A 57671-nucleotide genomic window follows, 5' to 3' on the forward strand; every position below is an offset into this window, starting at 1 on the left:
CTAAAGAAAATGCTGGAAAAGATTAAGGAAAATCTTTTGCGTTCTATTTTTTACGGGTTTCTGCCAAAGGAAAAAATATACTTTTATTCCTTTTTATTCAAGAAAATCAATTGTTAAGGAGCGACTATATACTCTTCTTCTTGAGCATCCGATTTGTGCAGCAAAATGATTGATCGAAAGTCTTCGTTCCTTGACTTTTTGCCGAATTAGCGGTCCTATGTATATATCTTTGTTTATCATCGGGTGAATTGCGTATAACCCGATTCTAATGATAATAGAAGTACCCAAAAAAGTACGTGGGACATTCTCATTACTGGCAGAGGTCTTCGCATAACCCGATGTAAGAACAAGAAAGCCCACGTAGCACGTACTACGTGAGCGTCAATGCTTTTTCGTCTTACACCGATAAAAAATTGCGAAGTTTCTGCCGGTCAGAATAAAGCTAACGCTTTCGTATTATATTTCAGTACAACTTTTTTACATTTTATATTGTTTAAATTATTCCTCTATAAACACAACAAAGGTAAGGAAAAAGATAGACAACATCATTTCACACCTTGATTTTTTACACTCACTGTGTGTATTGCTATCACATATTCACAAACCAAATCACGTAAAACACATATTTCATGACTCCTTTATATTGATTCTTTATTCTGCAATATTTCGGCCAATTACATATCTGTCAATATGGTAATTTTGACGTTTTCAAGATTACCGTTGACCGGATGAATCAAACATCTCCACGAGAAATGTCAGTCAGCGATCCACCTCCAATAAGATTTCCCTACAATTTTTCAATCGGCCGATATTTCGGTACAAGGCTTTTCATCACCACCCAACCCATCAGATAGGCCACGGCACAGACACAGAAGATGATAAAATAACCGGCCGGTTTACCTTCGAAGCCGAAGCATTGCAGATTCGTCTCACCGGCATACACGAAAAGTTTACCGGCCGACTTCTGCAGGATCAGCGAACCGATGCCTCCTGCCATACCACCGATACCGGTCACGGATGCGATGGCCGACTTGGGAAACATATCCCCGATAGTCGAAAAAATATTGGCCGACCACGATTGATGTGCAGCTCCTCCAAGTCCGATCAGGATAACGGGGAACCACGGGGAGATCGTACCTAACGGTTGTGCCATCAGCACAATCAGAGGGATGAATGCAAAGATAAGCATAGCCTGCATCCTCGCGGCATACGGATTCTTCCCGGTCTTGTCGATAATGATAGTCGGCAGTTTACCCCCATAAACCGAAAGCATCGTAATGGCGTAGAGCGTGAAGATAAGCGCCATACCGAGTCCGTCGGTCGTTTTGATACCGAATTGCGTGTTCAGATACGACGGAATCCAAAAGAGGAAGAACCACCACACGCCATCGGTCATGAACTTGCCGAATGCGAAAGCCCACGTCTGTCGGTGCATAAAGCAGCGGATAAACGAACTTTTCTCTTCCGATGCATCTGCCGGCAGACTGTCCGTATCTTTATCCGAAAGAATATAGTCGAGCTCGGCCTGATTGACACGTGCGTTCTTCTCCGGTTTTTCATACATAAATATCCAGAATCCCATCCATACGAATCCCAATGCTCCAATGATGATAAAAGCCATTTCCCAGCCGAAAGCTTTGGCCAAAGGAGGGATGGATAAAGGAGCGATCAATGCGCCGATTGATGCACCGGCGTTGAAGATACTCGTGGCATAGGCCCGGTCTTTCTTCGGAAAATATTCAGCCGTCACTTTGATGGCTGCGGGGAAGTTGCCAGCCTCACCGATCGCCAACACACAACGTGCGACGATGAAAGCGTACATGCTCACCGTAGCGATGACGACAACTACGTCGCCTGTAGCCTGTGCCAGTTCGGCTGCCGAGGCCAGTCCGGTGTACTGCTCGGTGACGATACCACACAATGCATGGATACACGCTCCGAGCGACCAAACACCAATGGCCCACAAGAAGCCTTTCTTACTCCCAAGCCAGTCGATAAATCGGCCGGCAAAAAGCATCGAGATGGCATAGATGAGCGAAAACAACCCCGTAATAGTACCGTAATGATCTTCGTTCCAATGAAATTCGGGTTTGATAAATTCATCCCATGTCAGCGACAGCACTTGTCGGTCTAAGTAATTGATTGTCGTCGCAAAAAAAAGCAATGAGCAAATCACCCATCTGTAATTTGTCTTTTGTTCATTTCCCATGTTCATATTCTACTTCTTTACTACCTTTTACTTCTTTAACTACCCTACCCTTTTTTTACTCCTTCCGAACCTCACGGATAACACCTAATGCCTGTGCACAAATGTCTGTAATCTTTTCCCAGTTACCGGAAGCTATGGCCTCGGGCGGAAACAGGTTAGACCCCATCCCGACACATGTTGCTCCCGCATCGAACCAGGCTTTCAGGTTCGTTTCTTCGGGCTTAACACCTCCCGTCACCATCACCTGCGACCACGGCATCGGCGCTTTGAGCGCTTTGACAAAGCCGGGGCCCAGCACATCGCCGGGAAAGACCTTACAGATATCACAACCCAACTCCTGCGCATATCCCACTTCCGATACCGATCCACAACCCGGAATGTAAGGAACGAGCCGGCGGTTACAGACCTTTGCAATGTCGGGGTTCGTCAGCGGACCGACAACAAAGTTAGCCCCCAGCTGCAGGTATAACGAAGCGGTCGGGGCATCGACGATGGATCCGACGCCAAGTATCATCTCCGGACAAGCCTCAACGATCCAGCGGCTCACCGCTCCGAACACTTCGTGAGCCGCCTCTTCTCTGTTCGTAAACTCGAAGACCCTGACCCCTCCGTTATAGCAGGCACGGATAACCTGCTTGGCCACTTCCACATCACAACTGCAAAACACCGGCACGAGGCCCGTGTCCGTCATGGTCCGTATCGTTTCTTTCTTATCGAATCTTGCCATATTTATCACAATGGAGTTCCTGTTAATTAAGGCTGTTTACCGATATAAGCAAGGATACCTCCGTCGACATACAGGATATGTCCGTTCACGAAGTCCGAAGCACCGGAAGCCAAAAAGACAGCAGGCCCGGCCAAATCGTCGGGCGTACCCCATCGGGCGGCCGGTGTCTTGGCAATGATGAAAGAATCAAACGGATGACGCGAGCCATCGGGCTGTACTTCACGCAGCGGTGCCGTTTGCGGTGTGGCGATATAGCCCGGTCCGATACCGTTACACTGGATGTTGTACTGTCCGTATTCCGAGGCAATGTTACGTGTCAGCATTTTCAGTCCTCCCTTGGCTGCAGCATATGCCGAAACGGTTTCACGCCCCAGCTCACTCATCATGGAGCAAATATTGATAATCTTTCCGTGTCCTTTTTTGATCATCGCCGGAATAACCGCCTTGGCCACAATAAACGGAGCATTCAGATCGACATCGATCACTTGCCGAAATTCTTCGGCGCTCATCTCGTGCATCGGGATACGTTTGATGATACCGGCGTTGTTAACCAGAATATCGATTGTTCCCACTTCCTTCTCTATCTGTGCGACCATCGCATCGACCGCCTTTTCGTCGGTCACATCGCAGATGTATCCCTTAGCCTCAATCCCGGCTTCTTTATAAGCTCTTAACCCTTTGTCTACAAACTCTTGCTTCAGGTCGTTAAACACGATGGTTGCTCCTGCTCCGGCCAATGCCGACGCAATAGCGAAACCGATACCGTAAGATGCTCCTGTTACAAGCGCTACCTTACCTTCTAATTTAAACTGTTCCATATCGTTTTATTTCTTTTGTTATTTTAATATATTATCTTACTACTCTGCCCGATCCATCGCCTCCCATCAGTTGCTCCACTTCGTTTACTGACATGAGGTTAAAGTCTCCGTAAACCGTATGCTTGAGACACGATGCCGCCACGGCAAAATTGAGCGCCTGCTGATCGTCGTGCGGGTAGGTGATCAGTCCGTAGATCAGTCCGCCCATAAACGAGTCGCCCCCTCCTACCCGATCTACGATATGCGTAATATCGTATCGGCGCGATGCATACAGTTTGTCCGAATATAAGCACCCGCCCCACGTATTGTGGTTGGCGTTGATCGATCCGCGCAGAGTGACAATGACTTTCCGGGCACGCGGAAATCTCTGCATCAACTGACGACAGACCGACTCGAATTCATTCGCTTCCAGCTTGCCTCCGGTATGCTCGGCCTGAAACCCTTCCGGCTTGATGCCGAACACCTTCTCGGCATCTTCCTCGTTACCGAGGATGATATCGCATCCTTCAACGAGCGCCGGCATGACTTCCGAAGCCTTTTTCCCGTATTTCCACAAGTTCTTTCGGTAATTCAGATCGCATGAAACGGTTACGCCCATCTCGTTAGCTGTCCGTATGGCTTCGAGGCATGCGTCGGCTGCCCCCTGCGAAAGCGCAGGAGTGATACCTGTCCAATGAAACCACTGTGCATCCTTCAGCACTTCTTCCCAGTCAATCATCCCCGGTATGATCTCGGCAATGGAAGATCCGGAACGATCGTATACGACTTTCGAAGGCCGTGCTACAGCACCTGTTTCCAAAAAATAGATGCCTACCCGGTTACCGCCGCGAAGAATATGCCGTACACCTACATTGTATTTTCGCAGTTCGGAAATGCACCATTCGGCAATTTCATTTTGAGGTAACCGTGTGACGAACTCGACCGGGATGCCGTAATTAGCAAGTGAAACGGCTACATTGGCTTCGCCCCCGCCGAATGTTGCCCCGAGACTGGCAGATTGAATGAATCGCAAATATCCGGGAGTCGCTAAACGAAGCATGACCTCTCCGAAGGTAATCACTTTTTTTTGCATACTACACATTTATATTATAACGAATAAACCTTATTTATTTCCGTGAAATGACAATCCGGTAATGACCGCTTAGAGAGAGCTCTTTTGCCTCAAGCGTAATCCTGTACAGTTCCTTTCCCCACACGTTTGACAAACGCGGATCGGTCAACGTAATCGTTTCGACCGAAGAGGTAAATATATTTCTGTCGTATGACAGGCGCGCTTTTTTCCCTTGTACTTCCATATCGATCTGTCCTTCGATGCTCCGATCCACTCTCGCCCACGTCAGAAAATGAAGTTTATTCCTCTTTTCAGGTGATTCCAGCGAAAAACGGTCATTTATCTCGAGTTGCTTATCCCGTAACCGATAAGTCCTGTTCCACGAATGTATGGAGGTCTCCTCAGGATATGCCTGCTTCAATTCGAGCGATAACGTACGATTTGCCGGTGTAAATTTCATCTGCTCCGCTTTATATTTCGCTCCGAATGCCTGCTGGGTTCCGTTTATTTCCGGCAGGTTGTGGAAAAGACTTTGCATCGTCCAGATTGTATATCGTTCGTCACCGAATGTCTGTCGGGTGTAAGTACCTACACCGGCATCGATCAGTACGGGAGTCTCATCGATATACAGCGAGAACGTACCGACATCGTTATGATTATGGCTCTCGTTGTTATGTCCTCCTTTACCGGCAAAGAAAAGTCCGCCACGGGTTCTCATATAACAAAACTGGGTCTCGGGATACCACGTGGTAGCTGGGGCTGAGTAAGGAAGCGTGACTGTACTCAACGCATGGTGAAAGCGTAAGGTTTCAAATGTCCGGTATACGTCCCGGCGATTATTCGGAGCTTGCGGAGCCTGCTCATTCTTTCTGAGAAAGGCGGAAAAAGCCATCATCTCGGTGCTGTTTACCGCTTTTCCGTACCGATAGATCAAATCCGCATCGGGCTCGAGCCTGGCCGTAGCATCGGCAAAATTGACTACCCATCCGTTACCTACATACGAGCGAGAGATGTATTCCCCCATGCGGCGGATCAAAGGATCTTCAAAAAGGGACAGCTGTCCGCCGGTAACATCGCAAAGGAGCTGTAAGTAATCATACAGTTTTCCTGCCGCATGTCCCCAATAGGATGGGCCTTCCTCGCAGGCGCCGTCGGCTTTGCTGTAATTGATGAAATGATCGACCGACCGTATCGTTTTATAGACCGCTTTGGCCAGTCTGTCGGTATCGTTTTCGAGCAGCATGAAACACTGGAGTACGCTAAAGTTACACCACGGGTTCCAGTTGTTCACCATATCTCCCGGCTTGTAATTCATGGCCATCCACCAGAAATGATCGGTTTCAAGATACGTTTTCAGGATACGCTTCTCCACTTCGTCGCGCATTCGCTGTGATATCACGGGATTGATTTTATCCAGTTCATTACGGAAGAAGTGATGAATCCACGAAAGTTCGGCGCCGACTTCGCCCGAGACAAGTGCAATCACATGTTCGTTATGATCAGGGAGTGTTCGATTGTCGTGTTGCAGACGTACATGAGCCGAGAGCGCCCACGAAGTCATCTCGCAGAAATAGAAGACGCCGTTAGCCAACGGTTCGATGAAACGCCCTTTTCCTTCGGCAAGTTCGGCCAGAAAGAGATCGGTCAGGGTCTGTGCGTTTTCATTGTACGGATTCTCCATGATCTTCCGCGATCCGCTTCGTTCGTATTCTATATAGTCCATTGCCTGAATGACCTGCCAGCGATACTCCAATGCTTTCTCACCCCGTCGGATATAGACATCTTTAAATTCACCGAACAGGGCATCCCAGCCTTGGCGATCGGTATAATCGGGGTAAGCCACCCACTGTTGATGCAAGACGAGCAGCTCTTTTAACCTCTCTTCCGAGGTTTTCCGTTGCAACAAATTCTTTTCAGTATAGGCAAATAGTGTGCAAACCGGCAAGAAATATATGATAAGAGAAAAAAGTAATTTCTTCATTTTTTCACCTCTTCATTATTACAGAATAACGTGTATTTATTCATACATAATCAAATCTTTCAGAATGCCGTCTTTATACCACGGATCATCATATTTTTTGAGCAACTGTCCCAGTTGTATCAATAATTGTCGTTTCAGCTGAGGCCGGGTATTCCAATCGATATTATTCATCTGGTACGGATCATCGAGATCATCAAAAAGCAAGATTTCTTTCAGTTGCTTATTCTCCTTATCGACTGTAAGAGAGAGCGTATAACGATGTGTTTTGATACCACGCGCCACTGGAACATACGTTCTTACCTTACCGTCTTGATCTTGCGGACCATCCATATTCCGTATATATAAAGCAGCATCGGGCAATGGCTTGTCAGGTTGGTTGGAGAACAACGCTTTTGAGAAGTCGGTCCCCTGTACCTCATGAGGAATGTGTTGGCCCAGATTACTCAATCCAAGCAGTGTTGGCATAATATCCGGACTGGAGAGCAGATAGTCGACCACTTTCGGTTTAAGTCTCTGCGGATAACGCACCAGGAAAGGAACATTCATCGATTCAGTATAAGGTGAGTTTTTAGCGTCTTGCAAACCATGGCTGCACATCGTTTCACCGTGATCGGAAGAAAATACCACCATGGTATTCTTCGACAATCCCAATTCATCTAAAGCTCCGAGCAAGCGGCCGAACTCCCGATCCACGCCTGTGATCTGTGCAAAATAATATGCCGCTGAAGATGACTTCTCCATTGTCGTATCGACATTATGGCGTACAAGCAGTTCGCTCAATGTCCGGTCTTTGTAATGCCTGTAATCCTCTTCCATGCAGTCATTGAACGAGTTGTACGGGTGATGCGGCGGATTCATGCTGATTATCAGAAAGAACGGTTTGGATTCGTCACGCCGGCCAAATTCGTTTTTCAAATAACTGATGGCCATATCGGTTTCGTGCGAGGGTGACCATTGATTGATATCGTGTCGTTTACCGTCAGTATCCCAATAGTGCGGATGCTTATGTACATCGAATGTACCGTACGAATACCAGAAATTGAAGCCATGTCGTCTTTCGGGAGGAGTATAAGCATCCCAAACGAGGTCACGATTCTCTACATAGTTTCCCGGGTTCTCGGGATCGTTCGGCGTAGGGGTATCAAGATGATACTTTCCGATATAAGCACAGTCATAACCGTTACGACTGAAGACGTCGCTGACAGTCGTGGCATCGTTACGCAGCGTACTGAAAGGGCGTCTGCTGTTCACATTCAGCGGCACTCCGCTCCGGTGAGGATACATGCCTGTTAGCAACGACGCACGATGCGGGCTGCTTAAGGGGCAGTTGCTCATGGCCGAAGAGAAAACAACCGACTCCCTGGCAAAACGATTCAGGTTCGGTGTTTCGACCGGATCCGCTTTACCTTGCAGATGCGAAGCAAAAGCCGGATCGTTCCAGAATCCCATCGCACTGTTACGCATCTGGTCAGGGAAAATATAGATAATGTTGGGACGTAAGGTGTCGTCGGCGCGGTGTTCTTGAGCATGTATGCAAGCCGGAATAACACCGATAAGTCCCAGACAGGATAGTTTAGAGGCTTTCATTCAACGTTTATTTTAAGAGGTTGTTTAATTTTTCGGGTTTCCTGCTTCAGGAAGTCGATCCATGCGGCGAAATTGTCGAATCCGGCTTTACTCCATCCGGCGCCGGCATAATACACATAGTTTGTTTTTGTGCGATAAGGGCTGATACCCAGCAGATGTCCGTGACCGGTTTTGATTTCACGGAACGATTCCGGGCGGATTACGCCGGCATAGATCGTCCCGTTGATCGAGTCTGTCGGTGTTTCACAAGCCATGATTCCGTTCTCGGCATCAGAAAGAATGTCTTCAGGTGTCTGCGCATGCAGCACGATACCGGTAGCCAGTGTCATCTCTGCCGTATCGGCCTCGAATACCTGTTCGATCCGGTTGAGGTAGCTGTATGCATCGAGTGAGATTCGACGCGTCTCATTCACTTCGAAGCCTTGCACATTATACGGTTTGTAACGCAGCTCAAAGGCAATGCGTAAAGGCCCTTGATCAAGAATCCTGTATTCCGTAAAATTATTTCCGAGCCACAGACTGTCATTGACGTAAGGCGCTGTCATTCCCAACCCAAGCGTACGGCCTACTTTGTAGAAATCCAGCCCTTCACCATGATCTTCGTGATATGACCGAATACCGGCCAGATCATCTTTATACCACCGGTCGATAACGAGCGCATCGGTACGCTTAGCCCAGAAATCCATCCCGTTGCTGATCTCGCCGGTTGCTTCTAATGCCGGTCCGTACACCCGAAAAGCGCTGCGGTTGTTCTCCCACGTAAAGTCATCCTTTCGTTCGGGGACAAAACGGCCGTAGGTCATCGGATCCACATGGGCCGGTTTACCGACGGTTATGCGGTATTCGTTTTTTCCGTTTCCGGCAAGACTCACAGGGAAAATCAGGCTCACAGGTACCTCGTTTCCTTCAGTAATTAGTTGGCAGGGAATTTCTTCGCTGGCGTCATTATGCACCACGACCGATTGTCCGTCTTGCAACGAAAGTTTCTCGCATACGGTTGTCCACGCTATTTCAACCATTTCGTGTTCGCGATCGAATGTCGCAGGATTCACGACCGTTACCCGTATCGTTTTCTGCGTCTCCGTACATGCTGTTGTGGCACACAAGCAAGAAAGGGCAAGAAAAAAGAAATATTTCATCTTCGATTCGCCACTATTTAAGTTCGGTGATTTTTGAAAAATCCTGATCACCATAGTCGAGATTTTCTCCGGCCATCCCCCAGATAAAAGTATAATTGCTTGTTGCGGCGCCCGAATGGATAGACCACTCCGGTGAAAGCACTGCCTGATCACCTCTCATCCAAATGTGTCTCGTTTCGTTCGGTTCACCCATAAAATGGCATACGGCCTGATCTTCCGGTACTTCGAAATAGAAATACGCTTCCATACGACGGCTATGCACGTGTGCGGGCATCGTGTTCCATACGCTTCCCACAGCAAGCTCTGTCATCCCCATCTGCAACTGGCAGGTAGGCAGCACTTCATTCACAATCATTTTATTGATTCTACGATGGTTCGAGGACTCCAACGAGCCGAGTTCCATCACGATGGCATTCGCTTTCGTCACCTTCTTATCAGGATAATTCCGGTGTGCCGTGGCCGAGTTGAAATAAAATTTAGCCGGCCGGTTTCCATCCAGACTCTCGAAATACACTTCCCGATCACCCGAACCTACATAGAGCGCTTCTTTATAGTCGAGTTCAAAAACATCATCACCGACTTTCACGGACCCTTTGCCTCCGACATTATAAATACCCAACTCACGCCTCATCAGGAACACCGGTTGTTTCAGCGGATCGATCGCTTCGAGCCGAAGGGTTTCCCCTATGGGCATAGCTCCGCCCACGACCATCCGGTCATACATGGAATAGACCATATTTACCTCGTTTGGAACGAATATTTTCTCAATCAAGAAATCTTTTCTCAGTCGTTGCGTATCATACGCCTTCGCATCATCGGGATGCGCTGCATAACGCAGTTCATAATTTGTCTTCATTTTGTTCGATTAGTTTTGTTTTGCACACAAATATAAGAAATAAATCGCATCTTTTCTTCGGTAGGAAGAAGTCATCACTGACGCTCTGCGCCGTTGGGAGAATTTCGGATTTATCTGCCGCAAAACAGGCTTACCGGTTTCCAGTAAGCTCTGTCTTGCGGCAGAATCGGCCTGATATATTATCTGTTCGAGACAGGATTACCAGCCAGGGTTCTGTACCAATTTGTCGTTCTTATCGATTTCCTCTATCGGTATCGGCCAGAGGTAATCACGGTCACGTACGACACGCTGATAGTATTTTGCACCGGTGAAACCCTTTTCCCATTTCCCATCGAGCAGTTTCTTTAAGAGATCCCAACGGCGCAGGTCACTGAAACGTAACCCTTCGCCGGCCATCTCCACGGCGCGTTCGTGCATGATACGCCTGAACACTTCTTCTTTTGTCGATGCTTTCAACCATTCGGGACCACTGTTCAGGCCAGGCATCTCCACACGCGCTCTTACCTGATTGATCAGCTCGACGGCACGTGCCTGATTCCCTGTTTCGTTGTGACATTCGGCACACATCAGCAGCACGTCGGCATAGCGGATGATCGGGAAATTGATCGGCGTATGCTCGCGGTTCGTCAGAGAACCGCCCATATCGTATTCAGGAACGAATTTACGCCAGGGATATGAGTCAGACATACTTCCGTTGATACGGATAAAGCCGTTTTTCTCATTTACTCCTCTGGCAACTACATACTCACAATCTTTACGGGCATTAGACACCCATCCATTGTAACGGGAATAAGGCAAAATGATAGAAGCTGCCATGCGAGGATCGCGTTTAGCATACATTTCAAGCAGTTTCTCCTTTGCTGAGGGATAAGCTTTCACCTTTGTTTTATCGGGCGTCAACGAAGCCCGGAACGTTTTATCCTTTACTTTGTTATCATTCTTGAAACCGGGAACAAACTCATCCCAGTCGAACGGTCGACCATCTTTCCATTCATACGAATCTACGAAGGTCGTTGCGGCCATCACATTATTCCAACAACTTCCGTAAGCAGCGCGTGTACCCATGTATTTAGCCATCGGCATACCGAACTCGGTACCCACACCGCTCATGTTTTGCACGGCAAAAATCATTTCGGAGCTCTCATCGCCACCGGGCTTAAACAAAGCAGCATAATCCGGATAAAGAGTAATGCCCGAAGTTTTGATCACTTCTTCGAAAACATCGGCTGCTTCCTTATATTTTTTACCATAGAGAAGTGTTTTTCCTTTCAACGACAGAGCAGCCCAACGGGTAGCTCTCCCGCGATTCGGTATATCCCACTCTGATGGAAGGGTTCGAGCTGCTTCGTCTAAGTCTTTGAGGATAAATTCATGGACAGCCTCTTGCGTATCTCTGGGTTTGAGCATATTCGCAAAATCTTTGGCTACAACCGTCGTCTCGTCATACAGCGGTACCCCTCCATAGAAATCACAAAGCGTAAAATAATACAATGCTCGCATAAACCGGGCTTCACCTTTGTAGCGAGCCTTTAATTCATCGCTCATCGTAATTTTATCTACATTCTGCAGCACGGCATTAGCCCGTGCAACACCTTCGTAGAGGTTGGCGAATTTTCTGGCGCAATAATCTTCCGAACTGTTATAAGTACCTCGGGAAATACGGAAATACGCAGGATCATCATAACCGGTGCCAATATCGGAGAGACAGTCGAATCCGTACTGAATCCCGAACACATGATCGTTTTGCATCTGGGCATAAACACCCATCATAGCCTGATCGGCATGAGTCTGAGTTTTCCAGAACGAATTTTCGTCCAGAGCGTCGGCCGGTTTTCTGTCGAGGTCATAACACGAAAAGAACAGAGCGGCCTGTATCATCGATAAAAGAATATATTTATATTTCATGATGGTATGGATTAAAATGAGAGATTAATTCCGGCTACAGCTTGCTTCATCGAAGGATAATTCAAACCGGAAACTTCGGGATCGAATCCCTTGTATTTAGTAAATGTAAAGAAGTTCTCAAGACTGCCATAGAGACGTATACGCTCAATACGAACCTTTTGTGTCAGTGATTTAGGGAATGTATATCCGAGTTGGATATTGCGTATTTTCAGAAATGCTTTGTCTTCGAGATAGAAGTCACTGGCTATGGTATTCCTCCTGTCGGAATAGTCGAGCAGACGCGGATAGGTAGCATCCGTGCGCCCTTCATACCAGCGGCCGTCGGCTATGGCTTTATTGATTTGGTATCCTGTGCGGACTGTAGGAGTGTTATACGGCGAATGTTGCCAGTAAACTTTCACACCGGCCTGTCCTTGCAGAAGAACCGAGAAATCGATCCCCTTATAGGAAGCTCCCAGATTCAACCCGAAATGGTATTTGGGATTAGGTCCATCGCTTACGACGGTACGGTCTTTTTCATCGATTACCCCGTCGCCGTTGATATCTTTATAAAGCAAATCCCCTTTCTGAGGTCTTCCGTAAGCGGCAAACGGATTTACTTTTTTGCCGTTGACGACCGGCGCATTATCGATCATTTTCTGCACGAGTGCCAAGTCTTCATCCGTTTGGATGATGCGGTCGACCCGAAGCATATATTGAGCATTGATCGGCAAACCCTCTTTAATCATGTTCGTACCTGAGAGTGAATATTCTTTTCCTTTGAATTTGTCCACATTGTTCGTAATATGGGTAAAATTCACCTCGGCCGAATATGAGAAATCACCAATCCGATCACGCCATCCGAGCGTTATTTCGATACCCCTGTTTGTTACCTGTGCGCTGTTCTGTTTGGGAATGGAAACCGTTCCGTGTACTGCCGGCGCCGGCAAATTAATCAGAATATTTTTTGTTTTTTTATCGAAGTAATCAATCGTACCCGTCAATCGATTTCCGGCCAAACCGAAATCGATTCCGAAGTCGGTAACATAAGTCGATTCCCATGAGAGATCGGGGTTAGCAATCGCAGGTTGTGCCAAGGCGGTCATTGCTGTATTATTGAGCACATAACCTAATTTATGATTATGGAAAATATTGGAATAGGTCGATAAGGCATCGTAATTGCCTACCGAATTATTTCCGAGCGAACCGTACGAAGCGCGCAGTTTCAAGTTCGACAATCCTTTTTCCGTCAGAGGTGCCATAAACGCTTCCTGGTCGACACGCCAAGCTCCTGATACAGAAGGAAAATAACCTCGGCGTTTATTCTTTGCAAAGCGTGAAGAGGCATCGGTACGCAAGTTAATCTCAAGCAGGTACTTATTATCCCAATCAAGATTAAGTCGCCCGAAGTGCGAGTGCATCACCCACTCGGTGCGTGATCCGGACGATGACGATTCACCCACTGCGCCATCAATCACATCCAGATTCGGATCAATCAGGTTATAACGACGGGCGGAAAACTTCTTTTCCCGATATAATTCCTGGCTCGCACCTACCATTGCTTTCAGGTTCATCCGGCTGTCGAATAAAGATGTTTCGTAGTTTGCGACAAGGTCGTTGAAGAAACGTTCGATCTTATCACTTACGTTTGTGATGCTTGTTTTCCCTGCACCGGGCAATGTAACGGTATTATCGGTAAAGTTCCATCCATCAAGAAATACGGGTTTGCGATCCTGAAAAAGGTCTACAAACTCATACGAATACGAACCTGTAATCGTGAAACCTTTGAAGGGATTCAGTACGCCGAAAAAACGTGTACGCATATTGTTCTTGCGCGTATTTCCGGATACCGAATTAAGTCTCCGCAACGGATTGTTATTGGCCGATTGAGAAGCATCCTCAAGATTATTCATTGCTCCGTAACGGCCGTCGGGCGAGCGGAATACCATGCCCGGCGTCGTAGCGGACGTGTACGTAAAGACATCCTTAACAACAGAACCTGCCGCCGGTCCCATATTCGATACGTACCCACTCAGCTGCATCCCTATTTTGAGCCATGATTTGAGGTTGGCATCCAGATTCAGACGTGCATTGTAACGGGTGAAACCTGCATTTTCCATGACCCCCGGATTGTCTAAATAACCGAAGGAGCCGTAATAGCGCATATTCTTAGAACCGCCGCTTACGGACAAGGTATGATTGGTAGAGACCGACGGGCGAAATGTTTCGTCTACCCAATCCGTATTCGGATATTTCAACGGATTGCGTCCGGCATCATCGCGCCATGCTTTGATTGATTTGTCGGAAAATACACGAGACTTACCCGAATTTTTCCAACCTTCGTTGACCAGTTCCATATAGTCTGCATAATTCGAAACGGGGGTCAGTGTCTTGCGAATCGACTCGGATGAAATATACCCGTTGTAATCGATCTTCACATCCCCTTCCTTTCCCTGCTTCGTTGTGATCAACACAACACCATTGGCTGCCCGTGATCCGTAGATCGAAGCTGAGGCGGCATCTTTGAGTACGGACATCGACTCGATATCCTGCGGATTGACCGTGTTGATACCTGCCTCGACCCCGTCGATAATGATCAGTGGCGCTGAGGAGTTAAGCGTTCCCTGTCCGCGCACCAAAATGCCGGCATTGTCATCGCCCGGTTGATTTTTTCCGGAACGTACCGATACTCCGGCCACCATACCGGCCAGCGCATGAGAGGTGTTGGTGATTGGACGACTTTCAGTCAGTTCGTTCATGTTGATTGATGCAACCGACCCCGTCAGATTGACTTTCTTCTGCGTACCGTAGCCTACAACAACTACTTCGTCGAGCAGTTGATCATCCTCCGACAAGATAACATCGATGGTCGATCGCCCTTCGACTGCAATTTCCTGCGTTTTCGTACCGATGTAGCTGAACACTAACGTAGCTCCCGATGGTACATCCCTAAGTTCGTACCGACCGTCCATGTCGGTAATTGTACCTTGATTTACATTGCCTTTGACGATAACTGTTGCACCGATAACAGGCTCTTTCCGTGTGTCGGAAACCGAACCGCGTACCGTGATTCCGCTCTGAGCGAAAACATACAGAGGCAATAGTCCGATGCATGCAAGGATACATCTTCTCCAAAAATCGTTAACTGTTTTCTTCATGATTCATTTGAATGTTTTGTAATATGGTATTTCCTTTTCTAATTGTATGTGGATAAATTATTTCATGTTCTTTTTTCGAATCAGCGCCTCGAGAAAATAATAATCGGCATAGTTTAAAGGCACGTCGATTTCGTTATTGTGCGGGATGCTACCCACAGAGTGCATCAGCAGGAAATTTCCGTTCGTACCCACGATAGCCTTGTAAGAAGAGCTCGACAAAGAACGAATAATTTTGTCGGCCGTTACCCTGTAATCCGTCTTCCCGAACGATGCCAGTTCATACAGTGCCGAAGCCGTGATAGCGGCAGCCGATGCATCGCGCGGTTCGTTGGGGATACAAGGAGCATCATAGTCCCAATAAGGGACCAGGTCTTCCGGTAAATTCTTATGACGGAACATAAAACGATAGATTCTATCGGCCATTTCAAGATAACGCTGATCTCTTGTATAGCGATAGCAAACGGCATATCCGTAGATAGCCCATGCCTGCCCACGCGCCCACGACGACTCGTCGGCATAGCCCTGTGCAGTATATTTGCCGCGCACACCTCCTTGTTTTTTATCGTAATCGACTACATGATAACAGCTACCGTCTTCTCTGAAATGATTATCCATCGTTACATCGGCATGCGATACTGCTATTTTATAATATGCAGAATCTCCGGACAGCGCTGTAGCCTTAAAAAGCAACTCGAGGTTCATCATATTATCGATAATGACCGGACACATCCACCCGCGTTTACCTTGCCAGCCCCGGTCTTCATCCCAGCTCTGAATCACGCCGGCTGTCGGGCGAAACCGCGTCGCCAATGATTTGGCCGCTTCGATCAGCACCTCTTTGTATGCTTCGTTACCGGTGACCCGTAACGCATTTCCAAAGCTACTATTGATCATAAAACCCACATCATGATGCCATTTGAGATATTTTACCGAATCAAGGTCTTCCGTATATTTTACGCCTGTGACCTTCCAGCACTCCTCTCCGGTCAGATCATACATATAAAAAAGCGTACCGGGAAAGAATCCGCTTGTCCAATCGTCCTTCGAGATGTATTGTACTTTCCCGTTGTGAACGGTTCTGGGATTAAGTATCCGTCCGGATTCCTCGATCAACCGTACTTGGAATCCGATTTGTTGCATAGCTGTTCGTATGACCGACGAAACAGAATCTTCTTCCGAACATATCTCCGTATTCCGCAAAGTCGTCTCTTTCGGACTACAACCGAAAAAAACGAGAAACAGAAACGCCGAAATCAAAAAAACGTTTACTTTCATGAAGTATCTTCTCTTATTATTTTATTAGATGTGTTCTTAAATTATATCATGATTTGCGGGACAAATATAGGAGCCGAAAAGAATGCAAAGGGGGTAAAATCGTACATTAGACACCTCTTTTCGTACGGAAATGTGTAAAACAGGGAAGTACGCTTCATCTCTATTACATCGAAAACCGGATAGTTCGTTTGGACTGCAAAACTTCGGAGTATTCTGCAACCTTAGGATGAATAAGCACCTACAAGAGCCCTTAAAAGTATTACCTTTCACGGACTCTTCGACAAAAAAGTTTGTAAATTTGGATATTAAACGAAAGTCACACACATCGGGATGAAATATAATGGTACGTTCGGAATTTTACCCTACCTTTGAAGCATGATTCAAGAGAAGAAAAAATTTTCTATCCGGCGTTTATTCCGGAGTTTCAGCTATGCCGTACGGGGGGTCCGTCAAGTGATTTGTGCAGAACAAAACGCACGAGTACACATTTGTGCACTCATATGCGTCGTTGTAGCAGGGATGTATTTCCGGCTATCGTCGACGGAATGGATCGCTGTTGTCCTTGCAGCCGGCGGAGTATTTGCAGGAGAGACGTTCAACACGGCCATTGAAGAATTATCAGATGCCGTATCCCCTCAATATGACAAACGTATCAAACGAGTAAAAGACTTTTCGGCCGGCGCCGTACTGATCACGGCTATCACAGCAGCTATCGTTGGTCTGGTGATTTTTATCCCTAAAATTGTCGAGCGATGTTACTAAAATCCTATTAATAAAAATTGATTCATCATAAATACACAAGTGCTCAACATTCATTCTATCCATGCAGCCAAGCAGTCAAAGCGCATATATAAACGTGTTCTTTTGTTTTATCCTTATCTTTGCGCCGGAGTTATTTGGACCATGTAGAGATGTCGGGGAAAACAAACTTTGAACGTACCGAGTTATTGATCGGTGCGGATGCGATGCGGTACATGAATGCCGCACGAGTGATCTTGCTGGGGGTTGGAGGAGTAGGTAGCTGGTGTGCCGAAAGTCTGATACGCAGCGGCATCTATCACTTGACCCTTGTCGATTCCGACTGCGTAAGCGGAACAAATATCAACCGTCAACTTCCAGCTACGACGCTTACCGTAGGGGAAGCCAAAGTAAATGTGCTGAAAAAACGTCTTCTCGAGATCAATCCGGAGGCAGAAATTACAGCTATTCAAGGGAGATATAATGCCCATACCTCCGCCTCTTTTCATCTCGATTCCTACGACTACATCCTCGACGCCATAGACAGTTTGGAAGAAAAAACGCACCTGATACGGACAGCGACGCACACGGATGCCGTATTCTTTTCCAGCATGGGGGCAGCCTTAAAGATGGACCCGTCGCGTATCCGTACGGCGGAATTTTGGAAAGTACAAGGATGTCCATTGGCTGCAGCCTTGCGCCGGAAATTGAAAAAAGGTCAATTGCCCGAAAAGAAATTCGTCTGTGTCTTTAGTGACGAAGTTCTCAACAACCGGGACTTTCTTCCCGACAGAGCCACCTCATTGCCGGAAGGGGATACACAAAGAGCACGTATCAACGGTACATTGGCACACATCACAGCGATATTTGGATTCACCTTGTCAAGCCTCGTTATCAACGATATATACACATCCGTCAACAATGGGTAGGACTTCTATTCCACTGTTTCTCTCATCCGATGAATTGACGGTTAGTCTTGGTATTTTTCATTCTTTTGTATCTTTGCATGCAACAAAGATGAGCTTATAAACAGATTACATTCTTCAACAATAGAATTTTACAAATCATAAAAAAAACACCATGATGTTGGATACACTTTACTACGGCAACTCAGTGCAGGACTGGGGAATATCTCTACTTGTTATTATTGGCGCTCTTCTTACTAATAAGTTCATTTCTATGATCATCAAGAAGATCATCCGAAAAGTTACCGCTAAGAGTCGTACACGCCTTGACGATATACTGATCACTGCCTTTGAAAAACCTGTTTACATGGGCATCATACTATTTGCGATATGGATATCCCTTGATCGTCTGACATTGGGTGATACATTTCATAAAACGCTCAAAAATGTCTATGAAGTATTAATCACGCTCAACGTAACGTGGTTCTTTGCCCGGCTCTTCACAGGATTACTTGAAGAAAATCTGGGAGACAAAAAGAATGATGGACAAAAAAGCCCCTTTAACATCGACCGGAAGCTCCTCCCCGTCATCAAACGCGGAGTACTTATTTTCGTTTGGTTTATCGGTGGAATGATCGGACTGCACAATATCGGTGTAACCGTAACCACCTTGATCGGAACGTTGGGGATCGGAGGGATTGCTTTTGCACTCGCTGCACAGGATACGATCAAAAATATCTTCGGCGGAATTACCATTTTTACCGACAAAACGTTCCAAATCGGCGATGTGATCAGTTTCGATCAGATGGAAGGCACCGTTGTCGATATCGGATTAAGAAGTACACGACTTGAGACGTATGACAAGCGGATCGTCATTATCCCGAACTACAAATTGATTGATGCCTTAATCACCAATATCTCTTCAGAGCCTGCGCGGCGTATTGTCATGGAGATCGGACTGACGTATGATACCACACCCGAAAAGATGCAGAAAGCCGTCAAAATTTTACGAAAGATTCCTCATAAGGTGCCGGATGTGGAAGAGAATGGTCTGAATGTGGCATTCGCGAATTTTGCAGATTCGTCGCTTGTGATCCGTTTTGTTTATTTCATTCGCAAGGGAGCGGATATTTTCGGGACACGCTCGACCGTCAATTTCGAGATACTTCGTTCGTTTAACGAGGAGGGCCTGAACTTCGCCTTCCCCTCCAGAACCCTCTATATCGAAAATCATACCGAAACGCCGGAGGTCAAAGCGTTAATAAACGAGCAACACTGATGCTATAAAAGACAAGAAGATGTGTCATAACGATATGTTTCGACACACCTTCTTTATTGCTCTCAGTAAGCGATCTATATTACGCCATATAAGCCGTCAACTTCCACAAGCGCGCTTCAATGGCAGCAAGATGCTTACTGGCCAATGCAACCGTACCGTAATCGTCGGCTTCAGTCGCCAATTTAACAAGGTTACGGTATTTCTCGTGCAAGGTCTTCATCGAATCGAGTACCTGGTTGACTCCTTTTTCCCAATCCGATACATGATGCGTCTCTTTAATATCCGACTGTTTCAGATACTCCGAAAAACGGTTTTCAGGATGGCCGCCCAACATGGCAATGCGCTCTGCTACCTGATCGATGGCCGCTGCCTCTTCATTGTAATATTCTTCATACAGCTCGTGCAGTTCGAAGAACTTATCTCCTGCGATATCCCAATGCAATCCTCTCAGATTCGCATAATACACTTGACGGTTGGCAAGTACATCGCTCAATCCGTTAATCATCGATTGTACCGCATCGTTCACTTCTTTGCCTGTCTTTTTTTTCGTATTCATATTCTAACTGTTTTTTATATGTTGGTCAATAATGTTATTTATTGCATGCAAAGATACAATCATAAATCCCTTTTGTCAAATTGATAATTTCTATCTTTGCATCAATTTTATCAATAAATGGTACAGAGATGACGATTCAACAGTTAGAATATATCATTGCAGTCGATAATTTTCGGCATTTTGCCAAAGCGGCAGAAGCTTGTCGGGTAACACAACCGACCTTGAGCATGATGATTCAGAAGTTGGAAGATGAGCTGGAAGTCAAAATTTTCGATCGGATGACACAGCCCGTCCAACCCACAACAATCGGAGAAAAAATCATCCATCAGGCGCGAGGGTCCGTATATCAATTCAATCAGATTAAGGAACTTGTTTACAACGAAAAAGATGTTCTGAAAGGAGATTTTAAAATGGGGATTATTCCCACTATCGCTTCTTATCTGGTTCCGGAACTTCTCAAGAGGGTCCGTGAATCGAATACGGAAATCAATCTCATGATGGAAGAAGTGTCCACTTCTGCAATGATCGAAAATATACTGTGCGACCGGATAGACGGAGGATTGGCCGTTACTCCTTTGAATCATCCTTTACTGGTCGAAACACCTATCTATTACGAAAAATTTTACGCTTATGTATCACCGGGAGAACCTCTTTTTCACAGTAACGAAATCGACCTGAAAGAGATCGACATTCATAAGGTATGGTTGCTTAATAACATTCATTGTCTACGCGGACAGGCAGAAACGCTCTGTAAAAAGAAAAGAGAAAACGAACCATCTCCAACGGTCAGCTATGAATCAGGAAGTTTGGATACGCTAATGAACATTGTAGATTATAATGGAGGCCTGACGATTATACCTGAAATGACCGCCATGGGACTGCCCGAAGAAAAGCAAGGTAATCTTCGCAAGATCAAGGGGGACACTTCGGTAAGAGAAATCAGCCTGATTGTCAGCCGTGATTTTGTTCGCCGGAAAATGGCAGAAGCTATTGTAAACATGGTTAAAAAATCAGTCCCTCTATCGATGCAAAACCCTGAACTTAGCCGTCATACGATTAAGGTAGACCTCTGAAGCAACGCTGTATTTTATACTTGAAAAAAGAATACGCCATAAGGGTCCGGAAACCATGCTTATTTCCCTGATATAAAGGAACAGCTGACGAGTAGAAAACATTAAAGGTTTATAAAACACTCATTTGCAATTTGTAAAAAAAGACAGATTAAAAATCCTGTTTTTTGATTTGTAAAAAACGCAATAAACACAAAAAAAATCACCACGAACAATTATCAATGTAAAAATAAAAAAACACTATATTTGTCCGCCTAATTTTTTTTAAATAATAACGTATGAAAAAGTATAGATGCATCGTATGTGATTACATTTACGATCCGGTAGAAGGAGATCCGGATGGAGGTATTGATCCGGGAACAGCGTTCGAAGATATTCCGGACGATTGGGTTTGCCCTTTGTGTGGCGTTGGCAAAGATGATTTTGAACCGGTCGAATAAACAATCCGGCCTGCACGAGTCCAAAGGATAAAATCAATCGTAAAATCAGGATGAGGAGGATATCCGTATTCGTCATTACGAACGAAACTCCCCTCCTGATTTCATTTTTTTCTACGATTTCCCTATTTTCCTGATACGTTTAAGGCATCACACAGGTTCTACAAAAGCAAACCTCTATCAATCGAAACTCTTCCTGTTTACTTCATAAGATACTAATGCCTCAAGAACGTTCCAGAAGTTTTTCGCCCACAAGGCGAGCCGCTGTAGCGACATATTCCACACATGGGCGTCTCCTGATCGATTCGGATGTATTCTCGGAGGGAGCAGGTTTTTCCTGTTCCTCCACTACGAGTAGTTCCCGACACAAGATAGAACCGTTTATCTGACGAAACCGCTCTGCTAACTCCTGCACCAGTGCATAATTTTTCTTCTTGCCCTCTTTGTCCGACGGGTCGGCTGCCGGTTCCATAAACCCTGCCATCATAGCCATACTGCTGACGGTGCCACATACTTCGCGCATCTTTCCGATCCCTCCACCAAACGGGGCAACTATAGTGGCTGCAAATGAAGGTTCTATCCCCCATACATCTGTGTAGGCCAACAATACGGACTGCGCACAATTATACCCTTCCGAAAATAAACGACGTGCCTCTTGTACACGTTCCTCGACATTGATTGATTCCATATTTTTTTCTTTTACAACAACACACAAGCATACTGTATACTCGACAAAGATACGAAAAATGATTTGTCCGCAGACTTTTCATCGAAAAATGATAACAGTCCGTTTATCTCAGGATCACTTTCTCGCAAAACGCGACAACACCACCCGTGCTTTTACGTCGGCCAGAATACGACCGGATGTACGTAATTCTTCAAAGGTATATACTCCGGCATAACGCTCGAGGACTTTAGGATAGTCCCTCTCATCGGCCAAGAAATATCCTGTCTGCGGTTGCTCGGTCTCGAAATTATGGAAGCAGTTGCCAAGATAAAAGTTCAAACCGTATAAGTTCGTATATTGACGAAGATTATTCATGACAAAAAGGTTATCCTTATTCAGCGGATATGCGCCACGGATTTCTCGGGCAAAAGCACGCGAGGAGTTCTCGTTTCGGATTCCGCGCATCACGATGCCGTCGATAAAGAGATGAACACAGAAGATCAAAAAGATAGAGGCATACAACATCTTGATGTTGATCTTCTTAAATAGTTGGTAATAGCTTGTCAATAAGGCGGTCAGAAGAAATGCCAGCACGATGATGGTCGAGACTGAGGGACGGAAAGCCTGTCCGACCGCTTCGAAGGTCTGCAAGGTAGAAGCTCTTGATGTATACTGGCTTGCCAACGCTGCAAGGTCTACCGTTCCTGTCATACAGAGCAGGGCCGTAATGAAGGCCACAGATGCCACGGCTGTTAAAACGCCGGCAAAGACACGGGTCAGCTTCGAACGATGCTCCGTCAGATATAGAATAGCTTGCGACATAAACAACGCGATAAACGGATAAGCCGGCATCAGGTAAACACTCCGCTTGCTACTTGGTAACATGTAGAAGAACACAATACAAACAGACGCTACCAGGCTGAACAAGCGTATTTTATCGAGCGACAAGATTGTGTTCCATGCATTTCTGACCCATCTTCCGAGATTTCCCTGCGGCTTACGCCAACTCACCCCGAAAAGAGAGAAAAAGAGCAACAAGGTCCACGGCATAAAACCGGCAGCTAACGTAACGAAGTTGTACCAGAACCCTTCCTTATGTCCCAGATCATACGATATATTAGCCTCGCTTAAATGAAAAAAACGTCCGAAGTTTTCGGCCAGCACAACATTTAAAAAATCATTGCCCCCCTGCTTCCACGCTTCGATATACCAGAGCATGGGAATAAACAACGACGATACGCCCGTATAAAGCAGCGTCTTGAATATACGAAGCAAACTGTATTTCCGCAACATCAACAGATAGACACCAAAGACGAACAGGGGTAAAATGATACCGACCGGTCCCTTGGTAAGTACGGCGCCACTGAGCAGCAACGGTATCCCGAGAGGCAGCCCTTTCAGGGATAATTTTTCTTCCCATCGGTACATTTGTATCAGTCCGGCCACCATGAACGTGGTCAGCACCATATCGACACGTGCCGTCATCCCTGCACGATGAATCTCGACACAGGTAAACAGCAAACAAACGGCAATGAATGCTTCTTGAAAACGCATACGACGACCGAAGAAGATCAGTACGATGGCCATCAGTGCCGTATAAGCTATCGCCGAAGGCAAGCGTGCTGTCAGTTCACTCACATAGCCTTGCGGCAACGAGCAGGCTGCCATCAGCCAATGCGCCATCGGCGGTTTATAGGCAAACTCATCGGCATAAACGGTCGGCAGTGTCCAGTTACCCGTTTCGAGCATCGACACGGCCACGGCAGCTTCGCGCGGTTCGCCTTTAGTCGAAAAATCGCCCGTCGCAATCCACGGGAGGATCGAAAACAGACAGACGAATATCACCGTACTTACCGGCTTCTGAAGGTAAAGATATTGAAGAGCAGACGTGCGCATAAATTTTCTTCTTTATTGTTTTTGTATCCGACGAATACGAATACAAAAGAACGATTTTTTTTGCAAACCGCAAAGCACGTTCATCGCGGCGCCTTCCGGTAAAGAAAAATCGTAATAAACAAATAGAGGATATTGGGTATCCAGACAGCCACCATCGGACTGACATACCCGCTGATGGCAAAGGTCGACGTAATTTTGGAGAACAGGATATACGAAAAACTCAAGGCGAACCCAATCCCGATATTCAGTCCCATTCCTCCCTTCATCTTGCGCGAAGAGAGTGAAGCGCCGATGAGAGTCAAAATAAAAAACGACATAATCGTTGCAATCCGCAGATGATATTCGATTTCAAAAAGCTGGATATTGGCGAGACGCCTTTCTTTTTGCCGTTTGATGTGCCGTGCCAGTTGGGGCATTGTCATCGTTTCACAGTCACTTTCGGAAACAAGAAAGTCGGAAGGCATAAAAGTCAAGGTCGTATCTTTCCGCGTACCGGTCGAGATTCTTTCGCGCATCCCGTCAAAGTCACGGATCACGTAATCGATGATCGTCCATGTGTACAGCGAATCGTATTTGATGGACTGGGCCGTCAACCTTGATACTAATTCCTTGTCTTTAAATTTATCTATCGAAAATCGATACCCCATGGAAGAGGAAGCGTCGTAGCGATCGAAATAAGCAAAGACATCCGGTTCAATCTCGAGCTGGATATTCCTTGCCGACGATACTTTCTTATCCCTGATGTGCGTGTTCTGAAAGTCGATACGGATAACGTTGGCCGGAGGAATGATATAGGCGTTCAGCACATAATTGGCCGATGCAATGATGGTTGCCGAGATCAGGTACGGGCGCATCAATCTGCGAAAGCTGATGCCGCTGGCGAGCATGGCGATGATTTCAGACCTGTCGGCCAGTTGTGAGGTAAAAAAGATTACCGTGATGAATGTGAACAGCGGACTGAAGATACTGATAAAATAAGGAATGAAATTCAGGTAATAATCGAAAATGATTCCGTGTGTCGTAGCCGTAGCGTTAGGCCCGATGAAATGATCGATTTTTTCGTTGAAATCAAAGACAACGGTAATAGCAATCACTAACAGAATAGTGAAGATATAAGTACCCAGAAATTTCCGGATGATATACCGATCAATCCTTGTCAGTCTGAAACCGTCTTTCCGCATTTCAGATTCGTTGCGATAATGGTCCGATCATGCTGTTCTTCCACGTCGTGAAATCGCCCGCGATGATATGCTGCCGCGCCTCTCGAACCAGCCACAGGTAAAACGCGAGGTTATGGACGGAGGCGATCTGGAGCGCCAGCAGCTCATCCGCTTTGAACAGATGATGCAGGTAAGCACGGCTGTAAAGCGTATCGACATACGAATGCGCATCCGGATCGATCGGCGAAAAATCGTCGGCCCATTTGCGGTTGCGCATGTTCATCGTACCGAATCGAGTGAAGAGTTGACCGTTACGCCCGTTGCGTGTCGGCATGATACAGTCGAACATATCCACGCCCCGTTCGATGGCTTCGAGCAGGTTCACCGGCGTACCGACTCCCATCAGGTAGCGCGGCTTGTCTTTCGGCAGAATGCCGTTGACCAGTTCGACCATCTCGTACATTTTCTCCGTCGGTTCACCTACCGCCAGTCCACCGATCGCGTTCCCATCGGCTCCGATCGCAGCTACGTTTTCGGCTGCCCGTGTGCGTAAATCGGGATAGACACACCCCTGTACAATGGGGAAAAGACATTGGCCGTATCCGTATTTCGGTTCCGTTTCGTTAAACCGTTTCACACAGCGTTTCAGCCACTGTTCAGTCAGATCGAGCGATTTCTCGGCATATCCGTAGTCGGCATCTCCCGGACAACATTCATCGAAAGCCATCATGATATCCGCTCCGATGGTACGTTCAATATCCATCACTCTTTCGGGCGAAAAAAAATGCTTGCTACCATCGATATGAGAGCGAAACTCAGCCCCTTCGGAAGTCAGCTTCCGGTTTTCGGCCAGCGAAAACACCTGAAAACCGCCGCTATCCGTAAGAATGGGGCGATTCCAACCGTTAAATTTATGCAATCCCCCCGCCTTCTCGAGGATATCAAGTCCCGGGCGGAGGTAGAGATGATACGTATTACCCAGAATAATCTGTGCACGGATGTCCTGCTCCAGTTCGGGAATATGGACGGCTTTGACCGTGCCTTGCGTTCCGACGGGCATAAAGATGGGGGTTTCGATGATCCCGTGATCGGTCGTCATTACTCCGGCACGCGCCTGCGACTGCGAGTCTGTTTGTACGAGCTCGAATTTCATGCGGCAAAGTTACATGATAATTTTAATCGAACAAAACAGCAACCGGACGACGCCAAAGATGACTTGCATGAAGATATCACTTAAACGTTATCACCCTTAAGAGCGAATGATGGCTGCATCAACACACCTTCCGGCCGCAGGCAGTTCATGAATTGCCTGCTTCCTCACTCTGTCTGTTTGCGAGATTAACCCGTAATCATTAGCTTTGCCGCCGCATATCCAAAATATAACGGTTAAAAATATGAGCACACATGCTATTCTGCGATGGTTTTATTATCGAATCCCACCGCGCGGTCGATTGGTTTTAAGACGATTGTATTATCTCCCGGGCGACTTGTTTGCCCAACGGGATGCTATGATACCTCCCAAAGGCATGATTTTTATCGGCAGCGGCGACTTTGTCGAACAGGGAAAACTCCAGCGGGAAACCGTTCTTCGGCACACCGGCATTCAACCTGATGCGGCCGTGCTCGATGTCGGCAGCGGTATCGGCCGGTTAGCTGTCGCCATGACAGGCTATCTGAACGCCGACGGCCGATTCGAAGGGTTTGATCTTGTGAAAAAAGGGGTGAACTGGTGCCGGAAGCATATTACCCCGAGGTATCCGAATTTTATCTTCAAGCATGTCGATTTAAAGAACGACTTATACAACCTGAGCACAGAGACAAGCGCTAAAGATTTCATTTTTCCGTATGAAAGCAGTCAGTTTGATGTCGTGACCCTCTTCTCTGTTTTCTCCCATATGATTCCGGAAGACATTAACAACTATTTATCGGAGATTTACCGTGTCCTGAAAAAGGGAGGCTACTGCGTGGCAACTTTTTTTATTCTGGACGAAGAAGCCAAACAGAATATAGAGGCCGGACGTACCGGCGAATTTTCTTTCAAATACCGGCATGACGGATATGCGTTCCTCGACGAAAAAGTAAAAGAGGCCAACGTAGCATACGATCTGGAATTTTTATCGTCGATGATTACCGACAGTCAATTACAGATGGTTTGTATGGAACCCGGTCGATGGAGTAATCCGCACCGTAAGACCGACCAGTTTCAAGACTTGATTATTTTACAAAAAACGTAAAAACACGTCCTTCGGAGAAAGCGGTCGCACTGTTTTCATCATTATTCCATTTATATTTTTTTACTCTATAAAAGTCGACAAATAACAAACGAACAATATTTTACGATTTATATAAGACCTGTTTTATTTATATTCGGTTTCATTCGGAAAATATAGCAGCTTTCAGGGATGTATCTTTGTCTCCGGTTATAATTTTTAATTGACATGAAAAGCATAAATCTGCGAAAAAAGCTGTTTTTTCTATTCTCTTTTCTTGTGTCCGCACCTTTTATGATGCGTGCGGAAGAGTTGAAATCGCCGGACGGAAACCTGTTGATGCGTTTCGAGGTGAACGGCGAAGGTACCCCTGTTTACGAATTGACGTACAAACGGAAGCCGGTGATCAAACCGAGCAGGCTCGGTCTCGAAATCGAAGGATTCTCGTTGCGTAAAGCGTTTACGCTGAAAGGTGTCGAAACCGCAACGTTCGACGAGACCTGGACGCCTGTCTGGGGCGAAGTGAAAGCGATACGCAATCATTATAACGAGATGACCGCGACGCTTCATCAGGCCGACGGCGACCGCACCATGGTCATACGTTTCCGCCTTTATGACGACGGACTGGGCTTTCGGTACGAATTTCCGCAACAGAAGAGCCTGAACTATTTTGTTATTAAGGAAGAATATTCGGAGTTTGCGATGGCGGGCGATCATAAAGCCTTCTGGATCCCGGGCGATTACGATACGCAGGAATACGACTACACGGAATCGCGCTTGACGGAGATACGCGGACTGATGCAAACGGCCATCACGCCGAACACGTCGCAAACGCCATTTTCACCTACGGGCGTGCAGACGGCGCTGATGATGAAGTCCGATGACGGGCTTTACATCAACTTGCATGAGGCTGCTCTTGTCGACTACCCGTGCATGTCGCTCAATCTCGACGATCAAACGTTGACGTTTCAGTCGTGGCTGACGCCGGATGCGCAAGGGAAAAAAGGATATATGCAAACCCCGTGTCACACGCCGTGGCGTACAGTGATCGTCAGCGACGACGCACGCCGTATCCTCGCCTCTCATCTGACGCTGAATCTGAACGAACCGTGCAAGCTCGACGATGTGTCGTGGATTCGTCCGGTGAAATACATCGGGGTATGGTGGGAAATGATTTCGGGGAAATCCACGTGGGCTTATACCAACGACTTGCCGTCGGTGCACCTCGGCATCACGGACTATACGAAAATGAAGCCGAACGGCACGCATGCGGCCAACAACGAAAAGGTGCGCCGCTACATCGACTTTGCCGCGAAGCACGGCTTCGATCAGGTACTGGTCGAAGGCTGGAACATCGGTTGGGAGGACTGGTTCGGGAACTCGAAGGATTACGTCTTCGACTTCGTTACGCCTTATCCCGACTTCGACCTCAAGGCGCTCAACGAATATGCGCACTCGAAGGGCGTGAAGCTGATGATGCACCACGAGACGTCATCCTCCGTGCGAAACTACGAACGCCAGATGGAGAAGGCCTATAAGTTAATGAACGACTATGGCTACAACGCCGTCAAAAGCGGTTATGTGGGCAATATCATCCCCCGCGGCGAATACCATTACGGGCAATGGATGGTGAACCATTATTTATATGCGGTCAAAAAAGCGGCCGAACACCGGATCATGGTCAACGCACACGAAGCGGTGCGCCCGACGGGGCTTTGCCGGACGTATCCGAACCTGATCGGTAACGAGGCGGCCCGCGGCGGGGAATACGAATCGTTCGGCGGCAACAAGGTCTTCCATACAACCATCCTCCCCTTCACGCGACTGATGGGCGGCCCGATGGACTATACGCCCGGCATCTTTGAAACACGGCTCGAGAAAGTGAACCCGGGCAACAATTCATACGTACATTCGACCCTCGCACGGCAGTTGGCGCTGTATGTGACGATGTACAGCCCGCTGCAGATGGCGGCCGACTTGCCGGAGAACTACGAACGCTTTATGGACGCGTTCCAGTTCATTAAAGACGTGGCCATCGATTGGGACGACTCGAAATACTTGGAAGCTGAGCCGGGGCGCTACATCACCGTGGCGCGCAAGGCCAAGGGCACAAACAACTGGTTCGTAGGCTGCACGGCCAACGAGGACGGACATCTGTCGAATGTCTCGCTCGACTTCCTCGACCCGGGGCGCAAGTACACGGCCACGATCTATGCCGACGCCCCGACGGCGCACTACGAAAAGAATCCGCAGGCGTACACCATCAAGCAGATGAAGGTGACCAACAAGTCGAAGCTAACGCTCCGCGCGGCATCGGGCGGAGGATATGCCATCAGTATCATGGAACAGAAATAAAATCTAAAACAGCAAGGATATGAATAAAAAAGAACGATTCTCTCGGAAGAGAAGTATCTGTCTGCTGCTCGTCGCATTGTTTTTTGCGGCCGGCGGCTATGCGCAGAAGATAACGGTCAAAGGTACTGTTGTCGATGAGATGAACGAACCGGTCATCGGTGCGAATGTAGTGGAGAAAGGCACGATTAACGGGATCATCACCGATCTGGACGGTCATTTTACACTGTCGGTCGATGAGAAGGCCGTGATCGTTGTTTCTTACATCGGTTACAAACCGCAGGAAGTCAACGCTACGAAAGACCCTATGCGGATTATTTTACGGGAAGATTCGGAGATGCTGGAAGAAGTCGTCGTAATCGGCTACGGTTCGGTCAAGAAAGACGATGCGACAGGTTCCGTGACAGCCATCAAGCCGGACAAGATGAATCGCGGACTGACGACGAATGCACAAGATTTGATGGCCGGGAAGATTGCCGGGGTGAATGTGGTGTCGAGCGGCGGTACGCCGGGCGGCGGCGCCACGATCCGCATCCGCGGCGGTTCGTCGCTGAATGCCAATAACGACCCGCTGATCGTTATCGACGGGCTGGCCATGGATAACGACGGTGTCAAAGGGCTCTCCAACCCGCTCTCCATGGTGAACCCGAACGACATCGAAACCTTTACGGTGCTGAAAGATGCTTCGGCTACAGCCATCTACGGTTCACGCGCCTCGAACGGCGTGATCATCATCACGACGAAGAAAGGCGCGCTCGAAGGCGGCAAGTCGAAAGTGCGCATCACCTACGACGGCAACGTCTCGATGAGTAACGCAAAAGACAAAATCGAAGTCATGAACGCCGACGAATACCGCGCACGCATCAAGCAGCAATACGGCGAAAGCAGCGACGCATACAAGGCGCTGGGCAACGCGAACACCGACTGGCAAAAAGAAATCTACCGGGTTGCCTTCTCGACCGACCATAACATCAGCATGTACGGTGGTCTGGGTACGACGCCTTTCCGTGTATCGATCGGTTATACGAACCAGAACGGTATCCTCAAAACGTCGAACTTCGAGCGGTACACGGCATCGCTCAACCTCTCGCCCTCGTTCTTCGACGGGATGTTGAAGCTGAACGGAAACCTGAAAGGGATGTATGCACAGTCCCGTTTTGCCGATGCCGGAGCGGTAGGCACGGCCACCCGCATGGACCCGACCCATCCGGTGATGGGCGAAGGCGAAATCTATTCGAAATATTTCGGAGGGTATTTCCAGTGGACGAATGACGGGAAGGCGCTCAACGACCCCACATGGACGGTGACGAACAACTCGCTGGCGCCGGCTAATCCCGTCTCGCTGCTCGAACTCAAAAACGACCGCTCGAAATCGAAATCACTCGTCGGGAATCTCGAGGTCGATTATAAGTTTCACTTCCTCCCCGATCTGCGTATCCACGCCAACGGAGGGATGGACCTCTCGACCGGAAAGCAGACGACGGATGTAAGCCCCTATTCGTTCACAAACAATTACTACGGCAGCTACGGCTTCGAGGAAATCGACAAGTACAACCTGTCGTTCAATACGTATCTGCAATATGTGAAATCGGCCGGAATTCATAACTTCGATGCTATGGCGGGTTACGAATGGCAACATTTCCATCGCGAGGGCAACAACCGCTATACGGGATATTATCCGAAAACGAATACGATCAACCCCGGCAAGGAATATTCTCCGTCACATAAGGAGTGGGCTTCGGAGAACTTCCTCGTTTCGTTCTTCGGACGTCTGAACTACACGCTGGCCGGCAAGTATCTGTTTACGGCAACGGTTCGCCGCGACGGTTCTTCGCGTTTCCATAAAGATCATCGCTGGGGCACTTTCCCTTCGTTCGCTTTCGGCTGGAAGATGAAGGAGGAAGGATTCCTGAAAGATATCGACGCGCTGTCCGACCTGAAGCTCCGTTTGGGATACGGGGTGACCGGACAGCAAAACATCGGCTCGGATTATTCGTATTTCGCCTCTTACACGGCCAACAAAGGATTTGCCTACTATCCCATCGGCTACGGCAAAGGCGAATCGTATCGCCCCGACGCCTACAACAAGAACCTGAAATGGGAGAAGACGACGACCAGCAACGCCGGACTCGACTTCGGCCTTATGAACGGCCGGATCTCGGGGGCTGTCGATTACTACTATCGCAGGACGGACGACCTGATCAACTACGTCTACGTCTCGGCCGGAACGAACTTCAAGAATCAGGTGAACGCCAATATCGGTTCATTGGAAAACCGGGGAGTCGAATTTTCGATCCATGCCAAACCCGTCGTGCGGAAAGATTTTACGTGGGACATCGGATTCAACCTGACGTATAATAAAAACAAAATCACAAAGCTCACAAGCGGCGACGGCGAAGGCTACTACGTTTCTACCGGAGGAATTTCGTATGGTACGGGAAACAAGGTGCAGGCTCATGCCGTCGGGCATCCGGCGTATGCGTTCTACGTCTACCAGCAGGTCTACGACGAGAAAGGCAAGCCGATCGAAAACACATTCGTCGACCGTAACGGCGACGGCATCATCAACGAGAGCGACAAGTATTTCTACAAAAAACCGACGGCCGATGTGCTGATGGGACTTTCGTCGAAGATGCTTTACAAGGCATGGGACTTCAGCTTTACACTCCGCACGAGCCTGAACAACTATGTTTATAACGACGTAGAGTCGAGCAGCAGTAACCTGAGCCAGCTGTATGCCCCGTCGGGATTCCTGATCAACCGACCGACGATGACGCTCGCAAACAACTGGCAGGGCGAAGGCAACTTCTACATGTCAGACTATTTCGTGCAAAACGCCTCGTTCCTCAAGTGCGACAACATCACGCTCGGCTACTCCTTCAACCTGAAAAAGCTGGGCTCCGGACGCGTTTTCGCCGCCGTGCAGAACGTCTTTACCATTACCGGATATAAAGGGCTCGATCCGGAACTGATTACCGGTTCGGGCACGGGATTGAACTACGGTATTGACCGCGACCTCTATCCCCGTCCGTTTACCTCGCTGATGGGAGTAACATTGAATTTTTAATCATCGAATAAAGGGCAAATCATTATGAAACGAAATACGATAAAATCATGGATTATTACGGCCGCATTGTCTTTTTCAATGTCGGGCATGGTATCGTGCGTAGGTGATCTGGATGTGACACCGATCGATCCGAGCGTCACGATGGAGTTTGACCGGAACAAGGTCTTTACGAAAATTTATGCAACGATGGGGCTGACCGGCATCGAAGGGCCTGCCGGAACGGGAACGGGTGACGTGGACGGCCTTGACGAAGGAACGTCCGACTTCTTCCGACTGATTTGGAACATGAACGAGCTCTCGACCGACGAAGCGCATTGCTGCTGGGGCGACGGCGGAATACCCGAACTCAATTACAACGCGTGGGGAGCGTCGCACGAGTATGTGACGGGACTTTACTACCGTCTGTATTTCAACGTGACGTTATGCAACTTCTTCCTCGAACAGACCGATGGAAAAAGCGACGGCGAAAGCGTGGTACAGCGTGCCGAAGCGCGTTTTATGCGTGCCCTGAACTACTGCTACCTGATCGACATGTTTGGAAAAGTACCGTTCGTAACGAAGGTATCGACCGAGAACCCCTCGCAGGTAGAGCGTGCCGAACTCTTCCGGTTCATCGAAAAAGAGCTGCTCGAAGCCTCCGAAGCGATGAAAGACCCGCAAACGAACGCCTACGGCCGCGCCGATAAAGCGGCGGCATGGCTTCTGCTGGCGCGTCTGTACCTGAACGCCGAGGTATATACCGGCACGGCGCAATGGGCTAAGGCGGCCGAATATGCGCGGAAAGTGATGAACACGTCGTACAGCCTGTCGCCGGTATATAAACACCTGTTTATGGCCGACAACAACGGCAGCGCGGTGAACAGGGCGAATACGGAGATTATCCTGCCGATTCTGCAGGACGGTGCCGCAACGCGCAACTACGGCGGCTCCCTCTTCCTGATCGCCTCGACGCATAAAACGAAAGACATGCCGGCTTACGGAACCACCGAAGGATGGGCAGGAAACCGCTGCCGGCCGCAGCTGGTGAAGAAATTCTTCCCGGCGGGCGACGCCCCGAATGCCGAGACCGATCAGATCATCAAGGCGGCGAAAGACGATCGCGCGCTCTTCTTCGGCAAAGACCGCACCCTGTCGGTCGACGATGCGTCGAAGTTCGAGAACGGCTTCTCCTTCGTCAAATTCTCGAACCTGCGTGCCGACGGCGCGTCGACCAACGACTCGAAACATACGGATACCGATGTGCCGCTGATGCGTCTGGCCGAAGCCTACCTGACGTTTGCCGAGGCTACGGTACGGCAGAACGGAGGCGCTGCGGCCGAGGCCACCGAGGCCATCAACACCCTGCGCAAACGCGCCAACGCCAAAACGGAAACATCGTACACCCTCGACCATATTCTGGACGAATGGTCGCGCGAGTTCGCCTTTGAAGGACGGCGACGCTCCGACCTGATCCGTTTCGGCAAGTTCGGAGGCAATACAAACTACGTATGGCAATGGAAAGGCGGCGTGAAAGACGGTACGAGCTTCGGCAAGCACCTTAACCTCTATCCGATTCCGGAAAACGACCTGAACGTGAACAACAATCTGGTACAACATCCGGGATATTAATCTTCCGGCAACGGAAAGCGAACATGTCAAAAAAAAAACAGATAAAGATCATGATGAAGAAAAACAGAAACAAGATAGCAGTCATGCTGCTGGCTGCCGGGCTGTCTTTCGTTTTCGCCTCATGCGAAGACGACCGCAACTCCAACCCGACGTTGCAGACCCCGACGAAATTCGTCCTGAACACACCGGCTTATGCCGGAAGCGCCGTGTACGATCTCGAAAACTCGTCGTCCGTAGAGCTTACCTGCTCGCAGCCCGACTATGGCTTTACGGCCGCCACGGTTTACTCCGTGCAGGTATCGCTCGATAACGACTTTACGACCGAAGGGAAGTTTACCACACTGGCCACAACGTACACAACGGCCAAGATGGCCATCGATGCGACCGAAATAGCCGTGGCGCAAACTACGCTGGCGCTCGAAAAGGGAATTGCGGAAGACCGCTTCCCGCTCACCTCGAAACTCTACGTCCGGCTCAGGGCGGCGTTAACGAACGGCAAAGGCGAAATCTTCTCCAATACGGTTACACTTCGTATGCGAACGAAGTTTGCACTCAGCCCCATTGTCCTGCCCAAAACGATGAACATTGTCGGCAGTACGATAGGCAACTGGAAATGGGAAGATTGCATGGAGATGGTACCCACCGTCGCCAATGATGGCACGTTCTGGCGTATCCTCTACTTCGAGAAAGACGCCAAGATGAAATTCAACATCGAGAAAGGCTGGGACGGCCGGGAATTTGGCGGTTCGGCCACCCTCGAAGACCATGCCGGTGCAGGCCTTTCCGACGCGGGAGGCAACCTCAGGGTGGCGAAGGCCGGGTGGTACCTCGTCGTCATCAGAACGGCTGTCGAAGGACGTAACCTGAAGTACACCGTCGCGTTCGAGAAACCGAATGTCTATGTAGTGGGTCATACGATGAACGGCAATTGGGACACTACGGATGAAAAACGGTTCACCGTGCCGGCCGATGCCAAAGGCGACTTCGTATCTCCGGCGTTCCTTTCGACCGGTGAAGTACGCATGTGTGTGAAGTTGGACGACGCAGACTGGTGGCACTCCGAATTTATCGTCTATGCCGACGGAAAAATCGCTTACCGCGGCTCGGGCGACGATCAGGAGCGTTACACTCAGCCCGCAGGCAAACGCGCCTACCTGAACTTTATGACCGGTAAGGGACGTTATGAATAAATGTAAAGTGAAACGATAAAATATACGGATATGAAAAAGTGGTCAATCTACAGGTATATAATACTGCTGTGCCCGGTTTTGATCCTCACAGCATGCATGGAAGACTTTAACGGCGACGTAGCCGCTCCCCAGCAATGGGAACAGGAAACGGCCAAGACGATCGGCTTTAAGGCCGAAAAGGTCGGAACGATCGACCTGAACACCGTTGCCTCGGAAAAAGTGAAAGTCTGCTCGATTACGAAACCGGCCCTCACCGCAGGACGGGTGAAAGGATACGTCTTGTATCTGAACGAAAAGGTTACGCTCGAGGTCGACAGTCTGGGACAGGTGAAGACGGGCGCGTTGCAAGACTCGATCGTTTCGATCTACGGTAAGCGTCCCGAACTGCGCACCCTCAGCGGACGGTTGTATGCCCTCGTCGCTCTGGGCGAACAGACGCTCCGCTCAGACAGTGTGGCGCTCACACTGGCCGTCAAGCCGAAAGCGCCCTTTATCGATAAGGCCTATTACCTGATCGGGAATATGAACGACTGGAAGGCCGACGATGTGTCGAAGCTCATCAAACTGAATCAAAGCGGCGACGTGTACGAGAATCCTGTCTTCTCGATGATACTCAAAGTGCCGGAAAACTGCTACTGGAAAGTCATCCCGCAAACACGCGTCGACGCCTTTACGAAAGGCGAGGCGGAAAACGTATGGGGCGAGGGCGTACTGGGTTGCGCCGTCGACGGCGACGAATCGGCCTCCGGCAAGCTCACGGTCAACGGCAACGCCATGAAGATCAAAAACGGCGGATGGACGAAAATCGAACTCAATATGCTCGATTACACGTATAAAGTCACCGTGCTGGGCAACGTCAGCCCGTTTCTCTACGTGCCTGGCAATCATCAGGGATGGTCGCCGGCAACGGCTCCATTCGTTCATTCAACCGATTTCATGAACTACGGCGGCTTCGTATCGCTCGACGGCGAGTTCAAGTTCACGTCCGAAAAAAGCTGGGACGGCGTCAACTACGGCGCCGGAGCGAAAGACGGCGCTCTCTCGACCGACGGCGGGGCCGGCAACCTGAAAGCCGAAAAGGGCTTCTATCTGCTGAAAGCCAACATCTCGTCGCTCACATGGTCGGCCGTGCTCATCCAAACCTTCGGACTGATAGGCAGCGCGACGGACGGCGGATGGGATACCTCTACGCCGATGACGTTCGATGCCGCCAAAAGCGAATATTCGATCACCGCTGCCCTGAAAGACGGCGAGCTGAAGTTCCGCGCCAACGATGTGTGGGACGTCAACCTCGGCGGCGATCCGGAGCATCTGACCTTCGGCGGCGCCAACATCGCCGTCAAGGCCGGCACGTATAAGATCACGCTCTCGCTCTCCGACGCGCAGAAATATACCTGCACGATAGCGAAACCGTAAGGATGTTATACGTATTATGCCCTTAAATTTCGCCTGTTTTTATACAATCGGGAGCCGTCTCATCTGGGGACGGCTCTTTTTAAATCGGGCCTGTCGAAAAGTATATAAATTCTGATTTTTCAATAAAATAATTAACACCATCCCTGCAAAAGTACAAGATTTCTATTCATTTTGCATCAAATTCTTTATCTTTGCATTTATGTTCAAATATCGCTCACAAAAACAGTTGTTAGTTTATGATTTTCACCTATGAATAAAAACGGACTATTGAAAGACTTGTAATCTATCTATGGCTTGTAATACCGATTTCTTATGACACATCTGCAATTTTTGATGATATTACTTCCCATAGTATTCATGGTACATGACTTTGAGGAGATTATAATGTTTCGCTCATGGTTGGAGAGGAACAAGGATATGTAACCGCTGTTATCTCTGGTGAGTAAGGCTGTTTCGACATTCCCTCCGAGAAAATCTGTGATACGCTGACGTAAAACATCTAACACTTCGCCAATGATTACTCCGTTAAATCCGTCGACAGACTCGATAACGAAGATAGCCTTGTGGATATCCTCTGTGAGCATCGTGCGAACAGACTCCCTCCAATTCCAACAACGACAAATGGCGCCTTCGTCGTCTTTGTAGACAATCTCGCCCCTATAAGGCGGCTCGTTCTCGTCGCTACCAAGCGTAATAAACGGTTCGTCTCCCTCGGCAAGTGTCAAACGCATTGCTCCCTTTATCATATCCACATCTTCGCCACCGCAAGGCACGCCGAACTCCAGGGAAACGGAGTTGTATATGTCTACGAATCGAATAAACGGGCAAATAAAATTGTATAACAACAGTTCAACAGCACTTTTATTAATTGTTTTTCTTATAGCTCCGGATAGCCCAGAAGTTGAAAACGGCTGCGAAGCCGCACAAAATAAGAAACGGATTCGTTAGTTCCGTGAACGAGCTGCCTTTGAGATAGATCGATCGCATCACTTCGACAAAATATTTCAACGGATTGAACGCCGCGATCATTTGTGCCCACGAAGGCATGGACGCGATGGGAGTAAACAGACCACTCATCAGAATAAGCACCATCATAAAGAAATACATTACGAACATAGCTTGTTGCATCGTCTCGGAATAGTTTGAGATCACAAGCCCTATTCCCGACACGACCGCAATATAGATCGTCGCAAAAATATAAATCGTTAACAGGTTGCCTGCCGGAAAAATTCCGTATACCCATACGGCCAATACCATACATAGCGACAAGACAAAGAAGCCGATCATCCAGTAAGGAATAAGTTTAGCTGCCACAAAAGCCATTCGTCCGACCGGAGAAACATTGAGTTGTTCGATAGTACCCGTTTCTTTTTCTCCGACAATGTTCAGGGCCGGAAGAAAGCCGGTGAGCATCGTCAGCAGCATGACCATCAGCGCCGGCACCATAAAGACCTTGTAGTCCAGACGGGGATTGAAGCGATATCGCGCCACGATATCGAATGTTTCGACGGGCAGGAGCGAGATGTACGTGTACATGCCGTAGCTTTCCCTTAATTCGGCCGAATAGTCATTCAGTATGTTTGTCAGATAGAAGGTCCCCAAACTTCCTTTTGTTCCGTTAACCGCATTGGCCGAAATCATCGCGTCACTGTGTCCTTCGCTGATAATCTTCTTTTCGAATCCTGAAGGAATTTCCAAGATCATGTCTGTCTCACCCGACTCAATGCCATCCATTGCAGCAGAATAAGTTGGTAAAACATCGGTCAGCCGAAAATAGCCGGAGGCCGTTGCTTTGGCAATTAACCTTTGCGAAACGGAGCTGCGATCGTTATCTACCACTGCCAACCTGATGTCTTTGATCTCCTGATTCGCAGCCCACGGCATAATCAGAATCACCGTCAGAGGCATTACAAGAATCAGTTTCGGGAGGAAAGGATTCCGGAAAAACTGCTTACATTCTTTTTCGATTAAATATTTCAACATGATATTCTCAGTTCAGACGGGTTTTAAATTGTTTCAAGCTTAAGGCGACAAAGACCGAAGCCATAGCCGTAAGAATGGCAATCTCTTTCAGCACAAAGCGCAGTCCGACACCTTGTATCATGATTTTCTTTACGGCCTGAATGTACCAGCGGGCAGGCACGGCGGCCGAGAGCCATTGTAACGCATCAGGCATACTGGACACGGGAAAGATCATACCCGAAAGCAACATGACGGGCATCATCATGCCCATGCCCGAGGCCAGCATGGCAGCTGTTTGATTGTCGACAAGGCCTGAAATAAACAGCCCTACCGACAGAGCAAGAAAAATGAACAGTAGCGAAACAGCGGTCAGCAAGATCAAGTTTCCGGCTATCGATACGTGCAGTACGGAAACGGACAGGATCAGAATGGTGGCGAGATTCAATACCGACAGTACGAAATAAGGCACGATTTTGGCTAAAATAATATACGCCGGCTTCATGGGTGAGGCGAGTAACAGTTCCATCGTACCTGTTTCTTTTTCCCGAACGATGGCAATGGACGTCATCATCCCGCAGATAAGTGTCAAAATCATCCCCATAATTCCCGGCACAAAATAAAAGACGCTTTTGCCTTGTGGGTTATAGAGCATCTTCACCTGTGCTGTGATTCGGCAGGAAGGCAGGTGTTCTCCGGCCAGTTCCTGTCGGTACATGTAAAGTATCTGTTGTGCATAGCCGCTCATCATCGAGGCCTGATTAGGCTCGGCACCGTCTATGATCAGTTGCACGGAGGCTTCGCCCGTATGACGCAGGTTTTCGGCAAACCGTTCGCCGAAGATGAGCGCCAGATCAGCCTTTCCGCGTGTAAACACATCATTTATTTCGTGCGGAGAAGTCAGTTCTTCCGTAAGGATAAAACGCTCGCTTGCCTGAAAATGGCTTTTGATTTGTTGTGTCATCTCGTCGTGCGACGGATCGAATACGGCAAGACGCGCGTTTTTTACTTCCGTTGTAATGGCAAAGCCGAACAGCAGAATCTGCATGACGGGAATCCCGAGCAGAATAAGTACCGTCCTTCTGTCTCGGATGATATGATACCATTCTTTTTTTACAAATGATAGAAACTGTCTCATCGCTTTATCAATCTCCTTTCCGTGTTGCTTCGCGCGCCAGTCGACGAAAGACTTCGTCCATCGTCAAGACGCCAAATTGCTTTTTCAGATTTCTCGGGCTGTCCAGCACGCTGATTTTTCCGTCTACCATGATCGATACCCGATCGCAGTATTCGGCCTCATCCATATAGTGCGTCGTCACGAAGACCGTAATATCTCTTGCGGAGGCCTGATAAATCAGTTCCCAGAAACGGCGACGGGTGATGGGATCGACCCCTCCCGTCGGTTCATCGAGAAAAACGACCTTCGGCTCATGAAAGACCGCCACGGAAAAAGAGAGTTTTTGCTTCCACCCTAAGGGTAAGGCTTTGACAAGTGTGTTGCGTTCGCTCTCAAAGCCTAATTCGTGCAAGATGCTCTCCGTTTTCGCTGTAATTTCACGGTCTTTCATTCCGTAGATACCGCCAAAGAGTCGCAGGTTTTCCCAGACTTTCAGATCTTCGTATAACGAAAATCGCTGACTCATATAGCCGATGTGTCGTTTCACCTCTTCTGCTTGCTTACAGATGTCGAACCCTGCGACGAACCCTCGTCCCGACGTCGGACGACTCAACCCGCACAGCATCCGCATAGCCGTTGTTTTTCCCGCGCCGTTCGCACCCAGAAAACCAAAAATCTCTCCTTCACCCACGGTAAACGAGATACGATCGACGGCTGTAAACGCTCCGAATTGTTTCGTTAACGTTTCGGCTATAATCACATCTTTTTTCATGATTCCTCCTTCTCGCCGAGTATATCCATAAAACAATCTTCAACCGAAGGACAGATCGGAGTCATTTCAATACCCGTATGTCCTTTCTTATTCAGATAATGGAGCAGTTCGTCCGGTGTAGAATCTGTCCACAACGTAACATGGCAATTTTCCCCGAACGAAAAGGCCGACCGCACATGAGCATGCGATCGCAGATCGTTCAGCAAATGATACATGTCTTTCGATGAACGAAGAGCGAACAATGTATGCGGGTATCCGGCCACAATGCCTTCGGGAGTATCTACTCGCAGGAAGTGTCCTCCCTGAATCAGGGCGATCCGGTCGCACCGCTTCGCTTCATCCATGTAAGGCGTGGAGACGAGGATCGTGACGCCTTGCGCTTTAAGTCTGAAGAGCATTTCCCAGAACTCTTTGCGCGAAACAGGATCTACCCCTGTCGTGGGTTCATCGAGCAGTAATATATCCGGCTTGTGTATTAACGCGCAACTCAGCGCCAGCTTCTGTTTCATGCCCCCCGACAGTTTGCCGGCCGGCCGTTTCTTAAAAGGCTCGATCTGCCGGTAGATGTCTGCGATCAGGGGATAGTTTGCCTGTACCGTCGTATGGAAGACAGTAGCAAAAAAGTTCAGGTTTTCTTCGACCGTAAGATCTTGATAGAGCGAGAATCGTCCGGGCATATAGCCGATGATGCGTCGTACGGCGCAGTATTCCTTCACGGCATCATATCCTCTGACGATGACATTTCCGTTATCAGGGAGCAGGAGCGTCGCCAATATACGAAAAAGAGTCGTCTTTCCGGACCCGTCGGGACCAATGATACCGTAGATTTCACCTTGCTCTACCTCGAAGCTCACATCGTGCAATGCTGTCACGCGACCGTATTTTTTACTGAGATGATGTACTGAAACAGCTTTCATGATCCGGCTTTTATTTGGGAGATTTCGGTTGCAGCGGGGGCGACGCGGATTTCGCCGTACATTCCCCGTTTAATATATCCGTCATTCCGAACTGCGACTTTTACGGCATACACTAAATTGGCACGTTCATCCCTTGTAGAGATCGTTTTAGGTGTAAATTCGGCCTTATCCGAGATCCATACAACTGTTCCGGCATATTCTTTCCGTTCCGAAGTACCCCAGTCGGCATATACGCTTACTTTTTGTCCGATGCGAAGCCGAGTGAGCTGGTCGGCCGTGAAGTAAGCCCGCAAAATCATGTTTTCGAGGTCACCGACTTTCAGAAGTGGTCGTCCCTGTACGGCAAGTTCTCCCGGTTCGGCATAGCGGCACAGCACAATGCCATTTATCGGGCTGGACACAATGCTTTTTCCGATCCGGTCGTCGATCTGTGCGATCTGTGCTTGCAATCCTATACGCTCGCCCGCGATACTTCGGTTTCCGTTAGCCAGCACGTCTTCCTGAGCTGTCAATTGTTTTTCGAGCACGGCGATTTGCGCGCCGATATCGTCGAGTATTTTCGGAGCGGCAGCCTGTGCTTCGACTAAGTTCGCGTATCGTTTGTACTCTTTCTGTTGTGTGGTAATCTGCTGTTTGAGTGAGGCAATCTGACGGGGGATATTGTGCCGTCGACTCTCAATGGCCATCAGGCCGGCCGAGAGTTGTATTTTTTGCAGGTATAGCCGGGTTGTATCGATCAGCCCAAGTGACTCATGCGCTTTCACGCTTTCTCCTTCCCGAACCGTTATTCGTAGCAGTTCTCCCGTTTCTCCGGCCGAGATCATAACCTCAGTCGCTTCGAATATGCCTGAGGCATCGCAGTCTCCGTCTTTATTTCCGCAGGCTGCGACAATCATGGCCATTGCGATGATTAAGAATTTATTTGCTTGCATAAATCTATGATTAAATGATTATTCGTTCGTGTGTCCGGCGGTAAATTTAAGATCGTAAAGAGCTTGCATATATGCGATCTCATGACGGATTTTATCCTGTATGGCCATCTGTTCGGCATGGAGATCTCTCATCAATTCGGTGACCGATAAGACGCCGTTGGTCATTTTAGCTTCCGAAGCCTTCCGGATTGCCGTTTTCAGGCGAATGATCTCGTCGTCGTATTTCAATTGTTCGGCGCACTGTTTAATCTCTTTATTTTTCCGGATCATGTCCAACCGGGTATTGAACAGAAACAATTCACGTTGTATCTCCGTTTGTCCGATATGGTTGCGGATCAGCTTCCGACGGTTCTTCAGCGTGTAAAAACGGCCGATGTTCCATTCGAATTTCATGCCGACAATGTAATAGGGAGCGAATCTATTCTCCAGCATATTCAGTCCGGGCTTTCCGTATCCTCCTGTCGCAAAAAGCGCAAATTTGGGAAATAGTCCGGCCGTAACAAGAGCATTCTCCGTCTCGTAATTTTTGATTTGTGCGTCATACAGGGATAATTCGGGACGACTAACGGATGTTGCAACGGTGGGTAGAAGTACCGGCCTGACAAAATCTGTCGTTTCATCGGCTTCCATTCCGGTCAAATTCGCCAAGATAGCGATACAAGCGGCACGAACGCCGGCAAGCTCCGTAGCGTGTTGCTCCGCTTTCAACTGTTCCACGCGCACGACACGGAGGTCTGTTTCTTCGGATATGCCATACTGCACACAAGCCTGCACGCGTTGATAGTTTCGTGCCAGTTCTTCCTGTAATAACTTGTTTTGATGCAGGCCGGCATCTGCCAGCAAGACCCCGAAAAAGGCAGTGTTGACCTGCTGATACAACGCATAAAGTCCAACCGCTACACGTCTCCTATCCACCTGAGCCGCCGTACGTACACTTTCTTTTCCCGACTTTATTTCGCCCCCATCCCAAAGAACCTGCAGCGCATCGAGCGAAAGCGCATATTGATCTTTGCTGAGCGCCGGTATGTCCAATCCCGGTATTCCCCATTGAGACGCATCGAACGGAAGACGGGTGACCTCCGAACGGTACGAAGCGTTACCCGAAAGCTTCACCTGCGGCAAATAGCCTTTTCCGGCATTGGCCAGCCGGGATGCTTCGGCCTCTTCAATCTGTACGTACTGCCTGACCAGCGGATAGTGCTCCTGCGCCCGCCGCTGACATTCTTCGATCGTGACCTGAGCGAAACCACAAAGGCCGTTCGTCAATATCAGGGTGATCATGATTATCTTTTTCATAACTGCTATATTAATTCATCTATTTAATTTCTTGGTTAATTCACATATAAAATAAAAGGATCGACCATGAGAACCGGAGTTCGGATCAATCCTTCAACAAATTAATTTTTCAGACGAGCCAAGATGGTACGCGACACTTCTTCTTTCCGTTGGTCAAGCAACGCATGAAATTCCTCTTCCGACAATTCCCATACATTCCGAAAGATGGGAGCAATGAGAAACGGTGCTATATTCAACGATAAGACCGTAAACAGCAAGTCTATCGTTGAGATCGGGCGGATAGTCCCTTTCTCGATTTCTTTCTTCAGTTCCGCTTCCATCGGAATAATTACCGTTTGTAATGCTTTCTTAAACTTCTGGATCAGAAATGTCATGTTTTCTGATGAGTTGTTCAGCCCTTCGTTAAGCGAGAACGCCGGAAGCTGCGGGTTCTGTTTCAAGAACTCGAAATGCACGCTGATCAAGTTCAGGATCTTTTCTTCAAATGGAGCATCAGACGAAGTAGTGATTAGCAGATTCGAAAGCATCTGTTCGATCTTCTCCTCGTAGATTTTTTCGAAAAGAAGCTCTTTCGTCCGGTAATAGTAATGTACCAGCGCTTGATTGCATCCCGCCTCTTCGGCTATCTGCGCCATCTTGGTACGGATAAACCCCTGTTCCAAAAACAGTTTTTCGGCTGCTTTCAGAATCTTGTACTCCATGTTTTCTTCTTTTTTCGCCCTCATATTAACTTCATGATTTAATCGCAAAATTAAATCATGTAATGAATCTAACAAAAGAAATCAGTGCTTTTTTTATTTTTTTAACAGAGATCGGCATTGCTCAATTTTCTCGGTAAGGTCTTTCAGACGATTGAACGCTTTACGGCATCAGATTTAGATTTTCCTGATCCGTATGTTTCGGACAAAATGATGCTCGCCTTTTTCAAGAATCAGATCGGCACGGAAGCGGGTAGGAAGGATGTGTTGCTCAAGATTGGGGCGGTTAATCTCTTCCCAGACCCGGACCGCAAGTTGCCTCAGAGTCTCTTCATCGTACGAGGCATACTGATGGAAATATGAGTCGGGGTTAGCGAAAGCAGAGGTCTGCAACTTCTTGAATCGCTCAATATACCATTGTCTGATATCCTTTTCACTGGCATCGACATAGATGGAATAGTCGAAAAAATCGGATACGAAGACGCGCCGGCACGGTTGGGTGTTCAAGGTTACCTGCAACGCGTTAATCCCTTCGATTATCAGGATGTCGGGCTTCCGGATACGACATACTTCTCCGGGGATAATATCGTAATAAAGATGAGAATAGACCGGTGCTTCGAGTATTTCGCGTCCCGACTTTGCACCGGCCAGAAACGCCAATAGCCTCTTGGCGTCGTAGCTCTCGGGAAATCCTTTTTTATGTAACAGTCCCCGTTTTTCGAGTTCGGCGTTGGAATAGAGAAATCCGTCGGTGGTGACAAGCTCCACCTCCGGCTTTTCAGGAAGCATGGATAGCAGCTTTTGTAGAACCTTGGCCGTCGTGCTTTTTCCTACCGCCACGCTTCCGGCAATCCCAATGATGTAAGGAACCTGACGGCCGGGATTCTTGAAAAAGTCCTCACGTTCTTTGTGCAGGTGACGATAATGCGTAATATGAATCTGCAACAGACGGATCAGCGGCATATAAATATCCTCTACCTCGGCGATCGTAAGCGGCTCGTTCAAGGCTTGCAACTGCGTTAAATCCATATCGGCAACCGGAAACTGGGGATGTTCTTCCAGCTGTTTCCATTCTTCGCGCGTAAAACTGCGGAAAGGTGAAAAGGTCGCGTCGTAAGTCTTCCGATTCATACACGTTATTATTGTTTAAGTCGCAAAGATAAGGTTCTTTTCTTTCGGGATACCGGTTTTTATGAAAAATATGCCGCAAAGAAGAGATTAATTTGTTATTCTGATAAATAACATCTAATATTGCACCACGTAGAGAACAGATACAAAGAAGGATATTCATTCATCAATAAAAATACGACCCAATGAAAAACTGGATTTTGATGGCATTATGCCTTGCTGTTTTCAGCAGTTGCGACAAGACGGAACCCAACGACAATCCGTCGCTGACGCTTGAGGGACTGACCCTCGATAACTTTCCGAAAATGAGTTGCTCCACCTCGACCAGACCTCTACAGACGCTGCTGGCTTGTAAACTGTTGAATATCGAGTACAAATGGTTCCAGTATATCGGATTGAATGACACATGGGATATCATTCCCATTTACAGCAAGCTAACCGATGCAGAACAACGCTTTTTCGAAGAGAAGCTGCAATGCCCGACAACGCACGGCGCCTTCACCCGTCTGATCGATGGAGAGACGGAACTGATCATCGCCTCACGCAGTATTTCGAGAGACGAAAAGACGTATGCCGAGCAAAAAGGTATCCGGTTGATCGAGAAGCCCATTGCACTCGATGCACTCGTATTTATTGTCAACCCAGAGAATCCCGTTCGTGCTCTAACGACCGAACAGATACAAAACATCTACACGGGAAAAATCACGCGCTGGTCTGATGTAGGAGGAAAGGAGGCGGATATTCACCCTTATATGCGCAATCCTAATTCGGGTAGTCAGGAGAAAATGGAGACCCTCGTAATGAAAGGTCTGACGATGAAGAAATGGCCGGAGATGATGGGTGGTTCCATGCTGTCCCCATTCTATTCGATTCTGTCCGATGCCGACGGTATCGGGTACACGGTCTATTATTATTACGATCGTATTGTCCGGCAGCCGGCACAATATCCGACCGTAGCAATTAACGGTGCACTTCCTTCGCACGAAAGCATACGAACGCAGAAATACCCCTATACTACCTATGTTTATGCTGCGATCCGTGCCGATACAGATAAAGCATCGATGGCTTATCAAATGTTTGACTTACTTTCGAGCGAGGCCGCACGAAAGGTGATTGACGAAAGCGGATACGTAGCTGTTCTTTAAGAAGCTTACCGTACCTAAAGAAAATGGTTCAAGATGTTTCTTGGTTATTTCCCGAAATAAAATGATTAAGACGGAAGCCGCCAATGCAGCCTCCGCCTTTGTCAAAAATTAATCTTCCGATATTTTTACATCACTTCCGACGGGATATCGATTTCTTTTACCTCCTCTTTATCGGATGAGATATCGACGATGCGATCGACCACATAACGCGAGTAACCGCGCCAGGGCACTGCACCAAGATACTCGATATAATGCAGTTCCACCGTCTGACCTCCCGCGCTCATCAGTTCTTCCGCCACGGCTTCATCCGAAACGGAGAACATGAACTCGTTCGACTGGATACCTCCGTCTGCACTGGGGCGAATACCCGACTGAATCAGTCGGCCTTCGTAAGTCTTAAATAGAATCCCCTTGTAAACGACGTAATTCAACCGGCCGGTTTTGATGCCTTTGGCAAATGGGAAGTAGTAATAAAACGAACCACCTGCCAGCAAAACTGCCACAATTATCAACATCGTGATATTACGTATTTTACGCCATTTGCGCCGGCGTTGCTCCACCCTTTCTACTTTATCGACCAACGATTCCATATGGTGTTATTTTATCCCCAGTTTCGATTGGATGGTTTTGGGTAATGCGTCTTTATGCAAGACGATATTCATGGTTTTGTAAGCGACATATGCTTCCGACGCATACCAGTGCCCTTTGTATTTGCTCTCCGTTCCCCACGAGTTTTTCACCATATAGAATTTCTTGCCGGTCTGATCTTTCGCGATACCGTAGATCAGCATACCGTGATCGTCGGTCGTTTGATAATTATCGTATGCCTGCTGGCGAAGCTCCTGTGTCACCTCTATTTCTTTGCAGGGTTTTTCTACTAACTTCTTGACCTCGGCGTCTCTCTCCGTTTGGCTCAGTCCGACCCAACGCGCCTGATCCGAACCCGACGATTCCAGCGCTTCGATATCGGCGGCTACGGCAATCCCATTGCGAGTAAAACCTTTTTCACTCACGTCCGATCCCCATGCAATCGTGTAACCGTTATTAATGGCATGATCTAACACTTCCATCAGTTCATGGATCGGGAGGTTATAGCTTGGCGCCCACCGCCAGTTATCTTCGATCTCAAGCGGAAACTGCGAATAAAACGGATGATGCGTATAAGAGGTCAATGAAACATAATCATCGAAATTCAGCCCCAGCGATTCACCAAAACTCTTGGGAGTATATTGCTTGCCCTGATATGTAAATGTTTCGGGGAGTTTACCCAGATACGTGTCGATGACACCGTCAAATCCTTTTTTCCACGCTGTGGACAGTTTTTTGTCCCGATTCTTGATGACTGCATTTACATAGGCCGTAGCTACCTCGGCCAACTCACCATGCACATGGTTGTCCTGTCCGTATTCCAGACCTTTGTAAAGCTCTCCGGGGACAGCACCGTAGTGTTTAAACACGTAAATCACATCGGCAAATGAGCCCCCCTGTGCAAAATTCAACTTTCCGTGCAGCCGTACAAATTTATCGGCCTTGTCTTTGTACGAATGGTTGGCAATGAACATCTCGGAAAGATTATATTCCCCTTTTCCCGTTCGTAACAATTCGGCCTCGATAAGCCCCACCCCCGAGAACGACCAGCATGTTCCCGTGCGATTTTGGTTTTTTACCGGTGTAATCTTCACTTCTTTGACGGTTGTAAACTGATAGCCCTCTTCTTTCTGTCCCTCTTGTCCATACATCGCCGAAAACGATGCGAATAGCACCATACTGCATGTTATACATTTTCTCATCATGATGTTTTTATTTTTGATTCATGCGCAAATATACATGTTTCGTTTTACACGATAGATTTTTTCACTACTTTTGTTGAAAAAATGACGAAAATAAACGCGTAAGAAATATTTAAGTAGATGAAACTGGAGGGGAGAAGAGAAAGTACGAATGTGGAAGATCGCCGCGGAAAGTCCGGCGGACGTAAGGCTTCGTCAGGAATCGGAGGAATGATTGTTGTCGGGCTGTTGATGTGGATAATGGGCGGTAATCCGGACGACGGCGATACGTTTACACCGAATTATTCGTATTGATAACTTCTAAATAATATCATGGGCTTAAACAAATACCCGCAATGAAACACGAACTTTGCTGCATTGGCCATATCACCCTTGATAAGGTTGTTACCCCCGGAAACACGGTCTATATGCCCGGCGGGACGTCTTTCTACGTCTCGCACGCACTCAAACGCTTCGACGATCTCGACTATGCGCTGGTTACCGCTGTCGGAGCATCGGAACGAGGCGTTACGGACGAACTGACGGCGCTGGGCATCCGTACAACCGTTCTGCCGAGCCCATATTCCGTGTATTTTGAAAATATTTACGGTGACAATCCGGACGATCGTACGCAGCGTGTGCTGGCTAAGGCGGCTCCGTTTACCGTAGAACCGTTGCACGAGGCAGATGCCGGAATTTTTCATCTCGGAGCATTGCTGGCGGACGATTTTCCGCTCGATACACTCCGATATTTGGCCGGTAAGGGCCTGATTTCGGTCGATTCGCAAGGATATCTGCGTGAAGTGCGCGATACGCATGTGTACGCTGTCGATTGGACGAACAAACACGAAGCATTTCGATCGATTCACTTCCTCAAAGCCAACGAGCAGGAGATGGAGGTGCTGACGGGTTACAAAGACGCTTCTCGGGCTGCAAAAAAACTCTGTGAATGGGGGATAAAAGAAGTACTGCTTACATTCGGGAGCATGGGCTCGCTCATTTACGACGGACAAACGTTTTATCGCGTACCGGCCTATATTCCTCACCAAGTGGTCGATCCTACCGGATGTGGCGACACCTATATGGCCGGATATCTTTACCGACGCGCTAAGGGAGCGACCATCGACGAGGCGGGAAACTTCGCAGCCGCTCTCTCGACCTTAAAAATCGAACGTTCCGGACCGGTAGACGCAAGCACGGATGACGTGAACCGGGTGATGCGTGAAAATGCGACCTGCATGCCGAATATCGACGGAGGCATTCATCCATGTAACTAAAGCGAACGAGAAAATATCTCGTTTCGCAGTTTAAAAAAGCGGATCGAGAAAACAAATGATCCTGCGTGATGTTTCTTATGATGTCACAAGTTATTCTGTTTTTTAAAACAACGTATGCTTATCACTGAGTCCGAATAAAAATAGCAAGTGTCCCATCAAGTCTGCCGTTATAGTTTGCCGGTACTTGCTTAATCCTCCTCTATGTCTTCTTGCGAAAGCCCATAAACACTTTAATAGCCTAACATGGCTTCAGGAGAGATACCTAATACTTTACATAACAATCTTGCTATCTTTAGGGGGGGCTCTGAACGTCCGGAGATGTAATCATTCACTCTTGATGGACTAACTCCAATTTCTCCGGCTAATTGCTTTTGTGTCATTCCTTTTTCTTGAATCGCAAACTCGATCAATTCCGAAACCGTTGGTTTGTCAATAGGATAATGTTCTTGCTCATAAGAGATAATTATATCAGAAAAAATAGTTAGTAAAACGGCATTGCTGTCAGTTACAGGTACGCTGTCATCTACGAGAGATAAAAGTTCCTCTACTTTTGCTAATGCAACTTCGTACTGCTGTTTTGTTATTTTGCCCATGTTCTTTTTCTCCATTATATAGTTGAACAATCAATCTTTTCATATTCTTTATGAGTCCCAACCCAGCGTATATAAACATATCCTATGGTAAACTTAATAACTACAATCAATCGGTAACTGTTTCCTCTTATATTGAATACATAATGTTGGTTACCGACATAGTCGGTAGCAGGAAAATCAACTTTTATATCTGATAGGCTTCTCCAATTAGCCTTTTCCGTTATATCGTACCAGCGCTCCAGAGCTACACGTGTATCTTCACGGCCTTTCGTTTCATAAAATTCTTTTATTTTTTTATGTGATACGATTCTCATTCTTATTTTTTTTACTTTTACGATACAAAGATAGTGCATAAATTTCGCATAACAAGATTTTTAGCCGTGAAAGTTTTGGAAGATAGAATTTCGTTCTTTTCTGTTTATCTCTTTTTTCTTCTGGAGGGAAAGTCATATCAGACAAGAAAGAAGTAATTGAAAAATCTTATATGATACTGTGCAAAGTGGATTTTGTGGCTATTTTGAGAGTGATTTTTCTTAAAAAAGACACCGATCTTTTGAAAAAAGGAATATCGGTGTCTTTAAATCGTTTTGTCGGGATGACTGGATTCGAACCAGCGACCACGCGCCCCCCAGACGCGTACTCTAACCGGGCTGAGCTACATCCCGCAATCTCGTTTTGCGGCGCAAAGGTATAAAATTAATTGAGAACGGACAATGCCCGACCGATATTTTTCTCGTCAAGTTAAAAATATACCGTACTTTTGCAGGCATAAAACTGAAGAAAAAGCAATCGATATGGAACGAATCTTAGTGACCGGGGGCGCCGGGTTTATCGGTTCGCATTTGTGCGAGCGACTGGTAAGAGAAGGCAACGATGTGATTTGCCTCGACAATTATTTTACGGGAAACAAGAACAATATCCGTCATCTGCTGGGCAACGACCGTTTTGAGGCCGTGCGGCATGATGTGACTACGCCCTATTACGCCGAGGTAGACAAAGTGTATCATCTTGCCTGTCCCGCATCGCCCGTTTATTACCAGTACAATCCGATCAAAACGCTGAAAACCTCAATTTACGGCGCACTGAACATGCTCGGACTGGCCAAACGCGTGGGGGCGAAGATTCTTCATGCCTCGACGAGCGAAGTATATGGCGACCCGACGGTGCATCCTCAGGTCGAATCGTACTGGGGCAACGTCAATCCGATCGGTATTCGCTCATGCTACGACGAAGGGAAGCGCGCGGCCGAAACACTCTGCATGGATTATCGTCGGCAGCACGGGATACGCGTCAAAATCATCCGTATCTTCAATACGTATGGCCCGCGAATGGATAAAAACGACGGTCGCGTGGTGTCGAACTTCATCGTGCAGGCCCTGACGGGAAAAGACATCACCATTTACGGAAACGGAACGCAAACACGCAGTTTTCAATATATCGACGACCTGGTAGAGGGGATGTTGCGCATGATGAATACGGGCGACGACTTCAACGGACCTGTCAATTTGGGTAACCCGGGCGAGTTTTCGATGCTCGAACTGGCGCATGAAGTGATTCGTCTCACCGGATCGAAGTCGAAAATTGTCTTCGAGCCCTTGCCACAAGACGATCCGAAGCAGCGAAAGCCCGATATTTCGCTCGCGTTTGAGAAATTAGACGGTTGGCAGCCCACCGTCAAGCTCGAAGAGGGATTAAAGAAGACAATCGCCTACTTCGACGAGTTGTTGAGGAGCGAAAAATAGATTCGTCACTGATTTTTTTATTCTTCGCGGCATCGGAACGGCGATCCCGCGAAGAAAAACGGCTGTGCATGCCGTTAGAAGAATACTTCGGGGAACTGCTTCGATACGCAACTTGTCGAAACAGTTCTCAAAGGTTTCGTAAATCGTGTTAATGGGGCGGCCTTTCGCGTCCATGACCGAACATACCGGGCATGTGCATATCTGAAGCCTTCCCGCCGCCTTTGAAAATGCTGAAGCGGTAGATGAAATACAGCATGCCGTAGCTGTTCAGGGTGTTGTATTCCGTATAACGGATGGCGCTGGCCGTTGCGCTGTAAGAAATGTTACTGCGTTGTTGCAGGATGTCGTAAACTTTGAGTCGAAGTATGCCCGCATTGTTCTTCAGGAACGTTTTGGAGATGGAAGCGTTCCAAAGCCATTCTTTCTGTTCGTATCCGGCGGAATATCCGGCGTTAGCCGAGTAATTGATATCGCTTTCGATCTGAAAGTTGTACAGAAGGTAGAGCGTTGTGGAGGCTCCGCCGCCGTAATTGAAGGTATGCAGATCGTTTTGTCTTTGAAGCGTGTTATGTGTCCGATTATAGCGGAAGTTTCCGTTGAGACTGAAATCAAAGAGGTTGGAACGGTAGTTGAGGCCGACGTGGTCGGACAGTATCAGGGCTTTGCTCGTATTCTTTTCGCCGTCGATGTATCCGCCGGTGTTGGCATAGCGTGCGAAGGTCATTCCAAAGACGGAAAACTTATTGTTTTTCAGTGGCAGGTTGACGATGGCACGAAGATCGGCATTAAAATTTCCGTCCACATTTTCGTAAGTCGTCGTGCGTTTGCCGGTACGTTGTTCGGTGGTTGTCTTATTGACAATATCGTTGACGATATAGTTCCCGTTGGCCATCAATAGGTAAGCCGTCTGAGTCTCGGGGATGAATTTGCCGAAGCGAATGCGGAGATTGTTTGTATACGTCGGACTCAGGTTCGGATTTCCGATGACGGTATTAAGCGGATCGGAGACGTCGGCCACGGGTTGCAGTTGCATCATCTCGGGTTGTCCGGTGCGTCCGTCGTAATCGATGCGCAGGTCCGTACGTTTATCGAAGCGGTAGCGCAATTGCGCGGTGGGAGAATAATTAATCACATTGCGCGACATGGAATAGAGCGTGCGGTCGCCGACGAAGGTTTCGGTACGGGTGTACGACGGATCGACGTTGAACCCGATCGTGACGTTATATTTTTCTCTTACAGCTTTGAAGGCGAAGCTGACACGCTGCTCGATGGCATTATTGCGGGTGCTTTTGCTGTAGGCCGTGTCGAGCTTGGTATAGTTTCCGCTGCCGTCGTCGACGTATGCGTCTTTAAGCAATTCGCGTTTGTTTTGCCCGATTCGGTACGTAGCCTGTATGAAATTGTTGTGTCCGATGGGTTCTACCCACGAGACGAAGGCGCGATAGTTGTATCCGTTGTTGTCATATCGTACACGCTGGTCGATAACACCGGTCGAGTCGGGGAAAAGCAGATATCGGGTGGCGGAATGGTTCTCTCCGTTTCCGTATGAGTTGCTGATGCCGCCGGAAAGCGATCCGCTGAGGGTGCGTCCTTTGCTGTTGAGCTTGCGACTGAATTCGAGTCGTGCCGAAGCGTCGTAGCCTTCGCCGTCGGAAAGGGAATGGGAGCGCGAAGTGTTGACCGAGTCGCGCCGGCCGCTTAGTGTATGGGAATCTTCGTGCCCTTCATTATGCGTTTTATAATAGGAAAGCTCGGGTTGGAAGATGAATTGGGTCAAAGAGTCCGGCTTCCATTCCATGCGGAGGTTAACGCCAAGATTATCGTTGCGTGTACGGGCGGAACTTTGGCTGTAGTCGTATGATGAGCTGTCGCCCGGCAAGATATTCTGCCGGTTGCTTTTTGAAAGGGCGTCGTTGTCGGAATGAGCGTATCGTACATTACCTCCTATCGTGAAACGCGGGTTAAATTCTTTGCTGAAGTTCGTCCCGATGTTGCCCGACGAGGTGATTCCGTTGCCCGCTCCGAAGCCCCGGAAGCGCCGGCCTCCGCCCCCCATACCGCTGAACATGGCGGCGGCAAAATCGGTAAATCCCATGTTATTCGTATTGTTCAATCCGCCCATAAGGGAGAACTGATCGTTTTCGACGAAGCGATTAATCATCATATTACCATCGTAACGCTGCCGGGTGCCGTAGCCGCCGATGATGTTGCCGAACCATCCCTGTTTCATGCCGGGTTTAACGGTGAGGTTGATGACGGCTTCCTCGTCGCCGTCGTCGAAACCGGTCATCTGTGCCATATTGCTGCGTCGTTCGTAGGTTTGTACCTTATCGACCATCTTGGCCGGCAGGTTCTTGGTGGCAACCTTCGGGTCGTCCGAGAAAAATTCTTTTCCGTCGACAAGCACTTTCTTGATCTCTTTTCCGTTGATTGTAACCTTTCCTTCCGCACTGATTTCGACACCGGGCATTTTCTTGAGCAGGTCTTCCAGCATCGAGCCTTCGGCTATTTTATACGAATCGGCGTTGTATTCGATCGTATCGTTTTTGACCTGAACTTCAATGGCCTTGGCCGTAACGACGGCCTCGTCGAGCATTACGCTTTCGTCGCGCATCGTAATCGTACCAACGTCGACCGGATTCGTTCGATTCGTTACTTTGAGCAGTTGATAGACGGGTTCATAGCCCACGAAAGTGACATGAAGGAGATAATTCCCCTCTTTAACGCTTCTGAGCATGAATGCTCCGTTACGGCTGCTCACCGTACCGTTTACCATCGAACTGTCTTTCATGTTGAGCAGTCGTACAGTCGCCTGTTCGATGGCCTCTTTGCTCTGCTCTTCGATAATTCTGCCTTTCACGTCGACCTGAGCGACGGTGGAGATGGAAAAAAGAAGAAAGGCGAGCAGAAAAAAATGTTTGCCTCGTTGTGTCATAAAATTCTTTTCTTTGTTTGTCGTTTTAATATGAGAGATAGACGAACCCCCTTCCGGATAGTTTAACCTCCATATTCTTTTTTGGAATTTTTGTGGAATGAATAACGGATAGACCGTATGAGGCGATTTCCACTTCTCACCTGCAAGCAGGCTTCTTATATTTAAAAACCCCTAAAGATTATTTTGGTCTTTTACCATAAAATCCTTATCTTTGTCCGCAAATATACGTTGTTTCCCGTATGGACACACTTTCGCACATATCGTATCGAATTTTAATCCCGATTAAGACAAGAGAAGCGCAAACGCTTCTTAACACGTCTATTATATTACCCGTATACAATCATTAAATTATGAAAACAATCTCTGCCGAACAAGAAATATTTGACGCGATCCTGCAGGGAATCGAATATTGTTCGATGCACTCCTATCAAATCCGGTATGTGGTCAATTGCGATGATTTATCTATCTTCCACTTCTCGCCTGCAAGCAGACTTCTTTTAAGCAAACTTAAGTTGTCGGACATTCACCATCTGAAATACGATTCTTTTCTGGAGAGTATCGCGCATGATGACACGAAATGGATTCGCGAGGTCAATCTTTCCGCTCTGCACTTCCTTAAGAATATCCCGGCAGAAGAACAGAGACTGTACACGCTGTCCTACAATTTTCACCTGAAAGGATACGGACACCCGATCCTTGTTTGCCATCGATTCACGCCCGTTCTGCCCACGAACGAAGAAAAGTTGCAATGGTGGCTCGGCAGCATTTCGTTATCCTCGTACGATACACCGGGACATATTCGCCTGAATAAATACGGCAGTTCATCTTATTGGAAATATTCGTCCGAAGAAAAAAAATGGATTCCAAAAGAAGGTATTATGCTTTCTGAAAGAGAGATAGAGATGATCGCATTGTCGGCACAAGGATTAAAGGAAAAACAGATTGCCGAATACCTGCATATCTCGCGATCATTAGTCAAATTCCGCAAACAGGAACTCTTTGCCCGCCTCAAAGTAAAATGTATGTCGAAAGCCGTACTCCGTGCCATGAATTATCGCCTCCTGTAAAATTTGTACTAAAGTACAATAAAAATTGTACTAAAGATAGTAAACCGTTTTGCCGGTTCTCTTTTTCTTTGCCGAAAATTTATCATAGATCACAATAAATTATAGTTGAAGAAAAAAATAAAATCGGATCGGAGAGGATGAGTACGTGTCATATCTTTATCTATGCGGGAATAGGTCTTATAAGTATGGGAGGTTGCCGAATGTCAACACCCGCTTCGGGTATGGAGGACGCTCTGTCGCAAGCCGGAAATAACCGCAACGAATGGTTCCGGGTTATTCGCCGTTATCAAGACGGAAACGATACGTTAAAGCTGCAAGCGGCTCTTTTCCTGATTGAAAATATGACGGATAAATTTTATTTTACGGGAAAAGTCATTGACGAATATGAGACGTTTATCGATTCCGTTTATCGGATACGACAAACGGAATATGATATTCCCACCATCTACGACGAATTCAGAACCAAGGCGAAGAACTTGACGCAAGAACCGGATGTCTGCCGGGATATACGGACTTTGCCGGCCGATTTCCTGATCGAGCATATCGAAGGAGCCTTTGCCGTATGGAACCGGCCCTGGAACCGGCATCTGAGCTTCGATGAGTTTTGCGAACTGATCCTTCCCTACCGGATCGGAACGGAAATACCCGAAGCATGGCGGCAATCATATCGGGAGCGATTCGAACCGTTGATAGAGTCGGATTCCATCCGGACAGCACGGCAGGCATGTACAGTGATCAATAATGAATTAATAAAATTGCCTATCCATATCGCAACGACTTCCGTTTTACCGATCAATCTGCGTCCGGGCATATTGAAAAACATCAAATTCGGCTTGTGCGGCGATTATGCTTATCTGGCCGTCTACGCGATGCGGGCAGCGGGCATACCGGTAGCCATAGAATTCGTTCCGCATTGGGGACGCGGCAACGGTGCTCATACGTTCAACACGGTGTATGACAACGATAAAACTTTGCACGACTTTTCAGGAGCGGAACAAAATCCGGACGAACACCTGATTCGTTTTAAAAATGAAATTCCCAAAGTCTACCGAAAGACCTTCGGTAAACAAAAAGAGTCGTTGGCGATG

The 57671-nt window shown here is 47.9% G+C and carries 47 protein-coding genes and 1 tRNA gene (1 of these 48 running past the window's edge); 17 read left to right on the forward strand and 31 right to left on the reverse strand.

Going from position 1 to position 57671, the window contains the following annotated elements; all coding sequences use genetic code 11:
* Positions 1-787: 787 nt before the first annotated feature.
* From Tanf_RS13315 to Tanf_RS13365, 11 genes are all read right to left on the reverse strand, one after another.
* Entirely contained in the window at positions 788-2215 is a 1428-nt protein-coding gene (locus tag Tanf_RS13315; RefSeq protein ID WP_046826190.1) for an MFS transporter, read from the reverse strand.
* Between the two features lie 49 nt (positions 2216-2264).
* Positions 2265-2936, reverse strand: a complete 672-nt coding sequence (locus tag Tanf_RS13320) for a bifunctional 4-hydroxy-2-oxoglutarate aldolase/2-dehydro-3-deoxy-phosphogluconate aldolase (protein ID WP_046826191.1) — start codon at positions 2934-2936, stop codon at positions 2265-2267.
* A 26-nt stretch (positions 2937-2962) separates the two neighbouring features.
* A complete protein-coding gene (locus tag Tanf_RS13325) occupies positions 2963-3754 on the reverse strand; it encodes a gluconate 5-dehydrogenase (RefSeq protein ID WP_046826192.1) in 792 nt (263 codons plus the stop codon).
* Positions 3755-3785: 31 nt separating this feature from the next.
* Positions 3786-4826 carry a sugar kinase gene (locus Tanf_RS13330; protein WP_046826193.1) on the reverse strand — a complete coding sequence of 347 codons (1041 nt, stop codon included), beginning with the start codon at positions 4824-4826 and terminating at the stop codon, positions 3786-3788.
* Positions 4827-4860: 34 nt separating this feature from the next.
* A complete protein-coding gene (locus Tanf_RS13335) occupies positions 4861-6786 on the reverse strand; it encodes a heparinase II/III domain-containing protein (protein WP_046826194.1) in 1926 nt (641 codons plus the stop codon).
* A 36-nt stretch (positions 6787-6822) separates the two neighbouring features.
* A complete protein-coding gene (locus Tanf_RS13340) occupies positions 6823-8373 on the reverse strand; it encodes a sulfatase family protein (RefSeq protein WP_046826195.1) in 1551 nt (516 codons plus the stop codon).
* Complete coding sequence (locus tag Tanf_RS13345) at positions 8370-9566, reverse strand: BT3233 family polysaccharide utilization protein (protein ID WP_236684445.1); 1197 nt, start codon at positions 9564-9566, stop codon at positions 8370-8372. The genes Tanf_RS13340 and Tanf_RS13345 overlap by 4 nt, the downstream gene beginning before the upstream one ends.
* Complete coding sequence (gene kduI, locus Tanf_RS13350) at positions 9526-10368, reverse strand: 5-dehydro-4-deoxy-D-glucuronate isomerase (RefSeq protein ID WP_014225584.1); 843 nt, start codon at positions 10366-10368, stop codon at positions 9526-9528. The genes Tanf_RS13345 and kduI overlap by 41 nt, the downstream gene beginning before the upstream one ends.
* A 198-nt stretch (positions 10369-10566) precedes the next feature.
* Positions 10567-12273, reverse strand: coding sequence for a RagB/SusD family nutrient uptake outer membrane protein (locus Tanf_RS13355; protein ID WP_014225583.1), 1707 nt, complete (start codon positions 12271-12273; stop codon positions 10567-10569).
* An 11-nt stretch (positions 12274-12284) separates the two neighbouring features.
* On the reverse strand, positions 12285-15410 hold the full coding sequence (locus Tanf_RS13360; RefSeq protein WP_052449125.1) for a SusC/RagA family TonB-linked outer membrane protein: 3126 nt from the start codon (positions 15408-15410) through the stop codon (positions 12285-12287).
* A 57-nt stretch (positions 15411-15467) separates the two neighbouring features.
* On the reverse strand, positions 15468-16685 hold the full coding sequence (locus Tanf_RS13365; RefSeq protein WP_014225581.1) for a glycoside hydrolase family 88 protein: 1218 nt from the start codon (positions 16683-16685) through the stop codon (positions 15468-15470).
* Between the two features lie 375 nt (positions 16686-17060).
* Between Tanf_RS13365 and Tanf_RS13370 the strand changes: the two genes are divergently transcribed.
* The 3 genes from Tanf_RS13370 to Tanf_RS13380 all read left to right on the forward strand — a co-directional run bounded on the left by Tanf_RS13370 (position 17061) and on the right by Tanf_RS13380 (position 19607).
* Positions 17061-17447, forward strand: coding sequence for a diacylglycerol kinase family protein (locus Tanf_RS13370; RefSeq protein WP_046826197.1), 387 nt, complete (start codon positions 17061-17063; stop codon positions 17445-17447).
* A 149-nt stretch (positions 17448-17596) separates the two neighbouring features.
* Positions 17597-18352, forward strand: coding sequence for a tRNA threonylcarbamoyladenosine dehydratase (locus Tanf_RS13375; protein WP_014225579.1), 756 nt, complete (start codon positions 17597-17599; stop codon positions 18350-18352).
* Positions 18353-18503: 151 nt separating this feature from the next.
* Positions 18504-19607, forward strand: coding sequence for a mechanosensitive ion channel family protein (locus tag Tanf_RS13380; protein ID WP_080948652.1), 1104 nt, complete (start codon positions 18504-18506; stop codon positions 19605-19607).
* 79 nt (positions 19608-19686) lie between these two features.
* On the opposite strand, the gene Tanf_RS13385 is transcribed toward Tanf_RS13380, so the two are convergent.
* Entirely contained in the window at positions 19687-20163 is a 477-nt protein-coding gene (locus tag Tanf_RS13385; RefSeq protein WP_046826198.1) for a Dps family protein, read from the reverse strand.
* Between the two features lie 128 nt (positions 20164-20291).
* Here Tanf_RS13385 and Tanf_RS13390 point away from each other — a divergent pair, with 128 nt between their 5' ends.
* The gene (locus tag Tanf_RS13390; RefSeq protein ID WP_046826199.1) at positions 20292-21236 is read left to right on the forward strand and encodes a hydrogen peroxide-inducible genes activator; all 945 of its coding nucleotides are present in this window, start codon (positions 20292-20294) and stop codon (positions 21234-21236) included.
* Between the two features lie 275 nt (positions 21237-21511).
* On the forward strand, positions 21512-21673 hold the full coding sequence (gene rd / locus Tanf_RS13395; RefSeq protein WP_014225575.1) for a rubredoxin: 162 nt from the start codon (positions 21512-21514) through the stop codon (positions 21671-21673).
* 220 nt (positions 21674-21893) lie between these two features.
* Here rd and Tanf_RS13400 read toward each other — a convergent pair whose 3' ends face one another.
* The 4 genes from Tanf_RS13400 to tgt all read right to left on the reverse strand — a co-directional run bounded on the left by Tanf_RS13400 (position 21894) and on the right by tgt (position 26546).
* Positions 21894-22358, reverse strand: coding sequence for a C-GCAxxG-C-C family protein (locus Tanf_RS13400; RefSeq protein WP_046826235.1), 465 nt, complete (start codon positions 22356-22358; stop codon positions 21894-21896).
* Positions 22359-22472: 114 nt separating this feature from the next.
* A complete protein-coding gene (locus Tanf_RS13405; protein WP_046826200.1) occupies positions 22473-24233 on the reverse strand; it encodes an ArnT family glycosyltransferase in 1761 nt (586 codons plus the stop codon).
* Between the two features lie 80 nt (positions 24234-24313).
* Positions 24314-25414 (reverse strand): LptF/LptG family permease, encoded by a 1101-nt coding sequence (locus tag Tanf_RS13410; RefSeq protein WP_046826201.1) that lies wholly within the window; start codon positions 25412-25414, stop codon positions 24314-24316.
* 1 nt (position 25415) lies between these two features.
* Positions 25416-26546, reverse strand: coding sequence for a tRNA guanosine(34) transglycosylase Tgt (gene tgt, locus Tanf_RS13415; protein WP_046826202.1), 1131 nt, complete (start codon positions 26544-26546; stop codon positions 25416-25418).
* A gap of 241 nt (positions 26547-26787) precedes the next feature.
* On the opposite strand from tgt, the gene Tanf_RS13420 reads away from it, so the two are divergent.
* The 6 genes from Tanf_RS13420 (at position 26788) to Tanf_RS13445 (ending at position 37236) form a co-directional block, all read left to right on the forward strand.
* Positions 26788-27627, forward strand: coding sequence for a class I SAM-dependent methyltransferase (locus Tanf_RS13420; protein ID WP_052449126.1), 840 nt, complete (start codon positions 26788-26790; stop codon positions 27625-27627).
* A gap of 270 nt (positions 27628-27897) precedes the next feature.
* Complete coding sequence (locus Tanf_RS13425; RefSeq protein WP_236684446.1) at positions 27898-29958, forward strand: glycoside hydrolase family 97 protein; 2061 nt, start codon at positions 27898-27900, stop codon at positions 29956-29958.
* A gap of 19 nt (positions 29959-29977) precedes the next feature.
* A complete protein-coding gene (locus tag Tanf_RS13430; RefSeq protein WP_046826204.1) occupies positions 29978-33022 on the forward strand; it encodes a SusC/RagA family TonB-linked outer membrane protein in 3045 nt (1014 codons plus the stop codon).
* Between the two features lie 24 nt (positions 33023-33046).
* Positions 33047-34630, forward strand: a complete 1584-nt coding sequence (locus Tanf_RS13435) for a RagB/SusD family nutrient uptake outer membrane protein (protein ID WP_014225566.1) — start codon at positions 33047-33049, stop codon at positions 34628-34630.
* A 50-nt stretch (positions 34631-34680) separates the two neighbouring features.
* Positions 34681-35820 carry a SusF/SusE family carbohydrate-binding protein gene (locus Tanf_RS13440; RefSeq protein WP_161794973.1) on the forward strand — a complete coding sequence of 380 codons (1140 nt, stop codon included), beginning with the start codon at positions 34681-34683 and terminating at the stop codon, positions 35818-35820.
* Between the two features lie 30 nt (positions 35821-35850).
* Positions 35851-37236, forward strand: coding sequence for an Outer membrane protein SusF domain-containing protein (locus Tanf_RS13445; RefSeq protein ID WP_080948653.1), 1386 nt, complete (start codon positions 35851-35853; stop codon positions 37234-37236).
* 287 nt (positions 37237-37523) lie between these two features.
* Here the strand turns inward: Tanf_RS13445 and Tanf_RS16550 are convergent, their stop codons facing one another.
* The 9 genes from Tanf_RS16550 to coaA form a co-directional block, all read right to left on the reverse strand.
* Positions 37524-38081 carry a B3/B4 domain-containing protein gene (locus tag Tanf_RS16550; RefSeq protein ID WP_080948654.1) on the reverse strand — a complete coding sequence of 186 codons (558 nt, stop codon included), beginning with the start codon at positions 38079-38081 and terminating at the stop codon, positions 37524-37526.
* A gap of 19 nt (positions 38082-38100) precedes the next feature.
* The gene (locus Tanf_RS13455; protein WP_046826205.1) at positions 38101-39219 is read right to left on the reverse strand and encodes an ABC transporter permease; all 1119 of its coding nucleotides are present in this window, start codon (positions 39217-39219) and stop codon (positions 38101-38103) included.
* 7 nt (positions 39220-39226) lie between these two features.
* The gene (locus tag Tanf_RS13460) at positions 39227-40333 is read right to left on the reverse strand and encodes an ABC transporter permease (protein WP_014225561.1); all 1107 of its coding nucleotides are present in this window, start codon (positions 40331-40333) and stop codon (positions 39227-39229) included.
* 7 nt (positions 40334-40340) lie between these two features.
* Complete coding sequence (locus tag Tanf_RS13465; protein ID WP_014225560.1) at positions 40341-41084, reverse strand: ABC transporter ATP-binding protein; 744 nt, start codon at positions 41082-41084, stop codon at positions 40341-40343.
* Positions 41081-42001, reverse strand: coding sequence for an ABC transporter ATP-binding protein (locus tag Tanf_RS13470; protein ID WP_014225559.1), 921 nt, complete (start codon positions 41999-42001; stop codon positions 41081-41083). Before Tanf_RS13470 ends, Tanf_RS13465 begins: the two co-directional genes overlap by 4 nt.
* A complete protein-coding gene (locus Tanf_RS13475; protein WP_046826206.1) occupies positions 41998-42933 on the reverse strand; it encodes an HlyD family secretion protein in 936 nt (311 codons plus the stop codon). Before Tanf_RS13475 ends, Tanf_RS13470 begins: the two co-directional genes overlap by 4 nt.
* Before the next feature lie 18 nt (positions 42934-42951).
* Positions 42952-44229: a TolC family protein gene (locus Tanf_RS13480; protein WP_046826207.1), complete on the reverse strand. Its 1278-nt coding sequence runs from the start codon at positions 44227-44229 to the stop codon at positions 42952-42954.
* Between the two features lie 101 nt (positions 44230-44330).
* Positions 44331-44930 (reverse strand): TetR/AcrR family transcriptional regulator, encoded by a 600-nt coding sequence (locus tag Tanf_RS13485; RefSeq protein ID WP_161794974.1) that lies wholly within the window; start codon positions 44928-44930, stop codon positions 44331-44333.
* A 174-nt stretch (positions 44931-45104) separates the two neighbouring features.
* A complete protein-coding gene (coaA, locus tag Tanf_RS13490; protein WP_014225555.1) occupies positions 45105-46058 on the reverse strand; it encodes a type I pantothenate kinase in 954 nt (317 codons plus the stop codon).
* A 182-nt stretch (positions 46059-46240) separates the two neighbouring features.
* On the opposite strand from coaA, the gene Tanf_RS13495 reads away from it, so the two are divergent.
* Positions 46241-47200: a PstS family phosphate ABC transporter substrate-binding protein gene (locus Tanf_RS13495; RefSeq protein WP_052449129.1), complete on the forward strand. Its 960-nt coding sequence runs from the start codon at positions 46241-46243 to the stop codon at positions 47198-47200.
* A 125-nt stretch (positions 47201-47325) separates the two neighbouring features.
* On the opposite strand, the gene Tanf_RS13500 is transcribed toward Tanf_RS13495, so the two are convergent.
* Together Tanf_RS13500 and Tanf_RS13505 are read right to left on the reverse strand one after the other, a co-directional pair.
* Positions 47326-47790 carry a hypothetical protein gene (locus tag Tanf_RS13500; protein WP_014225553.1) on the reverse strand — a complete coding sequence of 155 codons (465 nt, stop codon included), beginning with the start codon at positions 47788-47790 and terminating at the stop codon, positions 47326-47328.
* A 6-nt stretch (positions 47791-47796) separates the two neighbouring features.
* The gene (locus Tanf_RS13505) at positions 47797-48993 is read right to left on the reverse strand and encodes a C1 family peptidase (RefSeq protein WP_046826209.1); all 1197 of its coding nucleotides are present in this window, start codon (positions 48991-48993) and stop codon (positions 47797-47799) included.
* A gap of 117 nt (positions 48994-49110) precedes the next feature.
* Between Tanf_RS13505 and Tanf_RS14970 the strand changes: the two genes are divergently transcribed.
* Together Tanf_RS14970 and Tanf_RS13510 are read left to right on the forward strand one after the other, a co-directional pair.
* Entirely contained in the window at positions 49111-49284 is a 174-nt protein-coding gene (locus Tanf_RS14970) for a hypothetical protein (RefSeq protein ID WP_014225551.1), read from the forward strand.
* A 41-nt stretch (positions 49285-49325) separates the two neighbouring features.
* Positions 49326-50246: a carbohydrate kinase family protein gene (locus Tanf_RS13510; RefSeq protein ID WP_046826210.1), complete on the forward strand. Its 921-nt coding sequence runs from the start codon at positions 49326-49328 to the stop codon at positions 50244-50246.
* Between the two features lie 230 nt (positions 50247-50476).
* Here Tanf_RS13510 and Tanf_RS13515 read toward each other — a convergent pair whose 3' ends face one another.
* The 3 genes from Tanf_RS13515 to Tanf_RS13525 form a co-directional block, all read right to left on the reverse strand.
* Complete coding sequence (locus tag Tanf_RS13515; RefSeq protein ID WP_041591278.1) at positions 50477-50839, reverse strand: helix-turn-helix domain-containing protein; 363 nt, start codon at positions 50837-50839, stop codon at positions 50477-50479.
* 14 nt (positions 50840-50853) lie between these two features.
* The gene (locus tag Tanf_RS13520) at positions 50854-51153 is read right to left on the reverse strand and encodes a type II toxin-antitoxin system HigB family toxin (protein WP_014225548.1); all 300 of its coding nucleotides are present in this window, start codon (positions 51151-51153) and stop codon (positions 50854-50856) included.
* Positions 51154-51429: 276 nt separating this feature from the next.
* Positions 51430-51504, reverse strand: a tRNA-Pro gene (locus Tanf_RS13525).
* A 129-nt stretch (positions 51505-51633) separates the two neighbouring features.
* On the opposite strand from Tanf_RS13525, the gene Tanf_RS13530 reads away from it, so the two are divergent.
* Positions 51634-52581 (forward strand): UDP-glucuronic acid decarboxylase family protein, encoded by a 948-nt coding sequence (locus Tanf_RS13530; protein ID WP_014225545.1) that lies wholly within the window; start codon positions 51634-51636, stop codon positions 52579-52581.
* A gap of 148 nt (positions 52582-52729) precedes the next feature.
* Here the strand turns inward: Tanf_RS13530 and Tanf_RS13535 are convergent, their stop codons facing one another.
* Positions 52730-55516 carry a TonB-dependent receptor gene (locus tag Tanf_RS13535; protein WP_046826211.1) on the reverse strand — a complete coding sequence of 929 codons (2787 nt, stop codon included), beginning with the start codon at positions 55514-55516 and terminating at the stop codon, positions 52730-52732.
* 350 nt (positions 55517-55866) lie between these two features.
* Here Tanf_RS13535 and Tanf_RS13540 point away from each other — a divergent pair, with 350 nt between their 5' ends.
* Positions 55867-56583 (forward strand): response regulator transcription factor, encoded by a 717-nt coding sequence (locus Tanf_RS13540; RefSeq protein ID WP_046826212.1) that lies wholly within the window; start codon positions 55867-55869, stop codon positions 56581-56583.
* A gap of 137 nt (positions 56584-56720) precedes the next feature.
* A protein-coding gene (locus tag Tanf_RS13545; protein ID WP_046826213.1) for a transglutaminase-like domain-containing protein crosses the window boundary here: on the forward strand, positions 56721-57671 show its 5' portion. Its footprint extends 1002 nt past the window's final position; only the first 951 of its 1953 coding nucleotides appear in the window; the start codon lies at positions 56721-56723; its stop codon lies beyond the right edge, outside the window.

Origin of the sequence: Tannerella forsythia, assembly GCF_001006485.1 — a bacterium.
Taxonomy (GTDB): domain Bacteria; phylum Bacteroidota; class Bacteroidia; order Bacteroidales; family Tannerellaceae; genus Tannerella; species Tannerella forsythia.

What these genes read in the sequence shown, in the direction of transcription:
- Tanf_RS13315 (WP_046826190.1), bottom strand. Translation starts at nt 2,215, where the DNA reads ATGAACATGGGAAATGAACAAAAGACAAATTACAGATGGGTGATTTGC.
- Tanf_RS13320 (WP_046826191.1), bottom strand. Translation starts at nt 2,936, where the DNA reads ATGGCAAGATTCGATAAGAAAGAAACGATACGGACCATGACGGACACG.
- Tanf_RS13325 (WP_046826192.1), bottom strand. Translation starts at nt 3,754, where the DNA reads ATGGAACAGTTTAAATTAGAAGGTAAGGTAGCGCTTGTAACAGGAGCA.
- Tanf_RS13330 (WP_046826193.1), bottom strand. Translation starts at nt 4,826, where the DNA reads ATGCAAAAAAAAGTGATTACCTTCGGAGAGGTCATGCTTCGTTTAGCG.
- Tanf_RS13335 (WP_046826194.1), bottom strand. Translation starts at nt 6,786, where the DNA reads ATGAAGAAATTACTTTTTTCTCTTATCATATATTTCTTGCCGGTTTGC.
- Tanf_RS13340 (WP_046826195.1), bottom strand. Translation starts at nt 8,373, where the DNA reads ATGAAAGCCTCTAAACTATCCTGTCTGGGACTTATCGGTGTTATTCCG.
- Tanf_RS13345 (WP_236684445.1), bottom strand. Translation starts at nt 9,566, where the DNA reads ATGGTGATCAGGATTTTTCAAAAATCACCGAACTTAAATAGTGGCGAA.
- kduI (WP_014225584.1), bottom strand. Translation starts at nt 10,368, where the DNA reads ATGAAGACAAATTATGAACTGCGTTATGCAGCGCATCCCGATGATGCG.
- Tanf_RS13355 (WP_014225583.1), bottom strand. Translation starts at nt 12,273, where the DNA reads ATGAAATATAAATATATTCTTTTATCGATGATACAGGCCGCTCTGTTC.
- Tanf_RS13360 (WP_052449125.1), bottom strand. Translation starts at nt 15,410, where the DNA reads ATGAAGAAAACAGTTAACGATTTTTGGAGAAGATGTATCCTTGCATGC.
- Tanf_RS13365 (WP_014225581.1), bottom strand. Translation starts at nt 16,685, where the DNA reads ATGAAAGTAAACGTTTTTTTGATTTCGGCGTTTCTGTTTCTCGTTTTT.
- Tanf_RS13370 (WP_046826197.1), top strand. Translation starts at nt 17,061, where the DNA reads ATGATTCAAGAGAAGAAAAAATTTTCTATCCGGCGTTTATTCCGGAGT.
- Tanf_RS13375 (WP_014225579.1), top strand. Translation starts at nt 17,597, where the DNA reads ATGTCGGGGAAAACAAACTTTGAACGTACCGAGTTATTGATCGGTGCG.
- Tanf_RS13380 (WP_080948652.1), top strand. Translation starts at nt 18,504, where the DNA reads ATGATGTTGGATACACTTTACTACGGCAACTCAGTGCAGGACTGGGGA.
- Tanf_RS13385 (WP_046826198.1), bottom strand. Translation starts at nt 20,163, where the DNA reads ATGAATACGAAAAAAAAGACAGGCAAAGAAGTGAACGATGCGGTACAA.
- Tanf_RS13390 (WP_046826199.1), top strand. Translation starts at nt 20,292, where the DNA reads ATGACGATTCAACAGTTAGAATATATCATTGCAGTCGATAATTTTCGG.
- rd (WP_014225575.1), top strand. Translation starts at nt 21,512, where the DNA reads ATGAAAAAGTATAGATGCATCGTATGTGATTACATTTACGATCCGGTA.
- Tanf_RS13400 (WP_046826235.1), bottom strand. Translation starts at nt 22,358, where the DNA reads ATGGAATCAATCAATGTCGAGGAACGTGTACAAGAGGCACGTCGTTTA.
- Tanf_RS13405 (WP_046826200.1), bottom strand. Translation starts at nt 24,233, where the DNA reads ATGCGCACGTCTGCTCTTCAATATCTTTACCTTCAGAAGCCGGTAAGT.
- Tanf_RS13410 (WP_046826201.1), bottom strand. Translation starts at nt 25,414, where the DNA reads ATGCGGAAAGACGGTTTCAGACTGACAAGGATTGATCGGTATATCATC.
- tgt (WP_046826202.1), bottom strand. Translation starts at nt 26,546, where the DNA reads ATGAAATTCGAGCTCGTACAAACAGACTCGCAGTCGCAGGCGCGTGCC.
- Tanf_RS13420 (WP_052449126.1), top strand. Translation starts at nt 26,788, where the DNA reads ATGAGCACACATGCTATTCTGCGATGGTTTTATTATCGAATCCCACCG.
- Tanf_RS13425 (WP_236684446.1), top strand. Translation starts at nt 27,898, where the DNA reads ATGATGCGTGCGGAAGAGTTGAAATCGCCGGACGGAAACCTGTTGATG.
- Tanf_RS13430 (WP_046826204.1), top strand. Translation starts at nt 29,978, where the DNA reads ATGAATAAAAAAGAACGATTCTCTCGGAAGAGAAGTATCTGTCTGCTG.
- Tanf_RS13435 (WP_014225566.1), top strand. Translation starts at nt 33,047, where the DNA reads ATGAAACGAAATACGATAAAATCATGGATTATTACGGCCGCATTGTCT.
- Tanf_RS13440 (WP_161794973.1), top strand. Translation starts at nt 34,681, where the DNA reads ATGATGAAGAAAAACAGAAACAAGATAGCAGTCATGCTGCTGGCTGCC.
- Tanf_RS13445 (WP_080948653.1), top strand. Translation starts at nt 35,851, where the DNA reads ATGAAAAAGTGGTCAATCTACAGGTATATAATACTGCTGTGCCCGGTT.
- Tanf_RS13455 (WP_046826205.1), bottom strand. Translation starts at nt 39,219, where the DNA reads ATGTTGAAATATTTAATCGAAAAAGAATGTAAGCAGTTTTTCCGGAAT.
- Tanf_RS13460 (WP_014225561.1), bottom strand. Translation starts at nt 40,333, where the DNA reads ATGAGACAGTTTCTATCATTTGTAAAAAAAGAATGGTATCATATCATC.
- Tanf_RS13465 (WP_014225560.1), bottom strand. Translation starts at nt 41,084, where the DNA reads ATGAAAAAAGATGTGATTATAGCCGAAACGTTAACGAAACAATTCGGA.
- Tanf_RS13470 (WP_014225559.1), bottom strand. Translation starts at nt 42,001, where the DNA reads ATGAAAGCTGTTTCAGTACATCATCTCAGTAAAAAATACGGTCGCGTG.
- Tanf_RS13475 (WP_046826206.1), bottom strand. Translation starts at nt 42,933, where the DNA reads ATGCAAGCAAATAAATTCTTAATCATCGCAATGGCCATGATTGTCGCA.
- Tanf_RS13480 (WP_046826207.1), bottom strand. Translation starts at nt 44,229, where the DNA reads ATGAAAAAGATAATCATGATCACCCTGATATTGACGAACGGCCTTTGT.
- Tanf_RS13485 (WP_161794974.1), bottom strand. Translation starts at nt 44,930, where the DNA reads ATGGAGTACAAGATTCTGAAAGCAGCCGAAAAACTGTTTTTGGAACAG.
- coaA (WP_014225555.1), bottom strand. Translation starts at nt 46,058, where the DNA reads ATGAATCGGAAGACTTACGACGCGACCTTTTCACCTTTCCGCAGTTTT.
- Tanf_RS13495 (WP_052449129.1), top strand. Translation starts at nt 46,241, where the DNA reads ATGAAAAACTGGATTTTGATGGCATTATGCCTTGCTGTTTTCAGCAGT.
- Tanf_RS13500 (WP_014225553.1), bottom strand. Translation starts at nt 47,790, where the DNA reads ATGGAATCGTTGGTCGATAAAGTAGAAAGGGTGGAGCAACGCCGGCGC.
- Tanf_RS13505 (WP_046826209.1), bottom strand. Translation starts at nt 48,993, where the DNA reads ATGATGAGAAAATGTATAACATGCAGTATGGTGCTATTCGCATCGTTT.
- Tanf_RS14970 (WP_014225551.1), top strand. Translation starts at nt 49,111, where the DNA reads ATGAAACTGGAGGGGAGAAGAGAAAGTACGAATGTGGAAGATCGCCGC.
- Tanf_RS13510 (WP_046826210.1), top strand. Translation starts at nt 49,326, where the DNA reads ATGAAACACGAACTTTGCTGCATTGGCCATATCACCCTTGATAAGGTT.
- Tanf_RS13515 (WP_041591278.1), bottom strand. Translation starts at nt 50,839, where the DNA reads ATGGGCAAAATAACAAAACAGCAGTACGAAGTTGCATTAGCAAAAGTA.
- Tanf_RS13520 (WP_014225548.1), bottom strand. Translation starts at nt 51,153, where the DNA reads ATGAGAATCGTATCACATAAAAAAATAAAAGAATTTTATGAAACGAAA.
- Tanf_RS13530 (WP_014225545.1), top strand. Translation starts at nt 51,634, where the DNA reads ATGGAACGAATCTTAGTGACCGGGGGCGCCGGGTTTATCGGTTCGCAT.
- Tanf_RS13535 (WP_046826211.1), bottom strand. Translation starts at nt 55,516, where the DNA reads ATGACACAACGAGGCAAACATTTTTTTCTGCTCGCCTTTCTTCTTTTT.
- Tanf_RS13540 (WP_046826212.1), top strand. Translation starts at nt 55,867, where the DNA reads ATGAAAACAATCTCTGCCGAACAAGAAATATTTGACGCGATCCTGCAG.